Here is a 57671-nt window from a genome sequence, read left to right as displayed (position 1 = left end):
CGGCATGACGGTTTCGGGCAGTGCGGTCGGTGGTGGAAGCGATGGCAATTTTACTTCGGCGCTTGATATTCCGACGCTGGATGGTCTGGGTGCCGAGGGCGGTGGCCCGCATGCCGAATACGAGCATGTGACCATAGCTGGGCTTCCGCGCCGCGCCGCGCTGATCAGTCAGATCATCGCTAACAGCTGAGCTATTTTGACGAGGGAGGCGGTGTGATCAGCCGCCTCCGAAGGAGGAAACACATCCCATGACTGCATCGCCATCACCCGCGGCCCCCAAAAAGGGCCTCAGTCTGCAAAATCCTTACGTTCTTCTTTTCTGTATGCTGGTTCTGGCCGGGATCGGCACCTGGATCATTCCGGCTGGACAATATGCGACCGAAGTCCGCAATGGCATCTCCTTCTCGGTGCCTGGAAGCTACCATGGTGTTGAACAGCATCATGTCTATCCGCAGGCGCTGTTTCTGGCCATTGCCGAAGGTCTGATCAAGAGTGCACCAATTGTCTTCATGGTGATGTTTACCGGCGGCGCTCTGCATGTGCTTGAGCAATCCGGTGCTGTGCATCACATGCTCAACGGCATCGCAAAAAATCGCAGGCTCAACGATCTCACCCTGATTGTCCTGTTCTGCGTGGTTTTTTCGGTATTGGGCACCACCGGTATCGTCGTCAATTCGGTGATCGCATTCGTGCCCATCGGGATTATGGTGGCGCGCTCAATCGGCATGAACAAATTGTTCGGGATTTCACTGGTCTATATCGCCACCTATACCGGCTATAATGCATCGATTTCGGCACCGACATCGGTCGGCCTTGCGCAGCGACTTGCCGATGTTCCACTCCTCTCAGGCATCGGCTTCCGCGTCGTCATATTCCTGGCGTTCCTGCTTGCCACCATCGCATTCCTGTGGCTATACGCGCGTAGCCAGCGCAAGACTTCACCGCGCCCCAACGAGATCGAGGATGGCGAAACTAAGAGCGATGCAGCCCCCGGTCAACGCGCCCGCTACTGGCTCGCCCTGCTGTTTACGGCGCTGTGCCTTGGGGGCTTTATTGCCGGAGCCGTCACGCTCAACTGGAGCGAAAAGGAAATGCTTGCCATGTTTATCATCATGGCAATCGGTGTCGGCATCATCGCTCGCATGTCTGCCGATGAGATCGCCAAAGGCTTTCTCAAAGGCTGTTCACAGCTTGTTATCGGCGCATTCATCGTTGGCCTGGCGCGTGCCATCTCGATCATTCTCGAACAGGGCATGATCCTCGACACGATCGTCTCCTATGCGGTGCTGGCGCTCGACGGGTTGCCCCGTTCCCTTTCCGCGATCGGCATGTATGTCAGCGCGATGATCATGCACGTGTTCATCTCGTCTGGATCTGGTGAATCCGCAGTTTTGATCCCGGTCTTCACACCGCTCGGGGATATTCTGGGGATTACCCGGCAGACCACCGTCCAGTCAGTGGTTTTTGGCGAAGGGGTCGTCAACTGCATCAATCCGACATCCGGTGTGCTGATGGCAATCCTTGCCACATCCGAGGTTTCCTATGGAAAATGGGTGAAATTCATCGCCCCGCTTGTCATCGCCTGGGGTTTGATCAGTGCGGTCTTTCTCTATATCGCGGTCCAGATCCAATGGGGCCCGATCTAACCGCGCTTCTCGGTTAAAGGCGTGATCAAAGCGCTGGCAATCGACAAGTCGAATGCCAGCGTCGCTACGAAAGAGCACGCGCGGCTGGTCAAGCGGTTGGTGAGGCGGTTTGCCAGGCGTTTGGTAGGAAGGGTGCTTGACAGAACACGCCGCGTCGCCGATTGTAACTGGACCACTGGATAGACCAGTGTATCAGTGAGGTCGAGTTTGAACGCTGCGCATGATCTTCTCCTCGACAACAAGGCTGGGCTCGGACGCAATCTGGAGCGTCGGTCCATGCGTGACGTGATCGCGGACAAGATCGGCGCACTGATCGCATCGGGCCTGCTCAGTGTCGGCGATGCGCTTCCGGGCGAGCGCGAATTGGCGAGCGCTCTTTCTGTCAGTCGGCAAACAGTGCGCGGTGCCATCCAGATTCTTGCTGCCCATGGTATCCTCGATGTGACGCAGGGCGCCAGAACGCGGGTTGCCCGCGCCGAGCTCGGCGGCCTGTCGATTGGCATTACCGCCCAGATCAATGTCGATCGCTATGATGTTCACGCCGTCCATGCGGCGCGTATGCTGGTCGAACAACAAATAGTCGGTGACGCAGCACAGCGTATTTCCCAGGACGCGCTTGCGCGCCTGCGGCTTTCGCTCACAGCGCAGGCTGCCTGCCTCAATGATCCCGTCCGCTTCCTCATCTGCGACCGCGAGTTTCATGTCACCATCTATCGCGAATGCGGAAACCCGCTGCTCGCAGACATCGTCACCGATCTCTACACCTATATGATGGAGCATCGCCGCCGCGCGGTTGCCAGGCCAGGGGCGCTTAACGGCAGCTTCTCCGACCATCAGAAAATCCTCGCAGCGCTTGAAAATCGCGACCGCGCTGCAGCAATGGCGGCCTTCGCAGTCCATGAGCAACGTATTTACACCTCCACACAGAAATCGCTGGCCGCGCGCGCTCAGCAGGTCTCTGCCCCAATCACGGCTTCCCAGCCGTGACTGCCTTAGCAGCAAGTTGAAAAGGGTTGTTTGAATGCATGTCTTGATTATCGGTGCAGCCGGCATGGTCGGACGAAAACTGACACAGGCCATCGCAGCAGTCCCAGCGATTGACGGCATGCCGGTGGAAAGGCTCACTCTGGTCGATGTCGTAGCGCCACAAGCCCCCATCGGATTTGACGGCAATGTCACCTGCAAATCCGCCGATATCTCAGACCCCCGTATCGCCCCCGCACTGATCGCAGATCGGCCGGATCTGATATTCCACCTGGCCGCCATCGTCTCGGGCGAAGCGGAGGTGGCGTTTGAAAAGGGCTATGCCATCAACCTTGATGGCACCCGTTTCCTGCTGGAAGCCATTCGACAACAGGGCGAAATCGCAAGCTACAGACCGCGGCTGGTGTTCACATCCTCCATCGCGGTGTTCGGCGCGCCTTTCCCCGATCGGATCAATGACGAATTCTTTCTCACCCCGCGCACCAGCTATGGCACGCAAAAGGCAATCGGTGAATTGCTGCTGGCCGATTATGCCCGCAAGGGCTTACTCGATGCGATTGGTATCCGTCTGCCCACCGTGTGCATCCGTCCTGGAACGCCCAACAAGGCAGCCTCCGGATTCTTCTCCAATATTCTGCGTGAACCACTCATTGGCAAGGAAGCGATCCTGCCGGTCGCCGATACCGTCAGGCACTGGCATGTCAGCCCGCGCCGGGCCGTCGGATTCCTGCTGCACGCAGCCACAATCGACACCGCGCGGCTTGGACATCGCTGTGTGCTTAATATGCCTGGTCTTTCCGCCACCGTTGGCGAGCAGATCGAAGCGCTGCGCCGGGTCGCCGGTGATCGGGCCGTCGCGCTGATCCGCAAGGAGCATGACCCGCTGATCGCCAGCATCGTCGATGGCTGGGCCCAGGATTTTGACGCCGCACGCGCCCTTGAACTGGGCTTTGTCGCAGACAGCTCCTTTGACGAGATCATCAATATACACATCGAAGACGAACTGAAAGGCGAGCTGAAAGAGGGGGTAAATTAAGGTGAGCGATCCACAGACAGTCACCATCATCGGCCTCGGCTCCATGGGTTTTGGTGCCGCAACCGCGCTGTTGCGCGCCGGCTTCCGCGTCAACGGCGTTGATCTGCGCAGCGACGTCCTGCAAGAGTTTGCGGCACTGGGTGGTACCGCCTATGCGACCGCAAAGCAGGCCGGGGCAAGCGATATCGTGTTTGTCTTCGTCGTCAATGCCGCGCAGGCGAAAGAAGTGCTGTTTGGCGGTGACGGGGCCTTGAACCAGGCCCGGCAAGGCACCGTCTTCGTGCTGTGCGTGACAATGGAGCCGAGCCATTGTATTGAAATTGCAGCCGAACTCGAAGCCGCCGGAATGCTGGTGATTGATGCGCCGGTCTCCGGTGGCAAGCAAAAAGCGGCAACCGGCGAACTCACGGTGATGGGCTCGGGATCACAACAGGCCTTCGACAAAGCCGCCCTGGCGCTTGAGGCGATTGCCGCCAAGGTCTTCCATCTCGACGACAAGCCTGGAACCGGTTCCAAGGTCAAGATGATCAACCAGTTGCTGGCCGGTGTTCATATCGCTGCAACCGCCGAGGCGTTGACACTTTCCGCCCGGCTCGGCCTTGATCTGGGCACGGTCTTCGATGTAATCCGTGTGTCGGCCGGTGCTTCCTGGATGTTCGAAAACCGCGGGCCCCACATTGTCGAGGGCGATTATGCGGCGCGTTCGGCCGTCAATATTTTTGTCAAGGATATGGGGATCGTTGCCCGCGAGGCCGCGGCGCTGGGGGCCAGCACACCGCTCAGCGAAACGGCACTCTCGCTGTTTCGTGAGGCTTCGGAAGCAGGGCTTGGACTGGAGGATGACGCAGCCGTCGCCAAGATCCTGGCGCATAAGAGCGGCGTGATGCTGCCCGGCATGGGGGCTTAAATCATGGCAATTGCCTTGGGCGCGATCGCAGATGATTTCACCGGTGCCACCGATCTTGCGGCCTTGCTGGCGCGCAGCGGCTATCCGGTCTCGTTGCGGCTCGGCCTGCCTGATAAAGACGCGCCGGTTGCCCACGTTTCCGCCATTGAAATCATCGCCCTTAAAATCCGCACCGTGCCGCGCGAGCAGGCCGTCGCGCAGGCTCTTGCAGCTTATGACTGGCTCAAGCAACGCGGCCTCAACAAGCTTTACTGGAAATATTGTTCGACCTTTGACAGCACGGCTGATGGCAATATCGGCCCAGTCGCCGAAGCGCTGATGCGCGCTACGGCCGCAGAACAGGCCATTTACTGCCCCGCATTTCCTGAAAACGGCCGCACTGTGTTTATGGGACATCTTTTCGTGGGCGACAGGCTGCTCAGTGACAGTCCGATGAAGGATCATCCGCTGACGCCGATGCGCGATGCCAATCTGCTGCGCCTGCTCGCGCCGCAATTGCAAGGCCAGGTCGGCCTGGTGAACCGGTTGACCATCGCCAAAGGCGTCAAATCCGTGCGGGCAGCGCTTGATGCGCTCAAAGCCAGCGGCATCGGCCATGTGGTGATGGACGCGGTAGCGGATGCTGATCTTGCCGCCATTGCCACAGCGACGCTCGATTTGCCCTTGCTCACCGGCGGCAGTGCGCTGGCCATGCCATTGCCTGCGCTTCTTCACGAAAAAGGTCTGCTGCAAGCGAAAGGCAGTACGGCAGCACCACCGGATCTCGGCGCAGGCCAGATCGTGCTTTCGGGCAGCTGTTCCGCCATGACCCTTAAGCAGGTGGCAGCGTTTGAGGACCAGGCGCAAAGCTATCGGCTTGACCCGATCCGGCTTGCGGAACCAAATGGCATTCGGGCGGTCACCCAGTGGCTGCAAACAGTGCCGCTCACAGCACCCAAATTGATCTATGCAAGCGCGGATGCGACCTCCGTGAAAGCCGCGCAGGCCGCACTTGGCGCTGAGCGTGCAGGACAGATTGTCGAGCAAGCGCTCGCTGAAATTGCCGTCGCAGCCTTTGCCCTTGGCATTAGACGCTTTGTGGTCGCCGGCGGTGAGACCTCCGGCGCGGTCGCCCAGGCGCTCGGCGTCGCAAAGCTGCGCGTTGGCCGGGAAATTGCACCGGGCGTTCCCTGGACCTATGCCACAACACAGGGTGCGTCGGTCGCACTCGCCTTGAAATCCGGTAATTTCGGCACTCCCTCCTTCTTCCGCGATGCCTTGAATATGCTGGAGGCGGGATGAGCGAAACAACAAAACTGCGCGAAACGATCTGTCTGTTGGCAAAATCGATGTATGATCGCGGTCTCACTGCCGGATCGTCTGGCAATATCTCCGCCCGCCTTTCCGATGGTCGCCTGCTCGTGACCCCGACGGGAAGCTGCTTTGGGCGGCTGGATCCGCAGCGATTGTCGCTGTTTGATCAGGAGGGCCGCCTGCTCGACGGTGATCCGCCAACCAAGGAAATGCCGCTGCACACGGCTTTTTACGAAACCCGTGGTGCCCGCGCGCAGGCCGTCGTACATTTGCATTCCTGTCATTCGGTCGCCTTGTCACTTTTGCCCGATACCGATCCCGACAATATGCTGCCGCCTTTGACCCCCTATTCCATCATCAAATTGGGGAGGGTGAAAATGCTGCCCTATTTCATGCCGGGGGATCCGGCGATCGGGGCGGCGATCAAGGGGCTGGCGGGAAAGCGCAGTGCTGTGATGCTAGCCAATCACGGTCCTGTGGTGGCAGCCCGCGACCTGGAAGCCGCCGTCTACGCCATCGAAGAGCTGGAGGAAACCGCAAGGCTCGCTTTGCTGACCCGCGGCATGCGGCCCAATGCGCTCACCAGCGCGCAAATCCTGAAGGTCGTCGAACAATTTGATGTGGAATGGGACTAGAATGGTGCGGTTTTCTGCAAATCTCGGCTTTCTGTGGCAGCAGCTGTCGCTGCCCGATGCGATCCGCGCGGCCAAGCAGGCCGGTTTTGACGCGGTCGAATGTCATTGGCCTTACCGACATTCTGCAGCCGACATTCTGGCAGCGCTTGATGAGACCGGGCTGACGATGATCGGGTTGAATACCGCCCGGGGCGATGTCGAGGCGGGCGACAATGGTCTGAGCGCCCTGCCGGGTCGTCAATCAGAAGCGCGGGCAACAATCGACCAGGCGATCGATTACGCCGTGGCAATTCGCTGCGTCAATATTCATGTCATGGCCGGACGCGCAAAGGGGGATGACGCGCACAGGGCGTTCCTCGACAATCTGCGCTATGCCTGCGCGCGCGCATCCGAACACGGCATCACCATCCTGATCGAACCGCTCAATGATCGCGACGCTCCCGACTATTTCTTAAACAGTTCGGGGCAGGCCAAAGCCATCATCGACGCGCTGCGCCTGCCCAATCTGAAACTGATGTTTGATTGCTATCACATCCAGATTGTCGAGGGCGACATCAGTCGTCGTCTTGCGGCGCTGTTGCCCATTATCGGCCACGTGCAGATTGCCTCGGTTCCCGATCGCGCGGAGCCCGATCAGGGTGAACTCGATTATCGCTTTATTCTCAACAGACTAAAAAGTATGGGATATTCGAAACCCATCGGCGCGGAATACCGTCCGTCGGCCGATCGCCAGGATGGGCTGAAATGGCTGCAGATATTGCGCCAGTCTACGCAGAATAAGGTCGCACCGACTGCGATCAACCGGTCAAGAGAACAAAAGGGAGGCCAGGGATGAATGAGGATGGTGTGGTACGGCGTAAACCGGTAGCACTGGTGACAGGTGGGGGGACAGGCGTGGGCCGCGCCATTGCAAAAGCATTGGCACTTGCCGGCTATCAGCTCATCATTTCAGGCCGGCGCACCGCCGTTCTGGAAAAAGCGGTGGCGGCCCTTAGCGCCGAAACCAACGGCAGTTTTTTAGCCGTGGCCGCCGATGTCAGTGATCCTGTTTCTGTCAAAAACCTGTTTGACACGGTCGAAAGAAGCTTCGGCCGGCTTGACCTGTTGGTCAACAATGCCGGAACCCTGGTGCCCGGCGTTGCGCTCGAGGACGTCAGCTTCGATGATTGGACCGCCATTGTCGGCGCCAATTTGACCGGCGCCTTCCTATGCACACAGCAGGCTTTTCGCCTGATGAAGGCACAAAATCCACGCGGTGGCCGTATCATCAATAATGGCTCGATCTCGGCAACGACCCCGCGCCCCAATTCTGCCCCCTATACAGCGACCAAACACGCCATCACCGGTTTGACCAAGTCCACTGCGCTCGACGGTCGCAATTTTGATATTGCCTGCGGCCAGATCGATATTGGCAATGCCGCCAGTGAGATGACGCAGAAAATATCGACCGGTGTCGTTCAGGCCAACGGCACCATGGCTGCAGAGCCAACCATTGATCCGGTCCATATCGGCAACGCGGTTGTCTATATGGCGGGCCTGCCACTGGATGCCAATGTCTTGACCATGACCGTCATGGCGACCAAGATGCCCCTGGTCGGTCGCGGCTGACCAAAACTGCAATCAACAAAGCGAAAGGAGAAAAAAGCACCAAAATGCAAACGTCGGAAGTGAGGAGCCGGCGGTTCATTTTCTCAATCATTCAAATCATTGATCACATTCTGGGAGGAATTGCATGGCAGCTGTTGCGTTTGCTGAAGTCAAAAAGTCTTTCGGCACCTTTCCTGTAATCAAAGGCGTGAATATCGATATTGAAGATGGCGAATTCGTCATTCTCGTCGGCCCGTCCGGCTGCGGAAAATCCACCCTTTTGCGCATGCTGGCGGGGCTGGAAAATATCTCCGGTGGGGAAATCCGGATCGGCGGTCATACCGTTAATAATCTGCCCCCCAAGGAACGCGATATCGCGATGGTGTTCCAGAACTACGCGCTTTATCCGCATATGACGGTCGCAAAGAATATGGCATTCTCCTTGATGCTGAGTTCTGCGCCGCAGGCAGAAATCGACGAGCGGGTCAACTATGCGGCCGGCATTCTCGGTCTGACCAATCTGCTTGATCGCTATCCACGCCAACTCTCCGGCGGACAGCGCCAGCGCGTGGCCATGGGTCGGGCAATCGTCCGCGATCCGCAGGTCTTTCTGTTTGATGAACCGCTCTCCAATCTGGATGCCAAGCTGCGCGTTGCCATGCGCGCCGAAATCAAGGAGCTGCATCACCGTCTTAAAACCACCACCGTCTATGTCACTCATGACCAGATCGAAGCCATGACAATGGCCGATAAGATCGTCGTCATGCATGATGGCCGCGTCGAGCAGATAGGCTCGCCGCTCACACTCTATGATCACCCCAATAATCTGTTCGTTGCCGGCTTCATCGGCTCGCCGGCCATGAACATGATCAAAGGCACGATCCATGCAGAGGACCCGGCAAGCTTCATCGCGGAAGACGGAATGCGCTTGCCGCTTGCTCGCCCCTATCCGCAGGCGGTCGGCCAAAGCCTCGTCTATGGTTTGCGGCCCGAATATATCCGGCTTGACGCGGCCGGCATGAAGGTGCCGGTCGCGGTGATTGAACCCACCGGTTACGAAACCCAGATCGTGGTCAGTTTCGGGGGCAGCGAAAATACCTGCATTTTCCGCGAACGCGTCGATGTCCGCCCAGGGGAAACGATTTCCGTTTCCATTGATCCGGCCAATGTTCATCTGTTCGATGCCCAGGACGGGCACAGACTGACGGACTGAACAGCCGTTGCGTAGCGGGGAGGGAGCCCGCGGTACGATCAGCACATAGCATCAGACGACATCTCGGCATCCGCACCTTGGGACAGCGGCTGCCACGGATGAGAAGTCCCATCTTTGGAGGAGGAGCATGATGACTATCAGAAGAAGGACATTCCTTGCAGGAACCGCAAGTCTTGCCGGTGCTGCAGGCCTCTCTGGCCTCGGCTTTCAACCCGCATTTGCCGCCGAACCAGATTACAAGCCCGAAGAGGGCGCCAGTCTGCGCCTGCTGCGCTGGACGCCCTTCGTGAAGGGCGATGAAGAAAGCTGGATCGCCAATACCAAGAAATTCACCGAGGCAACCGGCGTCGAGGTTCGCATCGACAAGGAAAGCTGGGAGGATATCCGGCCAAAGGCCGCCGTGGCCGCCAATGTCGGTTCAGGGCCCGACATGGTCATGTGCTGGTTCGATGACGCCCATCAATATCCCGACAAGCTTGTCGACCTGACCGAACTCGGCAGCTATCTTGATGAAAAATATGGCGGCTTCTACGATGGCCTGAAAGGCTATGCGGTACGTGAGGACAAGTTCATTGCCATGCCGCTGACGGCGATCGGCAATGCCATTGTCTATCGCGACAGCCATATGAAGAAAGCCGGCTTCAGCGAATTCCCGAAAGATACCGCGGGCTTTCTCGAACTTTGCAAGGCCATGAAAGCCAACAATACGCCAGCCGGATTCCCGCATGGCAAGGCGGTCGGTGACGGCAATAATTATGCCCATTGGCTTTTGTGGAGCCACGGTGCGCAAATGGTCAATGAGAAAGGCGAAATCACCATCAACTCGCCCGAAACGCTCGCTGCGCTCAATTATGCCAAGCAACTCTATGCCACCTTCATTCCAGGCACCGAAAGCTGGCTGGACATCAATAACAACCGCGCATTCCTCGCCGGACAGGTTTCCCTCACCGCCAATGGCGTCTCGATCTATTACGCTGCAAAGAACGATCCGAAGCTCGCAGAAATCGCCGAGGATATGCGCAGCACAAACTTCCCAATCGGTCCGGTCGGCAAGAGTGTGGAACTGCATCAGACCAGCTCGCTGCTGTTGTTCAAGCATACAAAATATCCCGAAGCCGCAAAGGCTTACATCAAGTTCATGATGGAAGCCGACCAGATGAACAACTGGATCAAACAGTCGAGCGCTTATTGTTGCCAGCCGTTGAAGGATTTCGCGGACAACCCCGTCTGGATCGACAACCCGATCCACGCACCCTATGCGCGTGCATCCGAAACGCTGCGGCCGAACGGTTATGCGGGGCCACTTGGATATGCGTCGGCGGCCGTGATGGCGGACTACGTTCTCGTCGATATGTTTGCGTCAGCAGTAACCGGTGCTGAAACACCGGAAGATGCCATGGCAAGCGCAGAAAAACGGGCCAATCGATATTACCGCGTCTGATCCTGGTGATTGAGAGGCGAAGGGTCGTCCGGCGCCTCTTTTTCGATTTTCTGTTCTGGAGATGTAATCCATGGCAATGACGAATTCAAAAAATCCCGGAAATGAAAGCGGGCTTGAAAACCCTTCCCGACCACGCTTGGGGAATAATCGGGATGTGCTTGGCTTCCTTTTCATGCTGCCAGCGGCGGTCTTTCTGCTTTGCTTCCTCACATACCCCCTGGGCCTGGGTGTCTGGCTCGGCTTCACGGATACAAAAATCGGGCGAGATGGAATATTCATTGGTCTGGAGAACTACGAATTTCTCTGGGACGACAGCGTTTTCTGGCTCTCCGTATTCAATACGGTACTCTATACATTTGTTGCTTCAGTATTGAAGTTTGGGCTCGGACTATGGCTCGCATTGTTGCTGAATGAAAACCTGCCGATAAAATCGTTTTTCCGCGCCATAGTTCTTTTGCCCTGGGTTGTTCCGACAGTGTTGTCGGCTCTGGCGTTTTGGTGGATCTACGATTCACAGTTTTCCATAATTTCTTGGTCTTTGATGCAGATGGGGCTTATCGAGCAGCCGATCAACTTCCTCGGAGATCCAACGAATGCGCGGTTGTCTGTAATCGCCGCAAATGTGTGGCGCGGAATTCCATTCGTTGCGATTTCTTTGCTTGCAGGTCTGCAGACTATTCCCGCCTCTCTTCAAGAGGCAGCCTCACTGGATGGCGCGTCGAGCTGGCAACGCTTTCGCCATGTCACGCTGCCCATGCTCACCCCGATCATTGCCGTGGTGATGACCTTCTCGGTGTTGTTCACGTTTACCGATTTCCAGCTTATTTACGTTCTTACAAAGGGTGGCCCGGTCAATGCGACACACCTGATGGCTACGCTTTCCTTCCAACGCGCAATTCCTGGTGGCCAGCTCGGCGAAGGAGCTGCAATCGCGGTGGCGATGATACCGTTTCTGCTCGCGGCAATCATGTTCTCTTTCTTTGGTTTGCAGCGACGCAAGTGGCAACAAGGCGGAGGGGACTGAGCATGGAGAAGACTATGAAAACCGGGAACCAAGCATCCGGCACGCTCACCGACGACACGCAAGGCATGTCATATCTCAACCGTCTACCAAGACGGGTAGTCACAGTCTATATCCCGATAGCACTGTTTATTTTCGTGTTGCTATTTCCATTTTACTGGATGGCTATCACTGCCGTAAAGCCTAACTCTCAGCTGACAGACTATAATAATTACAGCCCTTTCTGGGTCGTTGACGCGACATTCGATCATATCAAATATCTGTTGTTTGAGACCTCTTATCCCGGGTGGCTATGGAACACGATGTTGGTTGCAACAGCGGCAACCTTCATATCGCTTGTCACATCCATCCTCAGTGCTTACGCGATTGAACGTATTCGCTTTACAGGCTCCCGCTCGGTCGGGCTGCTGATTTTCCTGGCGTATCTCGTTCCACCGTCGATCCTATTTATTCCACTGGCATTCATTGTTTTCAAACTTGGGATCTACGACTCGCGCCTGGCTTTGATTTTCACTTATCCAACGTTCCTCATCCCTTTCTGTACGTGGTTGTTGATGGGGTATTTCCGCTCCATTCCCTTCGAGCTTGAAGAGAGTGCATTGGTTGACGGAGCTAGCCGTTGGCAAATATTGTGGAGGATCATTCTACCGCTGGCTGTGCCGGGCTTGATATCTGCAGGCATATTCGCTTTCACTCTATCTTGGAACGAATTTATCTACGCGCTGACCTTTATTCAGTCGTCAGAAAACAAGACAGTGCCGGTTGGGGTTCTGACTGAACTTGTCCGCGGTGATATTTTCGAATGGGGAGCGCTGATGGCCGGTGCATTGTTCGGATCGCTGCCGGTGGTTATCCTCTACTCATTTTTCGTGGACTATTACGTTTCGTCCATGACGGGCGCTGTGAAAGAATAGCTTTATCGCCTCAACAAAAAGAGGCTCGATTGAGCCTCTTTAAACGCTAAAACTGCAATAGGCGTTCAACCTTGCTCTAAATGATTCCGAACGGCCAGATCTGCCATCGCCAAAGCAGCCTCGCGCGTGCGAGCTGCTGCGATAAAGCGGCCATTATGGCAGAAGGTTGCGCCTTGCACGCCACACGCAGCCTCGAGATCACCGTTCGTCAGGCCAGCCCAGGCCACCGGTAAATCAGCTCGCAATTCAAATCCATCATCTGATTTACGAATACCAGTGAGCCCCCAGTCGTGACTGCGCGGGTGAACAACGAATAGCAAATGTTCTGCTTCCGCTTTGACAATGGCCGAACGGAATGGCATCCCGATTGGAAGTTCGAGAACCTGGCTTGCACCGGCAGCCTCGATTGCGTTCAGAACAATCGTTTCGGCTCGTAATTTGGCGGCTAGCCCTGCAATCTTTGCTTCAACAAAGCTACGCGCTATCGTGAGCGCATGTTGAAACGCGCAGTCATCTGCATCTGGCCGCCTATCATCGAAGACTGGCTTCAATGTTTCCAGAAGCGTAGGCAAAATGAGCCCGGCAAGTTGTCCTGCTACTGCAGGACTTAGTTCGCCATTGTCTACGAGATCGATCGGTAGAACATAGCTTTCATCAAACGAGGCGTGAATTATCGCGATGTCTTTTTCAGGAATGCCGGCAGCCGCGAGGTAATCTCGTCCATAATGCTGCCAGATCAAACCAAAAGAACTCAAGGCCCGGCCGTCATCACGACGAGGCGCCCCGCGTTGATGGTGGTCATAAATGCGTGCCGTGTGGTCATAGGCCCCACCAACATCATAAATGATGCGATCATGGTTTGGCGTAATCCATTCAGGATCACGGCTTCGAATGAGTTTAGCGTTCGGAAAAAGCTTGGTGAGGATAACACTCGACATCAACTCGTCGGCATGAAAGCCCCCTGAGTGAGTGACGATGAATTCAGGAATCATGCGGAAAACGCCTCGTAAGTATTTGCGATAGGCCCATTACCCGCTCTGATAGCTGTTAAACCCTGTGAGCTCAAGCGCTCGTCATGCTTTTCACTGAGCTGCGCTGGGGGGCGCAATATGCCGACTCGTCTCCCTCCCATCAGCAGTATTTTTGCTTATTTCGACAATGCCTGCGGACATATAAAAATCTGTCATATAAATATGATAGCTAGAAAAATTATCAAAAGAATCGATGTATATAATAATAAGAATCTGATTCTTGCTCTATAAATCGGCATTTATACTATATTTAAGTCAGATTTATGAAATATTGATATAATAAGCCATAAAATAAATTCACTAAAAATACACAATATATTTATTGATTCAGACTTTTTATATTCTATAAGCCCTCGCGTCACACCTCGCTTATGGAGTTATTTTATGAGGGTTAAGAATTTTCTCTGCGCTTCGGCTGCAGTGTTTTCTTTCGCATCGGTCGCGCAGGCAGCGGATGCAATTGTTGCACCAGAGCCAGAAGCTGTAGAATATGTTCGCGTTTGCGACGCATACGGTGCGGGCTATTTCTACATTCCAGGTACTGAGACCTGCCTGCGTATTCATGGCTATTTGCGTTACGACATTAAAGGGGGCGATAACGTCTACGCAAAGCGTCTGTCGCAGCTCGACCGCGATACCTATGACATGAAGTCTCGTTTTGAGCTTCGTTTCTCCACCGCATCCGAAACTGACCTTGGCACTTTGAAGACCTATGCCGACGTCCGTTACGATTGGAACAACGGCGATAATGGCGCCAGCGGCCAGCTCCGCTTTGCCTATATTGAACTCGGTGGTTTGCGTCTCGGTCTTGATGAATCGAAATTCGTTACCTTCACCGGATACCTCGGCGACGTCATGAACGACGACGTCATTCTCGCCGGTGGTACGCGTACGAATGCTATCAGCTACACATTCAAGGGCGCCAACGGTTTCTCGGCTGTCGTTGCTCTCGAACAGGGCGGCAATGGCGATTCTGATGTCAATGTCACGATCGACGATTACACCCCGCATGTCGTTGCTGGCCTGAAGTTCGCTCAGGCCTGGGGTTCGATCGCCGGTGTCGGTGCCTATGACGCGCTGAACGAAGAATGGGCCGGTAAGGTTCGCCTTGATGTCAACGTCACCGAGCAGTTCTCTGTTTGGGTCCAGGGCGCCTATAAGTCAAACGACGACAACTACACGGTCACACAGCGCTTTGCTGATGGTAGCTGGCGTGGCGTTCGTCGTATCGACAGCTTCTACGGCACTTGGGGTGGCGACTGGGCTGTCTGGGGTGGCGCGAAGTTCAAGGCGACCAAGCAGGCAACCATTAACGTTCAGGCAGCTTACGAAGATGCTGGTCGTTTCGCAGCAACCGCAAACGTTGCTTACACGCTTGTCCCTGGCTTCACTGTCACGCCGGAAATTTCCTACACGAAGTGGTCGGATGATCGTTCCGAACTCAAGGGTGAAAAAGCCTGGCAGGGAATGGTTCGCTTCCAGCGTTCGTTCTAATCGGATCGTTCGTTCGGATTTGATACCCTCCAGTCAGATTTGAAACGATGGAGTAGCGGCTTGAAAAAGCCGCTACTTTTTGTTGGATAGCTCTGACCTACAAGGGCTGAAGCATATGCCGTATGACGGGTGGCGTGTCGCCTAAATGAAACGTGTTCAATGTCTTTTGATCAAGCTGATCTGAATGGGTGACACGAGCATGCTGGCGCTGATGTTCGATCCAGCTTTCGACGATGAAGGCTTCGACCACACGACCGGGCACTGCAACATCTTCCCAAACATCCCAGCGGATAGCGCCATCGCGGTAACGGACTGCACTGAACTTGCGAAGAGCGGTGGTAAACTCAGCAATACGCTGTGGTTCGATCCTGTATTCGATTTCGATCAGGACCGGGCCGCGATCACCTTCGGGACGCACCGCAACCACGGGCTCTGCCCAATGGTTTGAAGGGGCGAGGTCGGTGGTCTGGTCTTTTGGCAGCTGCCAGATGCGGGCCAGTATAAGAGATATCACCAGAGCAATGGCTGCTACGACGAGTGCGGTTGTGACATTGAAGCGCGATGCGATCGTACCCCAGATGATGCTGCCGCCGGTCATAGCGCCCTGGAACACCAGAAGATAGACGGCGAGAGCGCGAGCCTTGACCCAGCCAGGTGCTGCCATTTGTGCAGCAACATTGAGCGAGGTCAGCATGCCGATCCATGCAAGGCCAGCAAGGAACATGACAGCGCCACCGACCCATGCGTTTGGCACCAGAGCCAGTGTCAGGGTAGCAAAAGCAAACAGCAGTGTTGCCCAGATGGAAATGGTGTTTGCAGCGACGTTCTTGCGTAGCTTCTTGAGAATGAGCGCACCGAGTACTGCGCCTGCACCCATACAGCCAAGAAGAGCACCATAGCCCGCAGCATCCAGGCCGAGTTCGCGGCGGCCAACCAGTGGCAGCATCGCCCATAAGGCACTGCCGAACAGGAAGAAGCCTGCGGAACGTATCAGAACGAGGCGCATCGCTGCCGAGTGGCGTGCATAGCGGTAGCCTGCGCGCAGCGCGCCAATAAAATGCTCTGGTGGAAGAGCGGATTCGGTTGGTTTGCGTTTCCAGAAAAAGATCACGCTCAAAACCGCGATGACGGAGACAGCGTTGAGGGCAAAAACGGCTGGAATGCCCGCCACTGCAACAATGACACCGCCAAGGGCCGGGCCGATGGCGCGGGAAATATTGACGCCGAGGCTGTTGAGCGCAACCGCGTCGGGCAATGCCTGCTTGTCAACGAGTTCCGGCACGATCGCCTGAAAGACAGGGGCGCTCAGCGCTGCTGATATGCCGAGGACGAAGGTCACGCCAAGTAGCACCCAGGGTGTGGTGAGACCAGCCAGGGTCAGCATTGCCAGTGTTGCAGCACCGACGAGGCCCAGAGCCTGCGCACCCAGAAGCAGTTTTCGGCGGTCGACGATGTCAGCCATGGCACCGGCAGGCAATGCCAACAGAAACATCGGCAAGGTTGTGGCTGCCTGAACGAGCGCCACAAACATCGGGCTTGGCGAGAGCGAGGTCATCAGCCAGGCAGAGCCAACATCGTTCATCCAGGTGCCGATATTGGAGATAATGGTGGCGATCCAAAGCGCTCGGAAAACGCGGAAGCTCAATGGGCCGGTTGCAATGTCCTGTTTGGGAGGAGTGGCGGCAGTCATCCTGTTTCCTTTTCGAGAATTCAGATGCTTTGAAAGGGAGAAATCAAATTGGGAGAATAGCATCCAGCGCATGGTATCGATTGTACAATGCGACTTGATGGTCCTGGCCCGGCTTTTGTACCGGGCCGTGCCTTACTTAGAGCGCGTTCTAACGCGCATCTTACCCGAAAACCGTTTCACACTTTTCGGGATGCGCTTTAAAGCGCAGGCTTTGGCTCGAGGCGTGGGCCTTTGTGCTGGCTGCGCGATTGTGCGCCATGGACCATGGTGTAAGCGTAATCGACGCCCATGCCGTAAGCCCCTGAATGTTCCCGCACGATGTTCATAACGGCATCATAGGTTTCGCGATGTGCCCAGTCGCGCTGCCATTCTAGCAGCACCTGCTGCCAGGTAACAGGGATAACGCCGGCCTGAACCATGCGGTCCATCGCGTAATCATGCGCTTGCAGCGAGGTTCCGCCCGACGCATCGGCGACCATGTAGATTTCATAATCGGTGTCATTCAGCGCTGAAAGAGCAAAAGTGGTGTTACAAACTTCGGTCCAGAGGCCCGAAACCACGATCTTCTTGCGGCCTTCAGCAGCACCTTTTGCAAGCGCTTCGCGCACTTTCAGATCGTCCCACGAGTTCATCGACGTGCGTTCGAGAAGGGGGGCTTCCGGGAAAACATCAAGCAGTTCCGGATAGGTCTGGCCGGAGAAGCTGTCGGTTTCAACCGTGGTAATGACGGTTGGGATGTTGAAAACCTTGGCTGCCTTTGCCAGTCCAACAGTATTATTCTTCAAAAGCTGACGGTCGATCGACTGCACGCCGAAAGCCATCTGTGGCTGATGATCGATGAAGATGATCTGGCTGTTGGATGGGGTAAGAACTTCGAGCTTGTTGGACATGGCTATCTCCGTCTGGTTTTACGTTTGTGGTGAGGATCGCTTGCGTGACACTCTGCGACCGTGTTGAACCCAAACTAGACGGATCTATAATTGATCACAATTGCTACAATAATTGTTATTAAATTGCGAAATACGTAATAATGGCCACAATGTCGTGTTAAGACCAAAACGAAAAACCCCGACGAGCTTACTCGCCGGGGTTTATCTGGCTTCGTTGCGTTCACGGCGAGATCGTCTGATCAGGCAGCGCGCAAAAATTTCTTCAGGCTTTCAAGCTCGGTCGGGCGGATTTCATGTCCGCCGGGCGCAATCAGCGATGTCACATCCGCACCCTGTGCGCTGAACCATTCAATCAGGCCCTTCGACAGCTTCAACGGCGAGATCGGATCAACTTCGCCTGCTGTGATCAGAATGCGTTTGCCAGACAGCTTCGGTTGCGGGTCCGGTGTCCACGGAATCAGTGGATGCATGAGAGCCGCGCGGTCAAACAGGCTGGGATCGGAAAACAGCATCGATGCCAGAATGTTGGCACCATTTGAATAGCCGAGCGCCAAGATCTCGCGTTCCGGGTTTAGCTTGCGGACCGCGCTTATAAAGCCGAGCATTTTTTCGGTGCGCAGATGAAGGTCATCCATATCATAGACGCCTTCGCCGGTGCGACGGAAGAAACGATTGGCTCCGAATTCCGAGACGTCGCCGCGCGGCGCAACAATGCCTGCATCGGGCAATATCTGCTCGATCAATCCGGTAAACTGGTGTTCATTGCCACCCGTTCCGTGAAAGGCAATGACAACCGGCGAACCGGCAGCACCATCGCGGCGGAAGCTGATATATTCATTTTTCGTCATGATTAACCTCCAAAGGAGGGCGCCTCCGGCACAGCCGGAGGCATCCAGTTATTGAGTTGTCAAAGGCTCGAGATTGGCTTCGATGCGATCACGATAGGCCTCATAGCGGCTTGGCAGTTTGAGTGCTTCGCCCAAATGTGCGGTATCCTCGTCGCGGTCAAAGCCGGGTTCGTTTGTGGCAATTTCAAACAGCACGCCGCCCGGGGTGCGGAAATAGATCGCCCAGAAATAATCGCGGTCGATCACCGGCGTGACATGATAGCCCGTGTCCATCAGTGCCTTGCGCACTTCAAGCTGTGCAGCCCGGTCCGACACCGCGAAAGCGATATGGTGGACGGAACCCGCCCCCTGACGCGCAGCCTGTGCCGAAGGCAGGGCTTCGAGGTCGATCGTATCAGCGCCATTGCCATTGGGCATGATGAAGCGGCTCACATTGCCTTCGGTTTCTGCGCGTTGATAGCCCATGAAGGTGAGCAGTTCGGCACTGGCATCAATATCGTGAAGCCGCATGCGTGCGCCACGGAAGCCGCGGATCGCCACATCCTCGGAGACGCCGGCGCCGATCCAAGGCGCACGGTTTTCGTCCGCGCTCTCAACCAGCGCAAAGCCATCGCCATCCGGTCCCTCAAAACGCAGCCGCTCGGCGCCAAACAGCTGATCGGCTTCAAGGCCAGTAACATCTTTGGCGACAAGTCGATCTTTCCAGAAACCAAGCGACCCCTTTGGTACGGCAAACTCGGTTTCACCAACTTCCCCGACTCCCGGACGACCCCGAACGATGTTGGGAAATGGGAAATAGGTCATCACCGAGCCTGGAGTGCCAATTTCATCGCCATAATAGAGGTGATAAACACTGGGTTCGTCGAAATTGACGGTCTTCTTCACCCGACGCAGGCCCAATGTGTCGGTAAAGAACTGATTGTTCTGGCGCGCATCCGCAGCCATGGATGTGACGTGATGTAGGCCCTTGATCTGGTTCAGCATGATTTTGCCTTTCCGCGGTTAAGCCGCTTTTGCAATCTGTGTTGAGGGCAATCTAAGGTGCGGAATAATTGATATCAATTGTCATTAATATTGTGATTATGTTGCAAGAAATGCAATAATGGCCTTGGGGATCCGGGATCTTGAGCCGAAAATATCCGCGGCTCTCACTTTGGCGTGATCCTGGCAATGGCGGTGGAAAGCGCAGTAGATTTTTCACACTTTCCTCCGCGAAGCAGCTATAGCAGCCCACAAGCCAAGCGCTTGGGGATGGTTTGAAGAAAGGCGATTTCGCAATCACCCGATGGTCAGGGCGATCTCAACGCGCTGTCGCCCAGTTCCCCATCGTCGCGGCTGTCTGGATTGCACAGACCGTGCGCTGTGAGATCCCATATATCCCCATATATCCCCATATACCCCATGTCCTCTTACCCTTTCAGAATGCCAGAAATGTCCACGCCCTCATTGTCCAATGACACGCCAAACGACACCCAGACCTCGACGCTTATTGGCATGTTCGCCATTCCGCTCTGGAGTGTCTCCATCGGCTTTATACGTTCGGTTTCAGAAATATTCGGACCGATCGCCGGTGCCGCCCTTATTTATACAGCAAGTGGCCTGGTCGCGGCTCTGGTGCTGGGCCTGCCAAGATTGCGCGCGCTCTATAATCCCGGCCTCTGGTGGTGTGGGCTGTTGTTTGTCGGCTATGAAATATCGCTCGCGCTCGCTATTGGATTGGCCCATGATCGCGATCAGGCGCTGGAACTGGGCATGATCAACTATCTGTGGCCGAGCATCACCGTGCTGTTCGCCGTTCTTAGCAAGCAGCAGCGCGGGTCCTATCTGCTGGCGATCGCGCTGCTGCTCTGCCTTCTTGGTATCGGCTTCGTCATGAAAGGCGACAGGAACCTGTCCTTTCAAAGCTTTCTTTACAATATGTCTGGCAATCCGCTGGCTTATCTATATGCGCTTTCAGCCGCGCTTTTGTGGGGTCTTTATTCGGTTGTTACCCGCCACTATCATAGCGATAGGACAGCAGTGCCCTTTTACTTTCTCATCACCGCTGCCATTTTGTGGGTCAAGTTTTCACTCAGCGCAGAACCGCGGCTGCAACTGGATTTGAGCGGTCTGGCGCAGGTATTCATCTTTGGCTCGATGTCCGCGACCGCCTATGCCTGCTGGAACCGCGGCATTTGCCGCGGCAATATTTCGCTTCTGGCCACGCTGTCTTATTTCACGCCGGTGCTTGCCGCGGTCATGACCTGCCTGTGGCTGGGGATTCGTCCCGGCATCGCATTGTGCATAGGCGTCGCGATGATCACGGCCGGCTCGCTGATGTCATGGCGCGCCTCGCGCCCGAAATCATGACGCGCACAACTACCCAAAATTGGTTCTATTTTGGACCGTGACGCTTCCGTCACGGTCTCACCAATCCCGTAAAACATGTCTTTTTTCGATATTTTTAGACTATTTTTCATGGCGAGACCTTCGTTTTGGCGTCGTGCTGCGAGCAATGCTGGCATTTTCTCAATTGACAACCACCAATTCCGGTGGGAATTCTAATTTAGTATTCGGTTGATGGTGATTTGGTTGGGGCCAGATTAATTCATTAAAAAAATCCAGAATATGACTAAAGGTTAAGTCATCCCGAATTTTTGCGGTGGCTTGCAGCGGGTATTTGCGTAGCGTTTTTCCGAGTAACTGACATTTCGGCCATTTTCTTTGGGGAAAATTATGGCATTGAACTATGCATTGCTTTCGCGCGACCTATCAAAGAACCTGCATCACCATAAAATCCAAATAGCTTTCGCAGCAATACTGGCATTCTCAATGCCTTTCATCGCGACGCTATCCACGGCTCAAGCTGACGCCACCAACACGCCGAGCGCCTTTTGTACGCGACCGGGTTTTGGTGGCACTGGTGCCTGGACCTGTACCGTACCCACCGCCAATGGCGGGCAGGCGCTGATTGCAGGCGTTCCCTCCGACGCCGGTGGATCAAGCATCGATCTGAGCGTCCTCAATGCCTGGATCAGTTCCAATTTGGGACAGAATGCAATGATTGTCGGGGATATGGCGAGCAGCGCTTCGGGCCAGAATGCCGTTGCGCTTGGCGCAGCCGCTACAGCCAGTCATGCAAACAGCGTGGCACTGGGGGCTGGCGCTGTGACCGAGGCAGCGGTTGCGACAGCGAGCACCACAATTGCCGGACAAACCTATGGTTTTGCGGGCGCACAGCCGGTGGGAACGCTGTCGATCGGCACGCTCAATAATGAGCGCACGCTGACAAATGTCGCGGCCGGTCGCATTGCTCTAAGCTCGACCGATGCCATCAACGGCTCGCAGCTTCATGCCACCAATCTGGCCGTGGAAAGGCTGGACAATGTCGCGGTCAAATATGACCAGAACCCCGATGGCAGCAAATCAAATACCATCACTTTACAGGGGGGCGATCCTTCAACACCGGTGGTGATTTCCAATGTCGCAGCCGGTGTCAACGACACCGACGCGGTCAATCTTGCCCAGCTGAACGCCGTGCTGGCTGGACATGTACCGACACAGAATTACAGCTATGTCGACAATCGGATCGATACCCGTATCGAAAACGCCTTCGCAGAGGTCAAGAACTTTACCGAACAACGATTCTCGGAACTGGTCTCCAGCATCGACGGCGTGCGTGACGATGCGCACCGCTCCGCAGCCATCGGGCTGGCCGCCGCCTCCCTGCGCTATGACGACAATCCCGGCAAACTCTCCGTCGCGGTCGGCGGTGGCTTCTGGCGCGGCCAGAGCGCGCTGGCCTTTGGTGCCGGTTACACCAATGATGACAGCACGATCCGGGCCAATGTTTCGGGCACCAGCTCGGGGGGCAAGATGGGTCTGGGTGCCGGCTTGAGCTTCACACTCAACTAAGGGAAAACCATTGTTGTTCAGAGTCACCCTCGGTTTTGTGCTATCGTTCCTGTGCGGCGTGATCGCTGCTGCTGCACAGGAACAGAACCACCGCTATTTTCTCAAGCCCTCCGAGGTTGCGCTTCCAAAGGGCGCGCAATGGGGCGAGATCAGGCGCAGCATCCAGCCTTTCGAGAACTGGACATTGATTTGTGACGAAAACCTCAAGCGCAAGCAAAAGACCTGCAATGTCAGCCAGATCATTACCGACCAAGCGGGTGCGGCCGTCTTCAGCTGGTCGCTTGCAGCAACCAGGGACGGGGAGCCGTTTCTGCTGTTGCGCGTGCCATCCTTTGTGGAAAAGCAGCAGCCAGTAAAGGTCTCGTTTCCGGGCAGAGCAAGGCCGGTTGTTCTCGATTACAAGGGCTGTGATGACAGGGTCTGTCTGGCCATGCTCCCCGTCGGCCCGATAACCAGAGAGCATATCGACAAGGAATCGGTGGTGACGATTGGTTTTTCCCAGAACCATCAGCCGGTTGAAATCGTCGTTCCCCTTAAGGGTCTCAAGGCCGCACTGAATGCGATTGACTAGAGAAACCCAAGCCCGCCGAGCCATGGTTTCAACCAAAAAACCTGCGCCGCAGGGGGCACCAATCGGCCGTGCAAAGGTTGACAGCACACCGGTTTGAATGGTCAAAGCAGGTCTTTGGGCTGACATCTCCATCAAGCCGATTACGCAGCTTTTGCGGCCGAGCATGGCGATTTGGGTGTCAGCCAGTGCATTGATGGGAAAAAGAAATGCGTATGACGGTCTGTGCTTTGGGATTGATGATGGGCTTTACCAGTTCCGCCTTGGCACTGAACAGCACAGAGAATCTGCAACAGGCCCTGGCGCAAATACCGCAAACGGCGCTTTCAAACCCAGATGCAATGCAGATCACGTTCGTCGATATCAAGGCATGGCGCGGGCTTGATGAAGCAGCCCCTTCCGCAGATGCCATGCGCAGGCTGGCCCTGGTTCAGCAAATTCCCGCTTTGCAACCGATCGGCTATGGTTTGGACGAATGGTCGAGCCATGCAAAAATCGCTTTCGATGACGTTGCTTATTTTGCGGCATTCGGACAGGCGCCGGGGACTGTTACCTATTGGGGTCTTAAAGATCAGGCCAGCGTGTCACAGTTGCTGGAAAGCCTGAAAAGTTCGGATTTTGCTGCAGGCGACCCGGCCATCCCGGGCCTCCTCCAAAATGGGGAAGCCGGAAAAATGGATCTATCAAAAGCCAATGCAAAGGATCCATGGCGGGGCACGATGGGAACCGCACGTTTTGTGTTGCCGCTGGGACAGGCTCTGGTTGACACGGCGTCTGCAGACGCGATCAAACAGCTTGCGCAACCAGGCCCCTCGGTTGCTGAAAGCGATGTCATTCTGACAGCCATAGCCGGGCTCAACCATGCCGTGGCGCCAGACGAAGGCGCGATTGTGCAAGCGGCGGTCATCTCTCCGATATTGGGTGCGGAAGGCATCGATCCAGAGAAATTATTGGCGGCAGCAGCTTTGGATCACGACGCCGCACGACAACAACTCGAGGCCATGGTCAAGGAGCAGGGCCGGGGTCTTCCACCCTATCTCGGCGGCATAATCGCCGACGCCCAGATCAAGGCGGCACCCGCTGTTGCCATTGCGCTCGCCTATCCCGACTGCCAGACGGCGGACAAGGCACTCGAGGCGATCAAATCGGCCTGGGGGGAGATGAAAGCCGCACAGAATGCTCAGTTTTCCGGAGAAAGCCTTGCAGCCGACAAGCTTTGTGCCGCTGTCGTCACACTGACCGCGGCCAAGGCCGACAATGCCGGCAATTCGCTGCTGTCGGAAATCATGGATCGCTATATGCAGCGGGATCTGTCGCTGTTGCGGATCGGAACCTCCCTGTAAACGCCGCGCATTTGTAGTGTTGCAGCCGCTGCCTTTCCAGGCGGCGGCTTTTTCTTAGACCCCATCGGCTCGACACGGCAGAACGACTGCCTGCGGGGCCGGCGCGCCACTGTCAAGCGGCCTGGCACTTGCCAATCAAATCCCAACAGTTTTGCCGCTATAAGATGGGGTTTACGCCGTTTCGATTCCCATCATAGGCTTGTGTCTCCCAGTCTGATGAGGCGTGAGTGATGAAGAAGACGCGGTTTTGATCCAAGGCAACGCATACCGTCCTCTACCGGTGAAAGCCGCGGGTGACCAGCGCTCGCATGACCGGGCAACGAGATGGCGCGCCGGTGGCCATCGGGGCGATGCGGTAGAAATCACCGGAGGCGTCGATCCTGCGCGTAATGCTACCGCAATCTGCCCATGACATATCGGAGCAGACCGCAAGCCGGGCTTGCTTTTTCTTGCCGTGAATGCGGATGCCGATCAATGGAGGTCAAGACGCTGCAACACCGTGTTTCGAGCGCGTTCTGCTTCGGGGCATGGTCAAAGGACCGCATCCTGCCGCACGGAAAAATGGCGAACAACCAACGCATTTCCAGGAATAACGATTGCTTAGACAATTTCTTCGCCCAGCATGGATCATCGGAATCCTGCCGTTCATTGCCTCTTGTGTCACTGTCGGGCCCGACGTCCACAATCCGCTCGTCATCACCCCCGCTGCCTATGCCAGCAAGGCCGATGGGCAGGGTCCGCTGCGCGGTGATTGGTGGAGGACACTCAATGATCCCGTTCTCAATGCACTGATTGCGCAGGCCATCACATCGAGCGTGCGGCTTGCGGATGCCAAAGCCAAGGTTCGGCTGGCACGCGCGCAGCTTGCCGCAACAGGCGCGACGCTCTCCCCCTCACTTGATAGCGATATCGGCTATAAGCGCAGTGATAGCGCGGCAGCGCTGGCGTCCAGTACCACCAATCTGAGCTTTCAGACCCGCTGGGAACTGGATCTGTTTGGCGGCAACCGACGCGGCGTCGAGGCCGCTTATTACAACGCCTTGTCCGTCGATGAACAGATGCAGGCCGTGCTGCTGACGTTGATCGGCGAAGTGGCAACCAACTATGCACAGTTGCGCGGTACAGAGGCAATGATCGCCATCGCTCAGCACAATGCTGCTGCCCAACAACGCACCGTTGCGCTGACCAAGTCCCAATTGAGTGCTGGCCAGATATCCCAGGTTGACCTGCTCAGTGCGCAGACCCAGGCAGCGACGACGCTTGCGCAGATACCGAGCCTGCGCACCCGCTACGCATCCTTTCTCAACAGTTTGACTGTGCTTGTCGGACAATCGTCGCTTCTTGTCGCCCAGACCTTGGCAAAGCCGGCTGCGATCCCCACTGTGCCGCGCACAACCGCGATCGGACTTCCCGCGGATATGCTGTTCTGGCGCCCGGACCTGCGCGCCGCGCAACACGATTATGCCAGCGCCACGGCCAAGATCGGGCAGGCCGAGGCCGCACTTTACCCCAGTGTTTCGCTGAGCGGAGCCATCAATACAGGCGGCGCAAATTTCGGCGATCTCGCAAAGCGCTCAACAATCGGCTGGAGTTTCGGTCCAACACTGTCTGTTCCGATCTTCCAGGGCGGTAAGCTGAATGCCGAAGTCGATGGCGCAAAAGCAGGCCGCGATCTGGCATTCATCGCCTATAAAAAGGCGATTCTGACGGCGCTCAGTGAAGTGGAGAATGCGAGCGTCGCCTTCAATCAGAACCAGCTGCGCGCCGCGCAGTTGCAGACAATCGTCCGCAACAGTCGCAAGATCAAAGACCTTACGCTCACGCAATTTGAGGGGGGAAGCAAGAGCTTCATTGACGTGTTGAATGCCCAGCGCGACCTCCTGAATGCCGAAACAAGTCTCGCAGAGATTCAAACCGATCTGGTGGTCAATTACATCGCGCTGCAAAAGGCGCTTGGCGGGTCCTTTGAAGGGCGGCTTCATCCCGGCAAACCGGAAGTCATCGACGGTTATTCGGGTCCGCATCTGATAAAACAACCGGTTTCGCCGAGGCTCCCATGAAAATCGTGACATCCTCCTCCAGGCCAGTTGTGCGCTGGCATCTCTGGCTCGCCCTGCTTGTTCTCGCCTTGCTCATTGTTTTTTCGATCACAGCACGATTAAACAGCGACGCGCCGCCGCCTGCCACCACCCGCATTGAGCGCGGCAATCTTGAAAGTGCGGTTCTTGCTACCGGCGTGCTGAAGCCGCAGAGCCTTGTGGCGATCGGGGCACAGGCCACCGGCCGTATCCTCTCATTGAAGGTGCGGCCGGGTCAAAAAGTCAGCAAAGGCGATGTCATCGCGCTGATCGACGCGACATCGCAGCAAAACGAGCTGCAGAAAGCCCAGGCGACCTTGCGTCAGAATGAGGCCACCCGCACACAAAATGAAGCGCAACTCGAACTCGCCCGCAGCGATCTTGCTCGCCATCAACGGATGATCGCAAGCAATGCCGTCGCGCACTCCGAATATGACAAGGCGGTGAGCGCGCTCAAGGAGCGTCAGGCCCAGCTCAGCCACAGCGAGGCGGTCATTGCGGCGTCGCAGGTCGAAGTCAAAATCGCCGAAACCAATCTTGCCTATACACGGATCACCGCGCCGATGGATGGCACCGTGCTTGCGACCGTCGTGCAGGAAGGTCAGACGGTGAATGCCGCCCAGTCGGCACCCACCATTGCCATTCTCGGAGCACTCGACATGATGACGGTCGAGGCGGATATCTCCGAGGCCGATATCACCAGGGTACAGCCCGGCATGGCTGTCTATTTCACCGTTTCCGGCGACAGCGCCAAACGCTATCAAGCGAAACTCGCCATCATCAATCCAGCGCCAGAGACCATTGTGAATGATAAAAGCTTCGCCGGAAGCAGTGCCGTCGCTGTTGCGGCAACCTCTGCTGCTGCAATTTATTACAAGGGAATTTTTCAGGTGCCCAACAGCGACGGATTCCTGAAAACCTACATGACGGCCGAAATCCATATTGTTCTGGATGAGGCCCGAGATGTGCTTATCGCCCCGGTTTCGGCGCTGCGCCTCGCGGGTGATAACAAAGCCACTGTGCGGGTTCTCGGCCCTGAGGGTCGCATCTCCGAGCGTCTCGTTGGCACAGGCATTACCGACAAGATCAACACGGAAATACGCACTGGCCTCAACGAAGGCGAAACAATTGTGACCGATAACCAGCTCGCCGAGCCCCATGCGGACTCGGGCGAGGCCGCGATGGGGTTGTGAAGTGACAGAGGTTCCGCTGATCGCGCTTGAAGACATTCATCGTCGCTATCCTGCCGGTGACGGTTTCACCCATGTTCTCAAAAATATCGAGCTGACGATTGAACGGGGGGAGATGGTCGCCATCATCGGCGCATCGGGTTCCGGTAAATCGACATTGATGAATATTCTGGGGTGCCTGGACAGACCGTCCGAAGGGACCTATCGGATTTCCGGGCGGGAAACCGCCGATCTATCACCGGATGAACTCGCGCAGTTGCGACGCGAGCATTTCGGATTTATCTTTCAACGCTATCACCTGCTCAGCGAACTCGATGCGCTCGGCAATGTCGAAATCCCTGCCATCTACGCGGGGCGCGACCGCTTGGCACGGCGTGAAAAGGCAACCGAGATTCTCAAACGTCTCGGTATGGGTGAACGACTACACCATCGCCCCAATCAGCTTTCGGGTGGCCAGCAGCAGCGGGTTTCCATTGCGCGCGCGCTCATCAACGACGCTGCGGTGATCCTCGCCGATGAACCAACAGGCGCACTCGACCGCCAGAGCGGCGAGGACGTGCTTTCAATTTTGCAGCAACTCAATGACGAGGGTCACACGATCATTATCGTGACCCATGATCGCAGGGTGGCTGAACGCGCCAACCGCATCATCGAAATCAGCGACGGGACCATCGTTGCCGATGATCGAAAGGCGAAGCAAGCAGAGGAGCCGGATCTGCTTCCAAGCGCGGCAGGCAAGGGCCGGATGCATTTTCTCAAGGGATGGAAAGACCGGTTTCTCGAAGCTTTCGCTATGGCGCTGCGGTCGATGAACGCCCATCGCATGCGTACATTCCTCACCATGCTCGGTATCATCATCGGCACAGCTTCCGTTGTTTGCGTGATCGCGCTCGGCCAGGGCTCCCAAAAGAAAATCCTTGAACAGATCAGCGATCTTGGCAGCAATACGCTTTATATCAGCCCTGGCCGGGGATTTGGTGATCTCAAGGCTGCACAAATCACCACCCTGACGATCAGTGACGCCCAGCAGCTTAAAAAAATGCCCTATGTCATCGCTGCCACGCCGCTGGTATCCACCGCCTCCACCGTGCGGGTTGGTAACAAGGAAGTCAGTGTGACAGTCAATGGCGTCGGCCCGCAATATTTCGTCACCCGCAAAAGCAGATTGCTCGAAGGGCGTTTCTTCGATCAAACAGCCGTGCAACAGCGTGCCCAGGACGCGCTGATTGACGAAAATGCGCGCAAGACACTGTTTGAGCATGCGCGGGGGTCCGTGATCGGAAAGATTATCATGCTGCGGCAGACCCCGTTGCGCATCATTGGTGTGGTGAAGGCGCAGGAGCAGGGGATGGGTGCATCGCAGAACCTTGAGGTCTATCTTCCCTACACAACAGTGCAGACCCGCATGACCGGAACCAACACCTTGCAGTCTATCATCGTGCGTGTTGCCGATACGATGGATCCGACTGCCGCCGAAAAGATCATCACCTCTTTTCTCAGTTTCAGGCACGGGCAGAAGGATTTTTTCATCTTCAATACCAGCAGCCTGCAGAAGACCATTGAAGCAACCACCGCAACATTGGCGCTGCTCGTCGCAAGCATCGCTGGCATTTCTCTTTTTGTCGGCGGCATTGGCGTGATGAACATCATGCTGGTGTCGGTGTCCGAACGCGTCAACGAGATCGGTGTGCGTATGGCGGTGGGCGCGCGACAAAGCGATATTCTGCAACAGTTCCTCATTGAATCGGTCCTCGTCTGCCTGATCGGCGGACTGGCGGGAACCGGCTTCGCGCTCGGTTTTGGTGTGTTATTTGCCCAGTTCAACAGCATGTTCGCGCTTATCTACTCACCCGGTTCGATCCTGGTCGCAATCCTCTGCTCATCGCTGATTGGCGTTGGCTTCGGCTTCATTCCGGCGCGCAACGCATCGAGGCTCGATCCGGTGGTGGCGCTCGCGCGCAACTAGCTGGCCTTTGATTGCGGATCAAAGTCTGGCCCAAATTCCGACAGGAAAGCGGCGCGCAGCCTGCTGTTTGGCGCGGCCGCAGCCGAAAATCGACGCGCAATTGTTAGCAGCAATTTTTTGTAATTGTTTGGACCTGTCCAGGGATGCTAGTCATTGGTAAGCAAAGGGCGTCATGAACAGCCTGGTTCGAAGGTCCCAAAACTTGCGCTGCGTTGCGCTAGTCACAGCGTTGATTTTCAGGCTGGGCGGCACGTCCACTTTGCGGTGCCAGCGGCCGGATCGGGCGCGCTCCATTGTTTTCATCACCCATGTCATTTCAGCCAATTTTTTGTCTAACCAGGATATCCCAATGCCAGAGCAAAATGCCGTCAAAGCCTATCTTGCCAATGAGGACGAAATGCTTGCCGTGACGGCGCGCTCGATCGTGCTTGAGTTTCCCAATGGGGACATGGTCGAAATCTGCTGGGAACCACCCCATGCAAGTGATCGCCGCCCGCTGGCCATCGAGATCTGGGGAGGGCGACGCTGCGGCCACGAAAATCCAGCGGCGCTTGCGGATCGGTTTACCACCTTATCCGTGCAGCCGAGCGCCGCAAATCTTGTGATGGTCCGGCCCCAATCCTATCCTCGCCGGCAGGCTGAAGGGTAGCGATCAGAAATCGATGCCGTCGCTGCGGGCACCAGACGGAATTCACCGCAGTTCAAATGACGCTTTATAAAATGGTCAGAGGAGTTCTTCCGCTATGCCCTGGGGACAACCAATAGACCTGGTCAGCGAAGACTATCAAATCCGACTGACCATCACAACGACCACCGCTGCCCTTCAATGGCTGCGCGAAAGGCGGTCGGTCCCAGCGCGGCGGAGACTGCATCTTGCCGCGATCGGTGCCTGTCTGGCTGAGAGCGATGGCAAAACGGCGCGGGCGCGCGCATTGTTTATCAGAGCGGCACGCGCGGCGGGCTTCCTGGTTCAAACCGCACACTGGTATGAGAGCAATGCGCCTCTTCCCTCCCTTACGGAAATGCAGCCCGAGGATATTCCGCATGTCATGACCGCTTGTAAACAGAGCCTGTCGAAACAGAAGCGATGATTTCTCTAACAATGGCCAGAAGCCGGGCGTTTCGTTTTGACGTGAGGGAGAGCACGTGAGACAGGATGAACCGAGAAAAGGCCTCACAATAGCGGCGATTCTGATGGCATTGCTGGTGGCAGCACTGATCGTCGGGGTGATGTTCTTCCTGCTCAAAAATACCCCTTTTTGAAGCAAGCGCCATCGCCATGATTAACAAATGACATGGCCGGAAATTTTAACGACGACGCCGAACAAGCAGTCGTCCGCTCGCGACAGACCACCGCAATTAAGACGCAACATCATGGCCCTTTGTTGAGCTGCCGCGCCGTCGGCATGCGCCCCTTCATTCACCCCGGCGCCAGCCGCGCCCACCTTGCCTCCCGTTTCATCGCAACCAACAGACGGCTCGTCCCCTTCGCAAGAAATCTGAACCAGCTCGTCAGCGACGCAAGGCCACGTTTGTGCCAGGGCAGCACGTGTTTTTCCCCGCCGGTTCGGCTCCTCGCGAACGCTTCGCTGCAAAAACACGTTCAAACGGACCTTGCATCCCTGCCTTTGAGCGTGGTTCGGTCGATATCTCACGAAGGGAATAAGCCCTTTGGTTGAGGAGACTGAACATGCCTGCAATCGGAACAATCAGCGCCGGCGCAGATGGCCGTTTTGAAGGCTATCTGCGGACATTGTTTATCGATGCGCCCATCGCCCTGATCCCGACCCTCAAATCCAGCCGCAAGGCCGCCGATTTTCAGATCGTCTCGCAAGGTATCCCCATCGGAAAGGCCTGGATCCGTGTCCATCCCGTAACCGCCAGCAACGAGATCCTATTGTTGATCGAAGCACCCGAACTGCCGCGCCCGATCCATGCCTTCTTCGCTCTGTCCCAGCAATCAGTGCAGCCAGCAGTCTTTGATATTATCTGGCATCCACGCAGCGCTGCGCGCTAGAGCGTGGGTCCGCGCGGCTTTACGCCATGCCAATGCCGGATCGGGAAAAGGGCTATAAATGATCTCAATCTGGAACTGTTGATCCCCCGGTATTGCTGTCGGGACCTGGTGGGATGTGACGCCATGCCGGTTGCGCGAGAAAGGGTCGGGCGGCAAATTGCGTTTGATGCATTACCGACCGTGCCAGCAAGACCAACAGCAGCGTCCGCGTCCTCACGCCGGCTGAGCATGCAGCATCAAATGCTTCCAGATCGTCTCCGCGCGAAACGAAAGCGGCGATTGGTGTCGGACGATGCGGATCTCAACCGTCAAGTTCCAATAGCGATCGGTCATCGTGGTGCTTGCCACCGATACGCCGGTTGAGCATCGTCAGCTCAAAACGCATCGTCAAGCGGTGTGGCGCCGGCCTGGCGCGGCTGGGTGCGTTTTGGGGGCACGGCAGTGGCGATATCGCGCTCGGCTTCTCCACCGCACAGCCGATCGATCACGACGAGACACGCGAGATCGTGCCGATCGCGGTCATCCATGAGAGCCGGATCGATATCCTGTTTCGAGCTGCAGCCGAAGCAACCCAGGAGGCGGTGCTCAATTCGATGTGCCAGGCCGAGGCGCTGGCCGGTCGTTCTGGCAAATTCCGCCCGTCTCTGGCCGACTGGCTTCGACAAGGCTAAACTCCATCTGTGCCCGACATAAAAAGGGGGAGACAACATGACACTGAGCAGAACATTGACCGGACGGCGCAGGCCGCGCATCGCCGTTATCATGGATGAAAATACCCTTGCAGGCGGCGATCGCTACGAGATGTCAAAACACTATTTCGAGGCGATCGCGCGCGCCGGCGGCATCCCCTATGGCATTCCCTATCTTGGCGGGATTGTGGAACAGGTGATTGCCGATTTCGATGGATTCTTAAGTGTTGGTGGCCGTATCAAATTTCCAACAGATTGGTATGTCGACGGCGACCAATCCGCTTTCCCGGCCTCCGAACGCCTGGCTGTTGAATGCGCCTTGATGCAGGGATTTCTGGCCATCGACAAACCGGTGCTGGGAATTTGCAACGGCATGCAGATGCTGGGCTGTCTGAATGGATGCCGGATGGTGTCCGATATCAGCAGCCATAACCCGGCTGGCCTGTCGCATGATAACGGTGCCCTGGTTCATGATGTGCTGGTCGAGCCTGATAGCCGGATCGCTTCCATTCTCGGCTCCACCTGCTTTAGCGTCAACACGTTTCATCGCGAAGCGCTCGTCGAAATATCCAGCGCTGTGACCGTCGCGGCGCGTGCCTGCGACGGGGTGATCGAAGCCATCGACGTGCCTGCCTATGCCTTCGCTGTCGGGCTGCAATGGCACCCTGAGCGGATGTATGCAAGGCGGCCTGGCGACCCGGATGAAGTCCCCCATCCCGGATTGCGGATCTTTGATGCCTTCATCGAGGCAGCGGCGCCAGCATGATCCAAGGCTGATTAACAATCATCAGAAAATGCCATCAAACCTGTCTCGCGAGGAGGGAAAATGAAACTGTTCATTTCAGCTGATATGGAAGGCACGGCCGGTATCCTGTCGTGGAACGAGGCCGAGCATTCTCACGCCGATTATCAGGAGTTCAGAGCGCTGATGACCGAGGAAGTGGTGGCGGCCTGTCAAGGCGCGCGGGCTGCGGGTGCGACCCAGATCCTGATCAAGGACGCTCATGACAGCGGCCGCAATCTGATGCTGGATCGGCTTCCAGACTATACGCAGATCGTGCGCGGCTGGTCTGGCCATCCCGATTCGATGATGTTTGGACTTGATGAAAGCTTTTCCGGCGCCTTCTATATCGGCTATCACGCAAAAGCCGGAACAGAAGCCAATCCGCTGGCCCATACCTTCAATCTGCGCATTTCCAGACTCATCCTCAATGATGCGGTGGTTTCCGAGTTCACCATCAACGCCCTTTGCGCGGCCCGTTATAAGGTGCCATCGCTGCTGGTGAGCGGTGATGCCGGGATCTGTCAGGATGCCAGCGACCTTGTGAGCGGGATTGCAACTGTGCAAACCTTGACGGGCTATGGTGCAGCCGCGTTGTCGATGGCGCCCGCCGCAGCGCGCGCGGCGATTGCAGCGGCAGCACAGGCAGCTGTCGAGAATATTGCCGCAATCCAGCCTCCAGTCATTGCCAAGCAGTTTCGCCTGATCATTGAATTCAACAATCCCTGTGACGCCTATCGCGCGTCCTTCTATCCCAACGCTTGTAGCAACGGTCCGCGATCAGTGCTTTTTGAAACGACGGATTATTTTGAGATCCTGCGCGCGTTGCGCTTCATGAAGAGTTGAGCAATCCGTTGCCATGATCTGCGATAGGGCCAGCCTTCTATCGAAAAGCCATGGACCGAGACGTCTTTAACCAGCACACAAACTGGCGGCGTCGCTCTGCGACCGCCGCTGGTTTCAGTTGCAACGCGGTGCGCCTGGATGTTGAACCCGCATTGCCGGCGGTTCGCAACGAACCATTGCACCGGTGCCTTCTGTGATGACACCGTTGCAGCCCCGCTGTTTGGGAACGTTCTTCAAACATCTTCGTTGATGACCCACCAGCAGGGAAGGTCACAGATGGATCAGTTCTATTCGGCGCTCAATGAAGCCCTAAACTCCGATAATTTCAACGTCTGGCCACATATTATTACACTGGCTGCCGCCTATATTCTGGCGCTTCCGATCGGCTTTCACCGCGAACGCGAGGAACGCAGTGCGGGCTTGCGTACGTTTCCTCTCGTTGCTGTCGCAAGTTGCGGCTTTGTCCAGGCGACAGAAGGTGTCACCACCGACAATCCGGAAGCGCTTGCACGCATCATCGAAGGGGTGATTACCGGGATGGGCTTTATTGGTGGCGGCGCCATTCTGCGCCTGAGTACCTCAGTCAAGGGGACAGCAACTGCCGCAAGTCTCTGGGCAACCGGTGCAATCGGCATTGCCTGTGCCGTCAACGCATTCGATGTCGCCATCATTATCATGGTGTTCGCCTTGATCACGCTGTTTTTGTTTTCCAACGGCAAGGCGGGGGCAGCGCAGGGTGAACAGGACCGAGCTGTTGTAAAATCCGACAAGATTGTGTGAGGGCGTTATTCATTGAGCCTTGAGGCAGGCCAGCGCATCACTCTCAATGAGAGCTGGTCGCTGACGCCGCAGGCGCAGCTGATGTGGTCGTCGGTTGATTTTGACAGCTTCACCGATGCCTATGGCGCACGGATCTCAAGCCATGCGGGCGACAGCCTGACGGGACGGATTGGACTGGCTGCCAATTATCAGAACAGCTTTACCGGCGCCGATGGTCGCAAGGTCGACACGTCTATTTATGGCATTGCCAATCTTTATCAGGCTTTGATTGGCGAAAACCGCATTGATTATGCCGGCACCCGCATGGCCACCGATGATGACAGGAGCTGGGGTGGGATTGGCATGGGCGGCACATATCAATGGGCTGAAGCCAAATACGAGCTTTATGGCGAAGCCACCATCAACACAGCGCTCAACCATTTTGCCGACAGCTACACAATCAAAGGCAATCTTGGGTTTAAAGTCAGGTGGTAGGCCAATCAACCATTCGCTTGTGCCGCTTGCCCTCTCATCGCGTATCTCTGACAATTTGCGAGAGGGGCAAGGCGGTGATTGCATCGCTCTTCACCACGAGGAAGTCTGAGCCATCGAGGGCCGTCGATCATCAATACCCGTCCTCGATCTAAATCTGACATGGAGGTCTTATCGTCAAGCGACTTTGTCGCGTTCGGGGTACTGAAGTCGTAACGTCTATTCTGGCTGAGTGCCGGCAGGAGCCAGTCGCTGCGCATGCACTTGCCGCACATTCGAGGCACCTATCTATCCCGACCCCTGATGCCGGTATGGATCAGACCTATCTCCAATAGAACTGTTGGCACATGCTGCAATCAGCGATCTCGATCGGCCCATATGCGAATTTGACGGCATTTAAAGAGGGCGCACACAAGCCGCGAATGGAAATTCGCGCTGCTCAACGCAATAGGTCGAGCTCTTCTTGAGCCTTACAGACCTATGACATCGGGGCTGGTTCTAGAACGAACCAGTTAGGGCAGCGCGCAATCGTTGTTGAGCACAATTTTGCTGGTCCGTGCAAAGGTGCCATCATCTGCGAGCCGCCATACGCACCATTCAGGGCAATCGGCGAATAAGCGTTTCGCAACAATGGCATCCTTGCCGATAATGATCTATTTCAGTCCGATATGGATGGTGGCGCGATCCGGACGCGTGGCGTCATAAACATCAAAATCGGCACGATAGGCGCGATCAAGGTCGGATGCCCAGATCTGTTGCCATTGCGAAATCAAAGCCTCTGGCAAAGCACCAACCGCTTCAAATCGCGCAACTGTTTGCGCGGGAACCGTGACAACGGAAAGATTGCCTGGATTTGAAAAATCTTCTGGAACCCTGTATCCGATCGTCATGTGATAGGGCGCGCGATGGTCCCCTTCATAGCCATGATACACACAATAGATATCCAAACTCTCCTTGGAGGAGACGGCATTGCTGATATCACGGCCCCAGAATTCGCCCCAGGTCGCACCGATCTGCTCGGGCTGATCATTGCTCACGCGCGCCGTCAGTCCTGCAACTCGAAATTGACTAATATTCATTTTATCCATTACTTATACCTCAAATATAGATCCGGCGTTTCAAGCAAATTTTTATAGGGCTTTGGATCATTCCCAGGCTTATACAATATTCGGCACGATAGAACTTTGGAACAGTGTCAAGTCACCTGTGAATATTGATAACGTCAAACCGGCCGATCTGCTTACAAGATTTCGTTTCCGTTTTCGATTTTTGGGCGGGCGACATTCAATCGAAGCAAAGGCGCGCCCATTCTGTTCAAACGAGGGAATACAGTCTCGATAGCCATTTCGGCGTGCCAGGGAGAACAATGGCTGCAATTATAACACCAGCAATTAAGATGTAATCGATGCCAAGGCATCGCCATCCCCGGGTCAAGTCCAATGTCAGATCCTGCACAGGCAACGAAGAACTCACCTTCAACTGCGGATTCACACAGGTTCAACGGTGCGCTCCTCTCCCCTTAATGACCGCGATGAAGCTTTTTGTAGAGCCCAAGGCTTAATTCTTGCGTCCGGGTTCCCGCGGGAAGGACCGATTGCGATGAAAAGGCGGCATGCAATGACATCAGCGGCCGCTTGAGGCGCCTTCTGTGCAGCTGCGAAGATATTACCTGGCTCGTGGTTTCAGCCAAGCCGACGGAGCCTCAAAGATGCTAATTAAAGGGTTTGTTGATGATCAATTCAACATTCTGATCCTCTGGCGCACCCATTCTGAAGCCACGATCCAGCGCGGGATCATTCATCGCAAGTTCCAGGCTTAATGCGGCAAGTGATGCTTGTGTTTGCGCGCCGTGGCGGATGATGGCTTCAGGGGACGAATGGTCGATCACCACTGCAAAGATCGAGAGCGTTCCGTCAGCATTGTCGACGATTTCAATTGTCCGCGATTGCTGTGGGTAGTCGATATGCGCAGCGGTATTGATTTCCCAGATGCCATGCCCTTCATCGCGCGGATCAAAATGGCTCCAGATGCGATTACAATGGGTGTGCCCGTTCACCCACAAGATGACGTTGGGATAACGCGCCAGAAGCGCTAGAAAAGCATCGGCACCCAAACGCGCTACACCCTGATCCGCAGGCGCTATTCCTTTGAAATTATCAAAGGTGATCGAATTATGATGCGAGAAGATTGTCACCAGCTCATCCTTGTTTCCGGTGTATACCAGTGTGCCATCCTGTGTGTAATAACGTGAGCAGACGGAACGAAGCTGCGCCTCCAGCCATTGCGCTTGATTGCTGTCGAGCGAGCCATCGGGTCCACCCTGCGGATTGGTGGTATCAAGCATGATACCCGTCATCCTCTCCGCCATCTTGAAACGATAATAGGCGTTTTCATTGTTGAGATTGTCTTCCGAGAAGCCATGTCCGTGCGGGCCGTGGGGACCGATGCTCTCAAGATGCAACTGAATGAACTCGGACTTGGTGAACGGTCGGCGTGTCGGGGCGGCTTTCACAATCCTGGAGGGAAGTGATGCAATCATCCGCTCCACAATTTGGCCATCGCCCTGAACCAGTTCGCCAATAAAATCACTGGCGCTCATGCCCTTTGGCAAGGAGACCGGGGCCCGGTCGCCAACGCCGATCGCCGCAGTGAATGCATTAACATTCCCGCTGGAGAACACCCCGAAATCAAGTTCATCGTGATTTCCGAAACCCGTATACCAGGGCATGTTCAATCCCTGTGTTACAACGGGCCTGTTGATTGCTTCGAGGAAACCCTCAATCACCGGGTAGCCATAAGCTCTTTTCCAGAGATCATCGGCTAGTGCACCGGGGCTTGGTTCCGGATGCCAATAGGCATCATAGGTTTCTTTTGAAACCACCGCATTATCCCGAATGCCGACATAGGGAGCATCGGTGGCCGACATGGACGTCAAGCCGCCATTGAGCGCCGTCACCACGGCCTGCAATTCATGTGTGGCCCGCGTGTCGGCATTGTCTCCGGTGGATATCGCAAAGTCGAACGGTCGCCCAGAAACGGGCCCCTTCTGAACGGCATTGACGCGCCGGACCATGGCGTCCAAGACCTGCAATGTCAGTGTGTCGTGCGGACGCCAGGCATTTGACAGCGGCGCACCATCAATGACCCCGTTGATACCCCCAAATTGGCGCATGAAGGCGGCATGGCTCGGCGAGGCCGCATCGATGATATGTAAATCTGTCAGGTGCACAAATGCCGCGATTGAGGTTCGCCGCCCATCGCGTTGGGGTTTTGCTGCAGCCAGATCCTCTCTTACGACGATCGGGAGCGGATTGTCGGCGGCAAGCTTTCGATAGCGCTTACCCTTCGTTAGATACTCGCCTGGAACAACTGCGTGATCGAGCGTTGTCACCGCAGTGGCAAGATAGCCCTGTGCATTTGCGTGGGAAAGACCACAGTTGCAAATGCCGGATAGCAGGGGAGTAGCAGTTGATGCAGCCAGACCCGCTTTCAGGAAACGACGCCTTGAAACCATCGGTTCAAATTTCATATCCGCACCCCAAAAGAAATGTTGCCAGCAACATGCTCGTCGAAATGCATATAATATACAGTATAGACTAGGGATAATTTAGTCGCACTAAATAGCGTAGTATTTCATAAGGCCATTATTAATAGTTGTGAATATTAGATAAACATCAATCGCTGGCCGGCGGCTTTAAGCATGGGTGGGTGGAGTAATTCTTCCGACGCAACATTCCGTCCGGTCTTTATTTATACGTGATTATGGGTGACTGCTTACTTTGCTTCGGCGATAGATTATCGCTCCCTGTCGAAATTTTTGTCATTCAGCAAGCCCTTGGCGCAGCGCCGATTAGATCTCGCTAGGCTTAATCCACCGGGCGGGATGATTTCATGGCAATAGTTGCTCAGTAGGACTCCGCTCATGATCATTGGCGATTGCATTGCGCGTGCTGGTCAGTCACTTGTGCGGACTGACTGAATTGAGTTTGAAGTCTCATCAATGCGGTGACGATGCCACAGTTTGGGTGCCGGCCTTCTGGCCAGTAAACAGAGCAATTGTAGCTCCCCCCCAAGAATGTTGTCATGTCACATCCCCGGAACAAGAATGGATGAGTTGAAGACCAAGTGTGCTCGAAAAGGAGAAGGTCACGGCTCATTTTTCCGCTCTTCGAGTTCCTGCAGGTGCCGGATACCGACACCCAAAAGGTAGCGGCGACAGTCTGTCATTGTCCCAAAAGGCACAGGGTTGCTGCACCTAAAAATATCTGTGTTCTATGCGACGTTATACGCCTTTAAGCGAGTACGGCTTTGAAAGCCTCCACACACCTGCTGGGCTCAAAGGGGAGAATATCCGCTTTTGATAGGCCCAATCGTTGGAAGGGATCCTCGCGCATTCTCTCTTGTAGGCTTTCCAGGCTCTCCGCTTTTGCGATGATTACACCGCCGATGCGAGGAATTCTGCGGCCCGATGCCAAAAATACCCCTTCAGCATAGCCTTTATCCAACCACTCGATATGTTCCGGCAAATGCGCATCTATTTCATTTAACGGACGCATGTAACTCAAGATAACGATATATAAAACATTCATAATAAAACCCTTTATAATTCATCAAAGACTATTGAAACCGAAAACAATACTTATGTTATATCTTTATACAAATGAAACAAAATAGTTCTAAATTCGGCGTCTTTGCACAGCCGGATCGATGTCCTGACCAGGGCAGCCAGCGCTGGATTAGCAAGTTCAAGGGGCGTTTTGAGGCAGCAACAATGGTGCAACGTCATTTTGACAATCTTTGGAGACCAAACTCGCTTTTTAAAGGCAATCGGGTCGATTAATCGGGAGCGGCTTGCTGTATCAATGGTTTCTCGCGCTGGCACTCAACTCAGACAGCGAGCCCGCCAGATAGATTTGCACTGCAAATCGCGCAAAAAACCGTCCGCTTTCATGAGTTGCGGCCTGCGAGCGCGTTTGGAGGCTCTTTGCATTTTGATTGAAACTGCTAGCCCTTCGAGGGGGCCTGTGGGACACATACCTTCGCTCTCAGAGCAAGAACAAAGACACAGCCAGTATCATCACAATCGGTGGCATGAAAGAATTAGGCCGCATGTGCGCCACATCGTCGTTCCGGTGGCGTCTCACACTCCGTCGTCGTCCTGCCAGTCAGAATTGTTTGCGGCGTCTTCGGACGTATCAAATGAAAAGCAGACGATCATAGCGCCAGACGCTGTGCCCAGCAGCAAAGAGCCCCAATCCACATCGGTGATGTAGCAATAGACACACCAGGTGAAAAAAACCGCGGTCCCGCCGATCCACCATGGCAGTTCGGGGAAATAGCGGCGCGCTCTGTCATTTTTGGGCAACGGGGGATGCATGACCCTATTTTACACAGCATTAGGAAAAATTAGCCAGAGCTTTTTTAACGATCTATGATGAAAACTCCGCGATTATTACGGAGTGAAGGTCCTTAGTGCTACATCAAGTGGGATTGTAAGCATCTTGGCGCGGCGCAAAAAGTCGAACATTGAGCCACACAACCTTCCCTTCCGTTCGGTTGCTGATCGATGGCCGAGCGGATGCTCCCTTTGTTCGTCTTGTTTCCTGGCGTTCGCTCGGTCCAGCATCGGTGCGGTTCAATCCGTTGCTTGCCTTTCTCCGACCTCACCCTATCCTAAGGATGCATGTCACAGGCTGAAAACATTGAATTTTCGACGGCACTTTTTGTGCCCTCCCTCTTCTCCTCTCGCTATTTTCATCCGCTCCGGCCACTCCAACTGAGCAATTGGGAGAGCATCTCTGCACTGGGAGACCTGGCTTTCTTCCTCGATCTTGACGGAACTTTGCTTGATCTTGCGCCTACACCGGATGCCGTTAAAGCGGAGCCGGACTTGCAGGACAATCTGCAACGCCTCTCTGAGCGCACCCATGGCGCAGTGGCGATTGTAACAGGACGTTCCGTGGCCTTTGTGGAGGCTTTGTTTCCCGCTCACCCATTTGCGGTTGCGGGGCTGCATGGCGCAGAGCTTAAGCTAAATGGACAGGTGGAAGGATGCAACGGTTCTGATATTTCTTCTCACAGCGAGGATTGGGGAAGTTATATGACGGCGCGAGCCAATGCGAAGGCTGCTGCGTCAGGGCTTTCCGGCGTAATTTTCGAAGACAAGGGCAGGGCGTTCGCTTTGCATTATCGCCGCGCCCAGCATCATGCGGCGGCCGTCCTCGAGATCATGAAACAGGCCGTCGTGACGGCGGGCGTCACCTATAGTTTGCAGGCCGGAAAGTTCGTGTATGAGGTCAAGCCGGGGGGCCGCACCAAGGCCACAGCTGTGAACTTCTTCATGCAAACGCCTGCCTTCAAAGGGCGATTTCCCATTGCCGCGGGCGATGACCTGACCGACGAAGCGATGTTTGCGGAAATCAACACCAGAGGAGGGGCCAGTATACGCGTCGGTCATGTGACGAACGGAAACAAAACCTGTGCCTCAATGGTTATCCAAACTCCGACACTATTAAGAAACTGGATCAGGAGCATTGGTTGTGAAGAGGTTGAATGAGCGTCTGCGTGGATTTTCGTCGGCTCAGCTGAAATTGCAGGAGACATGTTCGTGAGCAGACTGGTTGTTGTTTCCAATCGCGTCCCCGACCCGGACCGCCCGCCACAGGGCGGGCTGGCGGTAGCGGTCCAGGCTGCCTTGAACGAACGCGGTGGCATCTGGATGGGGTGGTCGGGGCGCACAAGTGGCGCAAAGGAACCCGGCCCACTGACGATCCGCGAGGAAGGCGCCATTACCTACGCCCTGTCCGACTTGTCCGATCAGGATCTTGCCGAATATTATGCGGGTCTTGCCAATAGTGTGCTTTGGCCGCTGTGTCATTATCGGATTGATCTGACCGATTATGCACGTCGGGATATGGCCGGCTATCTCAGAGTCAACCGGCTGTTTGCCGAACGTTTGAGGCCGCTCATCCGCGCGGATGATGTCATCTGGATTCATGATTATCATCTTTTGCCGCTGGCAGCGGAGCTCAGACAGATGGGCGTCACCAACCGGATCGGCTTTTTCATGCATATTCCATGGCCCTCGCCGGATGTGTTTTTTACTTTGCCGGTACAGGCTGCTCTATTGACTGCCATGACGGCGTTCGATCTCATCGGGTTTCAGACCGAGGATGATGCAGAAAATTTTGCGCTTTGTTTGCGTCGAGGTGGCGTAGCCAATCCCGTCGACGGAAAGCCAGGTCTGTTCGACAATCCGCTGCGGCGCTTTCTCGTCGGCGCCTTTCCGATCGGCATTGATGTCAGTTCTTTTTCAAGCGCCGTCCCATCCGCCAGCATCAGTTCCACAATAAAGCGGTTTCAGCAGTCCCTGGAGGGGCGCGATCTGATTGTCGGGGTGGATCGCCTCGATTACACCAAAGGGATACCGGAGCGCTTGCGCGGCTTTCGCCGTTTCCTTGAGGTTAATCCGGCCTGGCACGGGCGCATCACCATGCTGCAAATCACCCCGAAAAGTCGCTCTGATGTCGCCGAATATGACGCGCTGCAACACGAAGTCGCTGAAATCGCGGGACATATCAACGGTGCAATGGGCCGGCTCGATTGGACGCCGGTGCGTTATGTCAATCGTGCCTTTGGTCAACAATTGCTTTCGGCAGTCTACCGCATGGCGAAAGTCGGGCTGGTGACCCCGCTCCGCGATGGTATGAACCTAGTCGCAAAAGAATATGTCGCAGCACAGGATCCAGAAAATCCCGGAGTTCTGGTTCTTTCGCGCTTTGCTGGGGCAGCCCATGAACTGGGCGAGGGTGCACTTCTAGTCAATCCATATGATGTTGAGACCATTGCTGACGCCCTGGCGCGCGCAGCGTCCATGCCGCTTGAGCAGCGGCGACAGCGCTATCAAGCAATGATGGAGGCTGTGACAACCAATGATGTGTTTCATTGGTGCCGGCATTATCTTGATCAGCTTTCCGGATCGCCACCGGATCCGTAAAATTCGATATGCAAAGCCGACCGTGCGAGACGGTCGGCTTTTTGATTTCTAAAGCCAGATGGTCAGGCTGCGAGCGCCTCATCGGCTGCAGTCGGCACTTCCGATATCGTCTTAAGCACCTGAGAAGCGATCTGATATGGGCAGCCCTGGGAATTGGGTCGACGATCCTCGAGATAGCCCTTGTAGTCGTTCTGGATGAAGGAATGTGGAACGCGGATCGATGCGCCGCGATCACCAACACCGTAGGAGAACTTGTTCCATGGAGCCGTCTCATGCTTGCCGGTCAATCGCATGTGATTGTCGGGTCCATAAACGTCGATATGGTCCTGAAGGTTTTTTTCAAACTGTGCCATCAAAGCTTCGAAATAGGCTTTGCCGCCAACTTCGCGCATGAACTTTGTCGAAAAATTGCAATGCATGCCCGAACCGTTCCAGTCGGTGTCACCAAGCGGCTTGCAATGGAATTCAATATCGATTCCGTACTGTTCGCAAAGGCGCAGCAGAAGATAGCGGGCGATCCACATCTGGTCAGCGGCGCTGCGCGACCCTTTACCGAAGATCTGGAATTCCCACTGGCCCTTGGCGACTTCCGCATTGATGCCTTCGTGATTGATGCCGGCTTCAAGGCAGAGATCAAGATGTTCCTCAACGATCTTTCGCGCGATCGAACCCACATTCTTGTAGCCAACACCGGTGTAATAAGGGCCCTGGGGTGCCGGAAAGCCCTGTTCAGGAAAGCCGAGTGGTCGACCGTTCTCGTAGAAGAAATATTCCTGTTCAAAGCCGAACCATGCGTCTTCATCGTCAAGAACTGTGGCGCGACTGTTGGAAGGATGCGGGGTGACACCGTCCGGCATCATCACTTCGCACATGACAAGCGCGCCATTGCTGCGCGCCGGATCGGGATAGATCGCGACAGGCTTTAGAACGCAATCCGAGCTGCGGCCCTCGGCCTGCATCGTCGATGATCCATCGAAGCCCCAAAGAGGAAGCTGATCAAGGCTAGGGAAAGCGTCATATTCCTTGATCTGGGTTTTACCACGCAGGTTCGGTGTCGGGGTGTATCCATCCAACCAGATATATTCGAGCTTAAATTTTGTCATCGCCTAGTCTCTTTTGTTCTGCGTCTGAAACCAAATTGTTGCGGTGTCACCGGCATTTGCCGACAGCACCGCGCCTGCCATCTACCAAGCAAGTGTCGTGCCAGTTTGAAATCAGCGGGGGCATTGACGTTAAAAGCCTTGATGGTGCCGATAATTGGCGTCGGCAGGATCAATCATTCGTCTGATAGGCTGTCAGCTGCTGGTTGCCTGCGCATACAAAGGTTTACTGCTGTACAAAAAATAGGCAGCTGGCCAAAAAAACGTCACTGCTGCATCCGCTTTCGACAATTCCAGCAGGGCCGCGCTTATCGCTTGGGATAACGGCCGATCGGCAGCATCATCGGGCGCCCCGAGGTCGGGTCGGTAATGATCTGACTGTCGAGATTGAAAACCGCGCGGACGGTATCTTCGCACAGAACGGCATCTGGCGGCCCTTCGATATGCAGCTTTCCCGCCTTTATGGCAATGAGATGATCGGCATAGCGCGCAGCAAGATTGAGGTCATGTAGCACCATAACAATGGTTGTCTGCCGCTCTCGGTTGAGATCGGTGAGCAGATCAAGGACCTCGACCTGATGACTGATATCAAGGAAGGTGGTTGGCTCGTCCAGCAGCAGGATCTTCGTTTGCTGGGCGAGCGCCATGGCGATCCAAACCCGTTGTTTCTGACCGCCGGACAGTTCGTCGACCATCCTGTCGGCGAGTTGCAGGGTTTTCGTCGCACAGAGCGCTGCGGCAACCGCTTCATTATCGGCGCGGGTCCAGCGGGAGAAGATACCCTGATAGGGGTGTCGGCCGCGGCTGACAAGATCGGCAACACTGATGCCATCGGGTGCAATAGGCGATTGCGGCAGCAATCCGAGCGAACGGGCAAGGATACGTGAAGGCATCTTATGGATGGATTTTCCATCGAGCAGCACGGTGCCCTGCTGCGGAACGAGCAGACGTGACATGGTGCGCAGCAGGGTTGACTTGCCACAGGCATTGGCGCCGACGATCACCGTTATTTTTCCTGAAACAATGGTGAGGTCAAGCTCCTTGAGGATCAGATTATCGCCGTAACCGCTTGATAAGCCTTTCACTTCTAGAGAGAGGTTAGTCATAATGTACCCCCGGTCCGGTTGACGCGTATAATGAGATAGATCAGGTAGGGTGCGCCAAGAGCGCCGGTGATAACGCCGACAGGGTAGCGTCCGGGTAACAGGAATTGACCGATATAATCACCCACCAGTACAAGAATGGCGCCGATGAGGGCGGCAGGCAGCAACAGCGATCCATTGCTGCGGAAAATGCGTGCGGCAATCGGACCGGACAGAAAGGCGACGAACGAAATTGGACCGGCAATGGCGGTGGCAAAGGAAATCATCCCCACCGCAGCGATGATGATAATGACGCGTGTACGTGCCACATTGGTGCCCAATGCGGCAGCAGTGTCGTCCCCCAGTCGCAGGATTTCAAGATCTCGCTGTCTGCTCAGCAGCAGCCCGCCAAAGATCATCAGGGCAAGAAGCAGTGGAGCGAGTTGATCCAGTCGCGCGCCGTTGACGCTTCCGGTGAGCCAGCGCATTGCTTCCTGCAGGTTCCAGGCAGGGGCGCTCGACAGAACATAGGCGATGAAGCTTTCGAGCATGGCCGATACCCCGATCCCCACCAGAATGAGCCGGGTTCCCGCCACGCCATCTCGAAAGGACAGAGCATAGACCAGCATGGCAATGGCGAGACCACTGAGAACCGCAAAGATGGAAACGGCTGCACCATTCATAGAGAGAACAACAATTGCAAAGACGGCCGCGGCGCTGGCACCCGAACTGATCCCGATAATGTCAGGGCTTGCAAGAGGATTGCGCAGCATGGTCTGAAACGCCACTCCGCCCAGACCGAAACTCAAACCCGCGAGAACCGACAGGAGCGCGCGCGGCAGCCGAAGTTGTCCCACCGTGAAGCTTGCTCCAGGGACGCTTTGCCCGAGCAGCACCTTGATCACCAGATGCGGTGGGGTGAAGGACTGTCCCAGCGTTAATGTCAACGCAAATGCTGCGATCAAAATGACGATCAGACAGGCCAAGCGGCGGTGTCGGGCCCGCATGGCGACCTGGCGACGGCGCAAAAGCTGATCGCAAACCGAGCCAGACATAGTCACAACTCCCGAACCCGCTGACGTCGGACGATGTAGATGAAGAATGGAGCGCCAAGGAAGGCGGTTATAATTCCAACATCAATCTCCGTCGGCCGCGCAATGACCCGTCCGATTATGTCGGAGGTAACAAGCAGGACTGCGCCAGTGATTGCCGAAAAGGGTAGCAACCAGCGATGATCGACACCAATTAGCAAACGACACAGATGCGGCACGACGAGACCTACAAAGCCGATTGGACCGCAAATAGCCGTGGTCGCGCCGCATAAGAAGATTGCTCCGATCGCTGCACAAAGACGTGCGAAAGCGACGTTTTCTCCCAGTCCCGCTGCAAGTTCCTCGCCCAATGCGAGTGAATTCAGTTTTCGGGCACTCAATAGACTGATCACCAGCCCAAACACCAGAAACGGCAATACATGGACGATCCGATCGAAAGTGGCGCCGCCCACGCCGCCGATCTGCCAGGCGCGGATGCTGCCGGCCAGATCTGCCCGCGGCAGAATGATTGCCACCACGAGAGAAGAGAAGGCAACAGAGGTTGCAGCGCCAGCCAAAGCGAGTTTGAGCGGGGTGGCGCCCCCCCGACCCAGCGAGCCCACGATATAAACAAAGGTAGCCGCGGCGCCCGCGCCGCCAATGGCCACCCAGATAGGAGCATAAGTCGATCCGATGTTGAACCAAGCTATGGCGATCACCATCGCAAGCGCGGCGCCCATATTCACACCCAGGATCCCAGGATCAGCCAGCGGATTGCGCGTGATCCCCTGCATCACACAACCGGCAAGGCCGAGAGCCGCGCCAGCAATGATCGCGAGTAGCGTCCTGGGGATCCTCAACGCAACGGCTGCTTCGCCCATCGTTTCGCGATGCCCATTGAGCGCATTGAGGATTTCTGCCAATGACACGGCGCGCGTCCCCAGACCTATCGAGAGGCCACTAGCCAAGACAAGAATGGTGGCGAGTAACAACAGCCATAGCAGTCGGGATTTATTGGAGCCGGCAGCGTAATAGTGATGTGCTGATGTATCGAGGCGAACCGCGTTCATTTCGATTTGTCCGCAGCGCCTGCGAGCAGCGCAACATAGTCCTTCAGCACGAAAGGGATCGACAAGGGCGTTGGATTGGCTGCGGTGCCGAGCGGATCGCGACCGAGCATAACCAATGCATCATTTTTGACCACGGGCAGTTTGGACAAAAGTGGGTTTGATTTGAGGGCTGCAGACAAAGATTGGCCACCATAAGTGACGATAATATCGACGTCATCGAACAGATCGACCCGCTCCGAACTGATGGAACCGGAAAACTGACCGGGTTCAGATGCTGCTATCACGCTTTTGGGAGAAACCAGGCCAAGATCCTGGAAAAACTTCACCCGTGTGTCATTGGTGGTGTAGAAATGAATGGTGCTTAAATCGCCAGCATCAAGATGGGTGACGAACAGCGCAGACTTTGCTTTTAGCTGCGGAAAAGCCGCCAGCGTTTCGGTGATCTCGGATTCGATCTTGTTGATCAGTGCATCGCCTTGGCTTGCCAGGCCCATGGCGGTGCTGTTGAGCCGGATCATCTGGCGCCAGTCGGTCGACCAAGCAGCATCGGGATAGGCAACCACTGGCGCGATCTGACTTAATGTCTGATAATCGGATTCGCTCAATCCCGAATAAGCCGCAAGGATCAGATCGGGGCTGGTCGCCGCAACCGCTTCAAAATCAATTCCATCACCTTCGTCGAAAAGCACGGGCGTTTCAGCACCGAGTTGGTTCAGCCGTTCTGTGACCCAGGGCAAGACTCCGTCGCCATCGTCATCTCCGAAATTTGCCGCAGCCATGCCGACGGGGACAACCCCCAACGCAAGAGCGACTTCGTGATTGGCCCAAGCCACACTGGCAATTCTCACCGGCTTTTTCTCAATCATCGTCGTTCCGAAAGCGTGCTTTACGACAATTGGATAGCCTTGTTCTTGCTCGGATTTCGCAGCTGTGGGCGCCAAGACCACACCACAGATCGCAGCAAGAAGGAACAGGGAGCGGACAAGGCTTTGCATCGAGATACTTTCGCGGGCTGTAAAACTTGTCTTTCAGTCTCAGCTTAAAGCGCGAGCGTCAAGGCCAGCAGCGAATGCCGGGCAATATTGCGCTGAAATAACCGTCGCTTTCTACAATAATGCTGGATTTTACAATACTGGATAAATAGTCTCAAGTTAGTGGAAAGCCCTCAACATAGCGGGATATCGCGGGGGCCAGACAAGGCTATTGTCTCACGCCCCGGACGTGTCTGCTGGTAACCGAAGCTCTAATCCGGAACAACATCATGGTAAGCACACTGTCTGAAGACAATCGGTCAATCGCAGAGCGGACAGGAACCAAGCTCTTGCTCAGTTGTGCGGCATGGGTGATGTTGATGCCTGCGAATGGTCGAGCGCAGAGTATCCCGCAGCAAAAGCCCGAAACTGCGACGGTCATCCTCGAGACGATTACTGTTGATGGCAAGGGCTCCGATGATGATAGAAGCACGATCGTTGCGACACGTACGGTGAGTGGCAGCAAGCTGGCGACGGATATTCTCGACACCTCCGCCTCTGTGTCGGTTATTACTGCAAAGGAAATCCAGCAGCGCGGAGCGCAGAGTGTTGAACAGGTCTTGCAGTACACCGCCGGCGTTTCCACCGACTTCTACGGTTCAGATGATCGTTTTGATTTCTTTAAAATTCGTGGCTTCGATGCAACCACTTACCGCGACGGCCTCCCCCTGGGACGCCCGTTTGGGGGCATTCGGGAAGAACCCTATGCCTTCGACCGTGTCGAGGTTCTTAAGGGCGGAAACTCAACGGTTTTTGGTGTTTCAGATCCCGGCGGTTCAGTTAATTATGTCAGCAAGCGACCGCGCAATGAACGGTTCGGTGAAGCCTATGTGACAGGTGGCTCATTCAGCCGCAAGGAAGTGGGATTTGATTTTGGCAATAATCTTACCCCTGATGACACAGTGTCCTACCGGTTGACGGGAAAGTTCCGCGATGGAGATGCCGAATATGATTACTCCCGCGATGATGAAAAGTTCATTATGGGTGGTTTGACTTGGCGACCCGATGACGCCACCAATCTGACGATTGTTTTTGATCACCTTCATAAAAACGGTGTGCCAGGCAGCGGTGGCCATCCGGTGGGCACGGATTTCAGCCGCAGCCGCTTTTTTGGGGAACCTGACTATAATTACCGCGGTACGGATCGAAACAGCGTCAGCGCCATGTTTGATCATGATTTCGGCAACGGGTTCAGCCTGCGTGTCAATAGCCGCTACAGCAAGCAGAGCACGGATTTCGGCTATGCCTACATATCCTCGACGCCTTCTGATGGTTCGACCATTGCCGGACGCTCCTACTTTGGCAATGAAGCGTCGGGAAACAATTTTATTGGCGATGCGAATGTGACCTATGAAACGGATTTTGCCAATGTGAAAAGTCGCACCATGCTTGGCCTGCAATATAATGATTACAAAGCCAACAACGCGACGCGGTTTGGGAGCGCACCGAGTATAGACTGGACAAATCCGGTTTACACAGGAGCGCCGGCGAGCGTGCCGCTCTTTAGCAATGTCGCCAGCAAGCAAAGGACGACAGCGCTTTATCTGCAGCAGGATTTGACAATAGCCGAGAAATGGATTGCCAGCATCGGCCTGCGCAATGACTGGCTGGATTTGCAGCAGACAAACTTGATCAGAAACAGCAGCACCCAAGCGGATTTCGATGAGCTGACCAGCCGATTTGGCCTCACCTATAAGGTCAGTGACGCATGGGCTGTCTATGGCAGCTATGCGCAGTCAGTGGCCCCACCCGCCATCGGTGTGGATCCGGAGCGCGGCGAGCAGTTTGAAGTTGGTGTCAAATATCGCCCGGAAGCCTTTCCAGCGCTGTTCACGCTTGCGCTCTATGACCTGACGAAGAACAATATCTCGATCACTGATCCCATCACTGCGCAGCCAAGCACGATTGGTGAAATCCGCGTCCGGGGCATTGATCTTGAAGCCAAGGCGGAAATCACGGATCATTTCAGTCTCACCGCGGCCTACTCCTACCTTGATCCCGAAATTGTAGAGAACGGGGGAGACGGAACGGAAGGCAACAAACCGCAATTTGTCTCTAATCATCTGGCTTCATTATGGGCCAACTATACCCTGCCTGGCCACGGCAAGATCGGAAATCTTACCCTTGGCCTGGGGACGCGCTATACCGGGGCCTATTATTTCACGGCCGCCAATAATTCGGGCGCTGATGCGAGTGTGGTCTTCGATGCGGCGCTCAGTTATGAATTCCTGGATAAGTCGACCCTTGAAGTCAATGTCAGCAATCTGTTCGACAAGAAATATGTGGCCTATGGTGGCTTTGGCGCAGATTTCTATAATCCGGGCCGTGAAATCACCGCGACATTGCGTCGGAGCTGGTAAAGGATCACTGCGTGCGCTTTATGATCGGGCGCAAGGAGCGCCGCCGAACAGCGATTAAAGGCCGTTATGATCAAGCCGGCGCCAGGCGGCCGGAGTTTCGCCCACCACCTGTCGGAACACTTTGGTTAGGTGGGCTTGATCCGTGAAGCCGAGTTGAGCGGCCACCTCCGCCACTGTGGCCTCCTTGAAGCGCAAAAGCTCCTGTGCGCGATCAATCCGCTTGGCCAACTGCCATTGTAACGGTGTCTGGCCTGTGGTCTGTTTAAACACATTCGAAAACCAGCTTTCGGACAGACCCACAGTTGCGGCCATCTCTGAAACACTGAGGCGACCATTGTGACTGACGCCTATTCTTGCGTTGAGCTTGTTCAACTGAGCTTGTGTCAATCGGCCATTGCCCGGCCTCTTCTGGTCACACGCAGTGACAAGCATTCGTGCTAATATAGTGCCGATGAGATTCTCGACATACAATGTGTGCTGAGAGGGATTGCTGACTTCCTCTTCGAGCAACTTTGCGAGCACTTCAAGGGCGCCGATATCATGCAGTTCAACAGGGCTGCGCATCGTGGTCATCGCGAGCGAGATCCCAAGGGATGGACGCAGATATTTGAGCAGGCGATCTTTGTGAAAGTGTAGATTGAGATGAGAAAAGCGGTGCGCTGCGACCGTGCTTGTCCACAGCGGTACACCAGCCGGAATGTAAATTGCCCGCGCCATGGGTCGTCGGTGGCTTTCGCCAAAGCGCTGCTGGTTCGATATGCGAATTTTCGACGAGACATCCTGGAAGAAGATCATGATGCGCGGATCATGTGACAGGAAATAACCCGAAGCGCCGGAGGGACTTTCAGCCTCCCAAAAGACGCTGACCAATCCGTCCAGAACGCGCCATTTCACCGGGGCGGTCACACGGATACCGTCCGCGTTCCAAATCATCGAATGCCAAAAGCTCAATCTGAGAAATGTCCTCGTCAAGGCGACCACCTGGCGGTGCCAGCTGTCAGGGATTAAAGATGAGTAATTTAATCACCTTCATATGAGATGGCAAGTCGTGAAAGGGACGGCGAAAGAATGCCTATGCACGGTTGAACACGGTCATGATCGCGACTTGAAGCAACGTCTGACTTGTGCCAGCATTGGCCAGAGGAGGAGGATCATGGTGTCGGCACTGTCGCACATCAAGGAGATTGAGCGCGTCGCCATGGGTGGCGCCTCGGATCGTGATCGTCCGGTGATCCAATCCTGGCTACGTTGTCTCAACGATTATCAACTTAATCCCGCTCAGACCCAGCAAGCTTATATCGTGCCCGATACATTGCTGCGTGAGCATCGCGAGCAATCGGAGGAACTTATTCGCATCGGGCGTAGCGGTCTTGAAGCCCTCTTCAGGCAGGTTGCAGATCAGAATTATGTTTTGCTGCTTTCAGATGCGCGCGGCGTCACGGTTGAATTCATGGGCGATCCGACATTCGATAATCAGTTGCGCAAGGCGGGTCTTTATCTCGGATCGGAATGGTCGGAAGATCGTGCAGGAACATGTGCCGTCGGCGCCTGCATGGTTTCGGGCAAACCGGTAATCATTCATCAGGACGATCATTTTGATGCCTGCCACATCGGCTTGACCTGCACGGCTGCGCCCATTTTCGATACGTTCGGTGATCTTTCGGCGGTGCTCGATATATCGCAGCTGCGCTCACCAACGGCAAAAGCCAGCCAGCAATTGGCGTTGCATCTGGTTGCGTCAACCGCGCGGCGGATCGAGCTTGCCAATTTGATGACCCGAGCGGGCGAAGACTGGGTTCTGCGTCTGGCAAAATTACCGGATTTTCTCGATGTCGATCCGGATGCAGCACTCACCGTCAACGGCAATGGTATCATCACGGGCCTGACGCATGGCGGCTTTGGCGCAGTTGCGCGCGCGATGGGCCGCCCTGATCTTGCGACAAGACAGTTCATCGGCAAGCCGATTTCCGACGTCTTCGATATCGAGATCGAGCAATTTCCGACGCTGATGCGAGGACGACCTAACGGTGAGCGTCTGCTTGAGGCGCGCAACGGTCTCACCCTGTTTGCAAGTGCGATTGCCCCTGTCAGCAGTTTCCGCACCTCAACGCCCAGTCAGGCCACCCGTTTGCCTGCCGCCCTTCGTCAGTTGAGTTTCGGTGATCCGGCCATGGAGGCGCTCCAGGCCCGCGCCGCACGACTTGCGGACCGCCATCTCCCCATTCTAATCAGGGGTGAAACCGGCAGCGGCAAGGAATATCTGGCACGCGCCATTCACGACAGCAGCGCTAAACCCGGTCCGTTTATTGCGGTCAATTGCGCGGCTATACCCGAACAGCTCATCGAATCCGAGTTGTTCGGCTATGTGGCAGGTGCTTTCACCGGTGCGACGCAAAAGGGAAAGATCGGGCTCATTGAGGCGGCCAATGGCGGCACCTTGTTCCTCGACGAGATTGGCGATATGCCGCTTGTCCTGCAGAGCCGATTGTTGCGTGTTCTCTCGGAAAGCGAAATCCAGCCGGTGGGTGCGCTGAAACCGAAGCCCGTCAAGTTCCGGCTGTTGTCAGCATCCCATCATGATCTGGCAGTTCTCGCCGCCCAGGGCCGGTTTCGCGAAGATCTGCTTTATCGTCTCAATGCGGCGACACTGACCCTGCCTGCACTGCGCAACCGGCAAGACTTCGATAGTCTCGTTGACCACCTCTTGCGCCGCATCGGGGATGAAGAGGGTGAAAAGCTCACGATTGACCGCTCAGCGAAGGCGAAACTCGCTGTCTATCGCTGGCCGGGAAATCTGCGTGAGCTGGACAATACGTTGCGTGTTGCAGCGGCAATGGCGGCCAGTCAGATCATTACCACCGACTGTCTGCCCGATCATCTTCAACCGGATATTTTTGAGAACAATGATCAGCCAACCCTGCGCAGTCAGCTTGACGCCTGCGGCAACAATATCTCAGCGCTGGCTCGAAAACTGGGCGTCAATCGGTCGACGATCCATCGTCGACTGAAACAGTCCCAAATATGATGCAGGAGTTGCAACACCTGTTGCATCCAACCTGTTGCATCCGTTTAGGCTGAATCGTCTCCCGAGGATAAAATCATACGAAAACAGTAACCTATTCTTTGAACAGCAATTGGCATGCGGCTTGCTTTTTCTTCCCATGAGGCAAATGGAGGAGAAATATATGCGTGCATTGCGCTTTTATGCTGCCAAGGATCTGCGCGTTGAAGACGTGCCACCACCTGTTGATCCCGGCCCGGATCAGGTCGTGGTCCAAAACCGTTTCTGTGGTATTTGCGGGACCGATCTGCACGAATATGCCTATGGTCCCATTTTCATTCCTACAAAGCCGCATCCCTATACCAAAGCGATTGCCCCCCAGATCCTGGGGCATGAATTTGGCGGGGTGGTCAAAGCGGTGGGTGCGGATGTCAGCCACGTCAAGATCGGGGACCGCGTGTCGGTACAACCCTTGATCATGCCGCGCGCGGGCGATTATTTTGCCCAAAGAGGTCTTTATCATTTAAGCACCAGTCTGGCACTTGCGGGATTGTCCTGGCATTCGGGCGGCATGGCCCAACAGGCTTTGCTCAACAGTTACAATGTCCAGCCCATTCCCGATAACCTCAGTGATGAAGAAGCGGCGTTGATCGAACCTGCGGCGGTAGCGGTTTACGCCTGCGATCGTGGCGGTGTCACGGCTGGCAACAGTGTGCTGGTGACGGGCGCTGGCCCTATTGGCATTCTGGTTGCAATGGCAGCACGCGCCGCAGGCGCTTCGCAGCTATTTCTGTCTGATCTCAATGAAACGCGGTTGCAGCTTGCCCGGGAAAAGCTCGGTGATGTGCATACCATCAATCCGAAACTAGAGGATGTTGGCGAGGTGGTGCGTGCGGCAACTGAAGGCAATGTCGGCTGTGACGTAGCTATCGAATGTGTTGGCAATGAACATGCCTTGAAAAACTGCACCGATGCCGTGCGCAAACAGGGCGTGGTGGTACAGACCGGTCTTCACCCGCATGAAAACCCGCTCAACTGGTTCGATGTCACTTTCAAGGATATCGATATCCGGGGTGCATGGGCCTATCCCACGCATTATTGGCCGCGTGTCGCCAGGCTGATTGCGAGCGGCCAGATCCCAGCAAAAAACATCGTGACCAAGACAATCGCGTTGCAGGATGCCGTTAGAGAAGGCTTTGACAGCCTGCTCGACCCTGCCGGCACCCAGCTCAAAATACTGATCGATCTTAAACGCTGACGCATGCAACGCCGCGCTTGGGAGAGCTAGGCGCCAACATCTATGGGAGGAAATTTAATGCTTGAGAAAACACCAAACGTGCGCGTGCAGGCCTTGCTCGAAAGGTTCGGCGCAGCACTTGAAGCGGGCCGCATCGACGAGGCGGTTTCGATGTTTGTAGATGATTGCTACTGGCGCGATTTGGTTGCCTTCACCTGGAATATCAAAACTGTGGAGGGGCATGAGCAGCTGCGTGACATGCTGCAATCGCAATTACAGTTGATAAAGCCGGTTCAATGGCGTGTTGCGCCGGGGGAAGCGGCGACGGATGCAGATGGTGTAACGGAAAGCTGGATCTGTTTTGAAACTGAAGTCGCACGCGGCTACGGACTTATTCGTCTGAAGGGCGGAAAAATATGGACGCTTCTCACCGTCATGTCGGAGTTGAAAGGCCATGAGGAAAGATCCGGCTTGACCCGGCCGCTCGGGGCAAAGCACGGTGAGAATCTTGGTGCGAAGACCTGGAAGGAAGAGCGCGAAGAGGAGGAGCGTAGCCTTGGTTATCAGACACAGCCCTATGTGCTGGTGATCGGTGGGGGGCAGGGCGGCATAGCGCTGGGCGCGCGCCTGCGTCAGCTCGGGGTCCCAACGATCATTGTCGAGCGCAATGCGCGTCCGGGGGACTCATGGCGCAAGCGCTACAAGTCTCTCTGTCTGCATGACCCGGTTTGGTACGATCATCTGCCTTATATTGACTTCCCGAAAAACTGGCCGATTTTTGCGCCGAAAGACAAGATTGGCGACTGGCTGGAGTTCTACACAAAGGTGATGGAGCTTAATTACTGGACGCATTCCACGGTGAAGTCGGCAAAATGGAACGATAGCAACAAGGAGTGGTCGGTTGTCATCGACCGAGATGGCGAAGAAATCACGCTGCGGCCCAAACACCTGGTTTTTGCTACCGGCATGTCAGGCAAGCCGAATGTTCCGAGCATCAAAGGACAGGATCATTTTGAGGGCGAGCAGCAACATTCGTCCCAGCATCCGGGACCGGACGGCTATCAGGGCAAGAAGGTCGTGGTCATCGGGTCGAACAATTCTGCCCACGATATTTGTGCAGCCCTTTGCGAAGCTGGGGTTGATGTGACGATGGTTCAGCGCTCATCGACGCATATCGTCCGCTCGGAGCCTTTGATGAAACATGGGCTGGGCGCACTCTACTCGGAAGAGGCGGTGCAGAACGGCATCACGACCGCCAAGGCCGATCTGATCTTCGCTTCGCTTCCCTATCGTATCATGCATGAGTTCCAGATACCAATCTACGACAGGATCCGTGAGATCGACGCCGATTTCTACTCAGCACTTGAAAAAGCTGGCTTCCAACTCGATTTTGGTTCCGATGGATCGGGGCTGTTTCTCAAATATCTGCGACGCGGGTCCGGCTACTATATCGATATTGGTGCTTCCCAGCTCATCATTGACGGCAAGATCAAGCTTGCTTCGGGGCAAATTAATGAGATCACAGACAACAGTGTCAGACTTGTCGACGGCACGGAATTGCCGGCCGATCTGATCGTTTATGCAACCGGCTATGGGTCCATGAATGGCTGGGTTGAGGACATTATTGACAAGGAAACGGCAGACAAGGTGGGCAAGGTCTGGGGTTTGGGTTCTGAAACGCCCAAGGATCCCGGGCCGTGGGAAGGTGAACAGCGCAATATGTGGAAGCCGACGCAGCAGGAAGCGCTGTGGTTCCATGGCGGCAACCTGCATCAATCGCGGCATTATTCGCAATATTTGTCGCTTCAGCTCAAGGCGCGAATGGAGGGGATATCCACCCCCGTCTACGCATTGCAATCCGTCCATCATAAAAGCTAGGCAGAAATGGCGCGCGCTGACATCGCGCGCCACCTTTATCCTGCATCCTGCTGTTGCGAACTGACCAGCAATTTGTCAATGCGTCGGCCATCCAGGTCGACGATCTCGAAGGTCCATCCATTCCGACTGAAGCTTTCGCCGACGTCTGGCAGATGCTTGAGCTCCTCCAGGACGTAGCCGGCAATCGTATTGTATTCAACATCATCCTCAATCGGAAAGCGCATGAACTCGGAAAATTCGTCAATCGGCATCCAGCCAGAAACAAGATAGGAGCCATCGGCGCGCCGCACGATGGCCTGTTCTGCAACGTGGTCTTCCTGCATGACACCAATAATGGCTTCCATCACGTCGCCGGCAGTGACGACGCCCTCAAAATGACCGTACTCGTCATAGACAAGCACCATATGGGTTGGAGTACCGCGGATTGCTTCAACCACGTCCAGCGCATCGGAAAAGTCGGAAACCACCGGAACATCCTTGACGATGTCGCGGATCCGCACATCGCCACTCGTTGAGAGGTGATGAAAGAAGTCACGAGCCTGGAGCACACCGATAATTTCCTCAGAATCCTCACCACGAACCGGAAGCCGGGAGCGACTGCTGCTTTTGAGCTGGTCGCGAATCGTCTCGAT

General features: G+C 55.5%; 49 protein-coding genes and 1 pseudogene (2 of these 50 cut by a window edge). 35 read left to right on the top strand and 15 right to left on the bottom strand.

What is annotated here, in order from left to right; translation table 11 throughout:
• The 13 genes from RT142_RS13530 to RT142_RS13470 all read left to right on the top strand — a co-directional run.
• On the top strand, positions 1-190 hold the final stretch of the coding sequence (locus tag RT142_RS13530) for a M20 family metallopeptidase (protein ID WP_235819082.1). It extends 989 nt beyond the left edge of the window; only the last 190 of its 1179 coding nucleotides appear in the window; its start codon lies beyond the left edge, outside the window; it ends in the stop codon at positions 188-190.
• A 58-nt stretch (positions 191-248) separates the two neighbouring features.
• Positions 249-1646, top strand: coding sequence for a YfcC family protein (locus RT142_RS13525; protein ID WP_064323221.1), 1398 nt, complete (start codon positions 249-251; stop codon positions 1644-1646).
• A gap of 276 nt (positions 1647-1922) precedes the next feature.
• The gene (locus RT142_RS13520) at positions 1923-2633 is read left to right on the top strand and encodes a FadR/GntR family transcriptional regulator (RefSeq protein WP_235819086.1); all 711 of its coding nucleotides are present in this window, start codon (positions 1923-1925) and stop codon (positions 2631-2633) included.
• A 34-nt stretch (positions 2634-2667) separates the two neighbouring features.
• Positions 2668-3666, top strand: a complete 999-nt coding sequence (gene denD / locus RT142_RS13515) for a D-erythronate dehydrogenase (RefSeq protein ID WP_094543933.1) — start codon at positions 2668-2670, stop codon at positions 3664-3666.
• A gap of 1 nt (position 3667) precedes the next feature.
• Positions 3668-4573, top strand: a complete 906-nt coding sequence (gene ltnD, locus RT142_RS13510) for an L-threonate dehydrogenase (protein ID WP_313029205.1) — start codon at positions 3668-3670, stop codon at positions 4571-4573.
• Between the two features lie 3 nt (positions 4574-4576).
• Complete coding sequence (gene otnK, locus RT142_RS13505) at positions 4577-5854, top strand: 3-oxo-tetronate kinase (protein ID WP_064323218.1); 1278 nt, start codon at positions 4577-4579, stop codon at positions 5852-5854.
• Positions 5851-6501, top strand: a complete 651-nt coding sequence (locus tag RT142_RS13500) for an aldolase (RefSeq protein WP_094543935.1) — start codon at positions 5851-5853, stop codon at positions 6499-6501. Before otnK ends, RT142_RS13500 begins: the two co-directional genes overlap by 4 nt.
• A gap of 1 nt (position 6502) precedes the next feature.
• The gene (locus RT142_RS13495) at positions 6503-7336 is read left to right on the top strand and encodes a hydroxypyruvate isomerase family protein (RefSeq protein WP_313029197.1); all 834 of its coding nucleotides are present in this window, start codon (positions 6503-6505) and stop codon (positions 7334-7336) included.
• Complete coding sequence (locus RT142_RS13490) at positions 7333-8109, top strand: SDR family oxidoreductase (protein ID WP_064323215.1); 777 nt, start codon at positions 7333-7335, stop codon at positions 8107-8109. Before RT142_RS13495 ends, RT142_RS13490 begins: the two co-directional genes overlap by 4 nt.
• A 124-nt stretch (positions 8110-8233) precedes the next feature.
• Positions 8234-9301 (top strand): sn-glycerol-3-phosphate ABC transporter ATP-binding protein UgpC, encoded by a 1068-nt coding sequence (locus RT142_RS13485; protein ID WP_313029195.1) that lies wholly within the window; start codon positions 8234-8236, stop codon positions 9299-9301.
• Positions 9302-9431: 130 nt separating this feature from the next.
• Positions 9432-10742, top strand: coding sequence for an ABC transporter substrate-binding protein (locus RT142_RS13480; protein ID WP_094543986.1), 1311 nt, complete (start codon positions 9432-9434; stop codon positions 10740-10742).
• A gap of 70 nt (positions 10743-10812) precedes the next feature.
• Positions 10813-11766 carry a carbohydrate ABC transporter permease gene (locus tag RT142_RS13475; RefSeq protein WP_374891705.1) on the top strand — a complete coding sequence of 318 codons (954 nt, stop codon included), beginning with the start codon at positions 10813-10815 and terminating at the stop codon, positions 11764-11766.
• Positions 11767-11780: 14 nt separating this feature from the next.
• The gene (locus tag RT142_RS13470) at positions 11781-12677 is read left to right on the top strand and encodes a carbohydrate ABC transporter permease (protein WP_039861042.1); all 897 of its coding nucleotides are present in this window, start codon (positions 11781-11783) and stop codon (positions 12675-12677) included.
• Positions 12678-12742: 65 nt separating this feature from the next.
• Here RT142_RS13470 and RT142_RS13465 read toward each other — a convergent pair whose 3' ends face one another.
• Positions 12743-13669: an MYG1 family protein gene (locus tag RT142_RS13465; RefSeq protein ID WP_007880356.1), complete on the bottom strand. Its 927-nt coding sequence runs from the start codon at positions 13667-13669 to the stop codon at positions 12743-12745.
• 423 nt (positions 13670-14092) lie between these two features.
• Here RT142_RS13465 and RT142_RS13460 point away from each other — a divergent pair, with 423 nt between their 5' ends.
• Positions 14093-15202, top strand: a complete 1110-nt coding sequence (locus RT142_RS13460) for a porin (RefSeq protein ID WP_064323213.1) — start codon at positions 14093-14095, stop codon at positions 15200-15202.
• Between the two features lie 97 nt (positions 15203-15299).
• On the opposite strand, the gene RT142_RS13455 is transcribed toward RT142_RS13460, so the two are convergent.
• The 4 genes from RT142_RS13455 to RT142_RS13440 all read right to left on the bottom strand — a co-directional run bounded on the left by RT142_RS13455 (position 15300) and on the right by RT142_RS13440 (position 19614).
• Positions 15300-16892, bottom strand: coding sequence for an MFS transporter (locus RT142_RS13455; protein ID WP_094543938.1), 1593 nt, complete (start codon positions 16890-16892; stop codon positions 15300-15302).
• Positions 16893-17089: 197 nt separating this feature from the next.
• Entirely contained in the window at positions 17090-17782 is a 693-nt protein-coding gene (locus tag RT142_RS13450) for a hydrolase (protein ID WP_064323211.1), read from the bottom strand.
• Between the two features lie 239 nt (positions 17783-18021).
• Positions 18022-18630, bottom strand: coding sequence for an alpha/beta hydrolase (locus tag RT142_RS13445; protein WP_094543939.1), 609 nt, complete (start codon positions 18628-18630; stop codon positions 18022-18024).
• Positions 18631-18678: 48 nt separating this feature from the next.
• The gene (locus RT142_RS13440) at positions 18679-19614 is read right to left on the bottom strand and encodes a VOC family protein (RefSeq protein ID WP_313029182.1); all 936 of its coding nucleotides are present in this window, start codon (positions 19612-19614) and stop codon (positions 18679-18681) included.
• Between the two features lie 447 nt (positions 19615-20061).
• Here RT142_RS13440 and yddG point away from each other — a divergent pair, with 447 nt between their 5' ends.
• From yddG to RT142_RS13365, 15 genes and pseudogenes are all read left to right on the top strand, one after another.
• A complete protein-coding gene (gene yddG / locus RT142_RS13435; RefSeq protein ID WP_094543941.1) occupies positions 20062-20979 on the top strand; it encodes an aromatic amino acid DMT transporter YddG in 918 nt (305 codons plus the stop codon).
• 366 nt (positions 20980-21345) lie between these two features.
• Entirely contained in the window at positions 21346-22524 is a 1179-nt protein-coding gene (locus tag RT142_RS13430; protein ID WP_094543942.1) for a YadA-like family protein, read from the top strand.
• Between the two features lie 13 nt (positions 22525-22537).
• A complete protein-coding gene (locus RT142_RS13425; RefSeq protein WP_094543943.1) occupies positions 22538-23095 on the top strand; it encodes an invasion associated locus B family protein in 558 nt (185 codons plus the stop codon).
• Positions 23096-23301: 206 nt separating this feature from the next.
• Positions 23302-24435, top strand: coding sequence for a hypothetical protein (locus RT142_RS13420; RefSeq protein WP_094543944.1), 1134 nt, complete (start codon positions 23302-23304; stop codon positions 24433-24435).
• Between the two features lie 596 nt (positions 24436-25031).
• Complete coding sequence (locus tag RT142_RS13415; RefSeq protein ID WP_094543945.1) at positions 25032-26495, top strand: efflux transporter outer membrane subunit; 1464 nt, start codon at positions 25032-25034, stop codon at positions 26493-26495.
• Complete coding sequence (locus RT142_RS13410) at positions 26492-27706, top strand: efflux RND transporter periplasmic adaptor subunit (RefSeq protein ID WP_094543946.1); 1215 nt, start codon at positions 26492-26494, stop codon at positions 27704-27706. The genes RT142_RS13415 and RT142_RS13410 overlap by 4 nt, the downstream gene beginning before the upstream one ends.
• 1 nt (position 27707) lies before the next feature.
• Positions 27708-29669 (top strand): MacB family efflux pump subunit, encoded by a 1962-nt coding sequence (locus tag RT142_RS13405; RefSeq protein ID WP_094543947.1) that lies wholly within the window; start codon positions 27708-27710, stop codon positions 29667-29669.
• Between the two features lie 349 nt (positions 29670-30018).
• Complete coding sequence (locus tag RT142_RS13400; RefSeq protein WP_094543948.1) at positions 30019-30318, top strand: hypothetical protein; 300 nt, start codon at positions 30019-30021, stop codon at positions 30316-30318.
• A 94-nt stretch (positions 30319-30412) separates the two neighbouring features.
• Positions 30413-30760, top strand: coding sequence for a DUF982 domain-containing protein (locus RT142_RS13395; protein ID WP_094543949.1), 348 nt, complete (start codon positions 30413-30415; stop codon positions 30758-30760).
• A 599-nt stretch (positions 30761-31359) separates the two neighbouring features.
• Complete coding sequence (locus tag RT142_RS13390) at positions 31360-31686, top strand: DUF736 family protein (protein ID WP_094543951.1); 327 nt, start codon at positions 31360-31362, stop codon at positions 31684-31686.
• 325 nt (positions 31687-32011) lie between these two features.
• Positions 32012-32357: pseudogene (locus tag RT142_RS13385) on the top strand (P1 family peptidase); the annotation flags it as partial.
• A 37-nt stretch (positions 32358-32394) separates the two neighbouring features.
• Positions 32395-33141 (top strand): gamma-glutamyl-gamma-aminobutyrate hydrolase family protein, encoded by a 747-nt coding sequence (locus tag RT142_RS13380; protein ID WP_094543952.1) that lies wholly within the window; start codon positions 32395-32397, stop codon positions 33139-33141.
• Between the two features lie 60 nt (positions 33142-33201).
• The gene (locus RT142_RS13375) at positions 33202-34002 is read left to right on the top strand and encodes a M55 family metallopeptidase (protein WP_094543953.1); all 801 of its coding nucleotides are present in this window, start codon (positions 33202-33204) and stop codon (positions 34000-34002) included.
• Between the two features lie 276 nt (positions 34003-34278).
• Entirely contained in the window at positions 34279-34782 is a 504-nt protein-coding gene (locus tag RT142_RS13370) for an MgtC/SapB family protein (RefSeq protein WP_094543954.1), read from the top strand.
• Between the two features lie 12 nt (positions 34783-34794).
• Complete coding sequence (locus tag RT142_RS13365) at positions 34795-35256, top strand: autotransporter outer membrane beta-barrel domain-containing protein (protein WP_094543955.1); 462 nt, start codon at positions 34795-34797, stop codon at positions 35254-35256.
• A gap of 650 nt (positions 35257-35906) precedes the next feature.
• Here the strand turns inward: RT142_RS13365 and RT142_RS13360 are convergent.
• The 3 genes from RT142_RS13360 to RT142_RS13350 all read right to left on the bottom strand — a co-directional run bounded on the left by RT142_RS13360 (position 35907) and on the right by RT142_RS13350 (position 39842).
• Positions 35907-36332, bottom strand: a complete 426-nt coding sequence (locus RT142_RS13360; protein ID WP_162699586.1) for a GyrI-like domain-containing protein — start codon at positions 36330-36332, stop codon at positions 35907-35909.
• Positions 36333-36964: 632 nt separating this feature from the next.
• On the bottom strand, positions 36965-38782 hold the full coding sequence (locus tag RT142_RS13355) for a TIGR03767 family metallophosphoesterase (RefSeq protein WP_094543957.1): 1818 nt from the start codon (positions 38780-38782) through the stop codon (positions 36965-36967).
• Between the two features lie 763 nt (positions 38783-39545).
• Entirely contained in the window at positions 39546-39842 is a 297-nt protein-coding gene (locus tag RT142_RS13350) for a YciI family protein (protein WP_094543958.1), read from the bottom strand.
• A gap of 1094 nt (positions 39843-40936) precedes the next feature.
• Between RT142_RS13350 and otsB the strand changes: the two genes are divergently transcribed.
• Together otsB and otsA are read left to right on the top strand one after the other, a co-directional pair.
• A complete protein-coding gene (otsB, locus tag RT142_RS13345) occupies positions 40937-41809 on the top strand; it encodes a trehalose-phosphatase (RefSeq protein ID WP_094543960.1) in 873 nt (290 codons plus the stop codon).
• A 51-nt stretch (positions 41810-41860) separates the two neighbouring features.
• The gene (otsA, locus tag RT142_RS13340; RefSeq protein ID WP_179253549.1) at positions 41861-43249 is read left to right on the top strand and encodes an alpha,alpha-trehalose-phosphate synthase (UDP-forming); all 1389 of its coding nucleotides are present in this window, start codon (positions 41861-41863) and stop codon (positions 43247-43249) included.
• Between the two features lie 62 nt (positions 43250-43311).
• Here otsA and RT142_RS13335 read toward each other — a convergent pair whose 3' ends face one another.
• The 5 genes from RT142_RS13335 to RT142_RS13315 all read right to left on the bottom strand — a co-directional run bounded on the left by RT142_RS13335 (position 43312) and on the right by RT142_RS13315 (position 48527).
• A complete protein-coding gene (locus RT142_RS13335) occupies positions 43312-44352 on the bottom strand; it encodes a glutamine synthetase beta-grasp domain-containing protein (RefSeq protein WP_007880301.1) in 1041 nt (346 codons plus the stop codon).
• 305 nt (positions 44353-44657) lie between these two features.
• Positions 44658-45455 (bottom strand): ABC transporter ATP-binding protein, encoded by a 798-nt coding sequence (locus RT142_RS13330; RefSeq protein WP_094543962.1) that lies wholly within the window; start codon positions 45453-45455, stop codon positions 44658-44660.
• Positions 45452-46438, bottom strand: coding sequence for an iron chelate uptake ABC transporter family permease subunit (locus RT142_RS13325; protein ID WP_231194833.1), 987 nt, complete (start codon positions 46436-46438; stop codon positions 45452-45454). The genes RT142_RS13330 and RT142_RS13325 overlap by 4 nt, the downstream gene beginning before the upstream one ends.
• A gap of 50 nt (positions 46439-46488) precedes the next feature.
• Positions 46489-47532, bottom strand: a complete 1044-nt coding sequence (locus tag RT142_RS13320) for a FecCD family ABC transporter permease (RefSeq protein ID WP_094543964.1) — start codon at positions 47530-47532, stop codon at positions 46489-46491.
• A complete protein-coding gene (locus tag RT142_RS13315; protein WP_094543965.1) occupies positions 47529-48527 on the bottom strand; it encodes an iron-siderophore ABC transporter substrate-binding protein in 999 nt (332 codons plus the stop codon). Before RT142_RS13315 ends, RT142_RS13320 begins: the two co-directional genes overlap by 4 nt.
• Positions 48528-48793: 266 nt before the next feature.
• On the opposite strand from RT142_RS13315, the gene RT142_RS13310 reads away from it, so the two are divergent.
• Positions 48794-50923 carry a TonB-dependent siderophore receptor gene (locus RT142_RS13310; protein WP_313029148.1) on the top strand — a complete coding sequence of 710 codons (2130 nt, stop codon included), beginning with the start codon at positions 48794-48796 and terminating at the stop codon, positions 50921-50923.
• Positions 50924-50977: 54 nt separating this feature from the next.
• Here the strand turns inward: RT142_RS13310 and RT142_RS13305 are convergent, their stop codons facing one another.
• A complete protein-coding gene (locus tag RT142_RS13305) occupies positions 50978-51874 on the bottom strand; it encodes a helix-turn-helix domain-containing protein (protein ID WP_162733924.1) in 897 nt (298 codons plus the stop codon).
• A 202-nt stretch (positions 51875-52076) separates the two neighbouring features.
• Here RT142_RS13305 and RT142_RS13300 point away from each other — a divergent pair, with 202 nt between their 5' ends.
• From RT142_RS13300 to RT142_RS13290, 3 genes are all read left to right on the top strand, one after another.
• Positions 52077-53948, top strand: coding sequence for a sigma-54-dependent Fis family transcriptional regulator (locus RT142_RS13300; RefSeq protein WP_113159512.1), 1872 nt, complete (start codon positions 52077-52079; stop codon positions 53946-53948).
• A 160-nt stretch (positions 53949-54108) separates the two neighbouring features.
• Positions 54109-55182: a 2,3-butanediol dehydrogenase gene (locus RT142_RS13295; RefSeq protein ID WP_094543969.1), complete on the top strand. Its 1074-nt coding sequence runs from the start codon at positions 54109-54111 to the stop codon at positions 55180-55182.
• Positions 55183-55239: 57 nt separating this feature from the next.
• Positions 55240-57039: an NAD(P)/FAD-dependent oxidoreductase gene (locus RT142_RS13290; protein ID WP_094543970.1), complete on the top strand. Its 1800-nt coding sequence runs from the start codon at positions 55240-55242 to the stop codon at positions 57037-57039.
• Positions 57040-57074: 35 nt separating this feature from the next.
• Here the strand turns inward: RT142_RS13290 and RT142_RS13285 are convergent, their stop codons facing one another.
• On the bottom strand, positions 57075-57671 hold the 3' end of the coding sequence (locus tag RT142_RS13285) for a hemolysin family protein (RefSeq protein ID WP_094543988.1). Its footprint extends 693 nt past the window's final position; only the last 597 of its 1290 coding nucleotides appear in the window; the start codon falls outside the window, past its right edge — the gene reads right to left on this strand; its stop codon occupies positions 57075-57077.

This window comes from Brucella sp., from assembly GCF_032066345.1.
Classification (GTDB): domain Bacteria; phylum Pseudomonadota; class Alphaproteobacteria; order Rhizobiales; family Rhizobiaceae; genus Brucella; species Brucella pseudogrignonensis.
The sequence above is the reverse complement of the archived record's forward strand: the minus strand, read 5'-3'. Positions and strand labels throughout refer to the sequence as shown.

Coding starts and splice junctions, on each gene's coding strand:
- RT142_RS13525 (WP_064323221.1), top strand. CDS start 249: ATGACTGCATCGCCATCACCCGCGGCCCCCAAAAAGGGCCTCAGTCTG.
- RT142_RS13520 (WP_235819086.1), top strand. CDS start 1,923: ATGCGTGACGTGATCGCGGACAAGATCGGCGCACTGATCGCATCGGGC.
- denD (WP_094543933.1), top strand. CDS start 2,668: ATGCATGTCTTGATTATCGGTGCAGCCGGCATGGTCGGACGAAAACTG.
- otnK (WP_064323218.1), top strand. CDS start 4,577: ATGGCAATTGCCTTGGGCGCGATCGCAGATGATTTCACCGGTGCCACC.
- RT142_RS13500 (WP_094543935.1), top strand. CDS start 5,851: ATGAGCGAAACAACAAAACTGCGCGAAACGATCTGTCTGTTGGCAAAA.
- RT142_RS13495 (WP_313029197.1), top strand. CDS start 6,503: ATGGTGCGGTTTTCTGCAAATCTCGGCTTTCTGTGGCAGCAGCTGTCG.
- RT142_RS13490 (WP_064323215.1), top strand. CDS start 7,333: ATGAATGAGGATGGTGTGGTACGGCGTAAACCGGTAGCACTGGTGACA.
- RT142_RS13485 (WP_313029195.1), top strand. CDS start 8,234: ATGGCAGCTGTTGCGTTTGCTGAAGTCAAAAAGTCTTTCGGCACCTTT.
- RT142_RS13480 (WP_094543986.1), top strand. CDS start 9,432: ATGACTATCAGAAGAAGGACATTCCTTGCAGGAACCGCAAGTCTTGCC.
- RT142_RS13475 (WP_374891705.1), top strand. CDS start 10,813: ATGGCAATGACGAATTCAAAAAATCCCGGAAATGAAAGCGGGCTTGAA.
- RT142_RS13470 (WP_039861042.1), top strand. CDS start 11,781: ATGAAAACCGGGAACCAAGCATCCGGCACGCTCACCGACGACACGCAA.
- RT142_RS13465 (WP_007880356.1), bottom strand. CDS start 13,669: ATGATTCCTGAATTCATCGTCACTCACTCAGGGGGCTTTCATGCCGAC.
- RT142_RS13460 (WP_064323213.1), top strand. CDS start 14,093: ATGAGGGTTAAGAATTTTCTCTGCGCTTCGGCTGCAGTGTTTTCTTTC.
- RT142_RS13455 (WP_094543938.1), bottom strand. CDS start 16,892: ATGACTGCCGCCACTCCTCCCAAACAGGACATTGCAACCGGCCCATTG.
- RT142_RS13450 (WP_064323211.1), bottom strand. CDS start 17,782: ATGTCCAACAAGCTCGAAGTTCTTACCCCATCCAACAGCCAGATCATC.
- RT142_RS13445 (WP_094543939.1), bottom strand. CDS start 18,630: ATGACGAAAAATGAATATATCAGCTTCCGCCGCGATGGTGCTGCCGGT.
- RT142_RS13440 (WP_313029182.1), bottom strand. CDS start 19,614: ATGCTGAACCAGATCAAGGGCCTACATCACGTCACATCCATGGCTGCG.
- yddG (WP_094543941.1), top strand. CDS start 20,062: ATGTCCACGCCCTCATTGTCCAATGACACGCCAAACGACACCCAGACC.
- RT142_RS13430 (WP_094543942.1), top strand. CDS start 21,346: ATGGCATTGAACTATGCATTGCTTTCGCGCGACCTATCAAAGAACCTG.
- RT142_RS13420 (WP_094543944.1), top strand. CDS start 23,302: ATGCGTATGACGGTCTGTGCTTTGGGATTGATGATGGGCTTTACCAGT.
- RT142_RS13410 (WP_094543946.1), top strand. CDS start 26,492: ATGAAAATCGTGACATCCTCCTCCAGGCCAGTTGTGCGCTGGCATCTC.
- RT142_RS13400 (WP_094543948.1), top strand. CDS start 30,019: ATGCCAGAGCAAAATGCCGTCAAAGCCTATCTTGCCAATGAGGACGAA.
- RT142_RS13395 (WP_094543949.1), top strand. CDS start 30,413: ATGCCCTGGGGACAACCAATAGACCTGGTCAGCGAAGACTATCAAATC.
- RT142_RS13390 (WP_094543951.1), top strand. CDS start 31,360: ATGCCTGCAATCGGAACAATCAGCGCCGGCGCAGATGGCCGTTTTGAA.
- RT142_RS13380 (WP_094543952.1), top strand. CDS start 32,395: ATGACACTGAGCAGAACATTGACCGGACGGCGCAGGCCGCGCATCGCC.
- RT142_RS13375 (WP_094543953.1), top strand. CDS start 33,202: ATGAAACTGTTCATTTCAGCTGATATGGAAGGCACGGCCGGTATCCTG.
- RT142_RS13370 (WP_094543954.1), top strand. CDS start 34,279: ATGGATCAGTTCTATTCGGCGCTCAATGAAGCCCTAAACTCCGATAAT.
- RT142_RS13360 (WP_162699586.1), bottom strand. CDS start 36,332: ATGAATATTAGTCAATTTCGAGTTGCAGGACTGACGGCGCGCGTGAGC.
- RT142_RS13355 (WP_094543957.1), bottom strand. CDS start 38,782: ATGAAATTTGAACCGATGGTTTCAAGGCGTCGTTTCCTGAAAGCGGGT.
- RT142_RS13350 (WP_094543958.1), bottom strand. CDS start 39,842: ATGAATGTTTTATATATCGTTATCTTGAGTTACATGCGTCCGTTAAAT.
- otsB (WP_094543960.1), top strand. CDS start 40,937: ATGTCACAGGCTGAAAACATTGAATTTTCGACGGCACTTTTTGTGCCC.
- RT142_RS13335 (WP_007880301.1), bottom strand. CDS start 44,352: ATGACAAAATTTAAGCTCGAATATATCTGGTTGGATGGATACACCCCG.
- RT142_RS13330 (WP_094543962.1), bottom strand. CDS start 45,455: ATGACTAACCTCTCTCTAGAAGTGAAAGGCTTATCAAGCGGTTACGGC.
- RT142_RS13325 (WP_231194833.1), bottom strand. CDS start 46,438: ATGCGGGCCCGACACCGCCGCTTGGCCTGTCTGATCGTCATTTTGATC.
- RT142_RS13320 (WP_094543964.1), bottom strand. CDS start 47,532: ATGAACGCGGTTCGCCTCGATACATCAGCACATCACTATTACGCTGCC.
- RT142_RS13315 (WP_094543965.1), bottom strand. CDS start 48,527: ATGCAAAGCCTTGTCCGCTCCCTGTTCCTTCTTGCTGCGATCTGTGGT.
- RT142_RS13310 (WP_313029148.1), top strand. CDS start 48,794: ATGGTAAGCACACTGTCTGAAGACAATCGGTCAATCGCAGAGCGGACA.
- RT142_RS13300 (WP_113159512.1), top strand. CDS start 52,077: ATGGTGTCGGCACTGTCGCACATCAAGGAGATTGAGCGCGTCGCCATG.
- RT142_RS13295 (WP_094543969.1), top strand. CDS start 54,109: ATGCGTGCATTGCGCTTTTATGCTGCCAAGGATCTGCGCGTTGAAGAC.
- RT142_RS13290 (WP_094543970.1), top strand. CDS start 55,240: ATGCTTGAGAAAACACCAAACGTGCGCGTGCAGGCCTTGCTCGAAAGG.